The 54,619-nt window shown below is 23.8% G+C and carries 52 protein-coding genes; 22 read left to right on the forward strand and 30 right to left on the reverse strand.

The window, feature by feature from the left end; all coding sequences use genetic code 11:
• The first annotated feature begins 472 nt into the window (after nt 1-472).
• Nucleotides 473-1,228 carry a TatD family hydrolase gene (locus MBBAR_RS06335; protein WP_080460461.1) on the forward strand — a complete coding sequence of 252 codons (756 nt, stop codon included), beginning with the start codon at nt 473-475 and terminating at the stop codon, nt 1,226-1,228.
• Between the two features lie 193 nt (nt 1,229-1,421).
• Here the strand turns inward: MBBAR_RS06335 and sepF are convergent, their stop codons facing one another.
• A complete protein-coding gene (sepF, locus tag MBBAR_RS06340; RefSeq protein ID WP_080460462.1) occupies nt 1,422-1,808 on the reverse strand; it encodes a cell division protein SepF in 387 nt (128 codons plus the stop codon).
• Nucleotides 1,809-1,811: 3 nt separating this feature from the next.
• Nucleotides 1,812-2,879: a DUF1611 domain-containing protein gene (locus MBBAR_RS06345; protein ID WP_080460463.1), complete on the reverse strand. Its 1,068-nt coding sequence runs from the start codon at nt 2,877-2,879 to the stop codon at nt 1,812-1,814.
• 664 nt (nt 2,880-3,543) lie between these two features.
• Here MBBAR_RS06345 and MBBAR_RS06350 point away from each other — a divergent pair.
• Nucleotides 3,544-4,530 (forward strand): 3H domain-containing protein, encoded by a 987-nt coding sequence (locus MBBAR_RS06350; protein WP_080460464.1) that lies wholly within the window; start codon nt 3,544-3,546, stop codon nt 4,528-4,530.
• Nucleotides 4,531-4,634: 104 nt separating this feature from the next.
• Nucleotides 4,635-5,192 (forward strand): ZPR1 zinc finger domain-containing protein, encoded by a 558-nt coding sequence (locus tag MBBAR_RS06355; protein ID WP_080460505.1) that lies wholly within the window; start codon nt 4,635-4,637, stop codon nt 5,190-5,192.
• A 214-nt stretch (nt 5,193-5,406) separates the two neighbouring features.
• On the opposite strand, the gene MBBAR_RS06360 is transcribed toward MBBAR_RS06355, so the two are convergent.
• From MBBAR_RS06360 to rnz, 6 genes are all read right to left on the reverse strand, one after another.
• Nucleotides 5,407-5,886 (reverse strand): hypothetical protein, encoded by a 480-nt coding sequence (locus MBBAR_RS06360; RefSeq protein ID WP_080460465.1) that lies wholly within the window; start codon nt 5,884-5,886, stop codon nt 5,407-5,409.
• 995 nt (nt 5,887-6,881) lie between these two features.
• The gene (locus MBBAR_RS06365; protein ID WP_080460466.1) at nt 6,882-8,642 is read right to left on the reverse strand and encodes a hypothetical protein; all 1,761 of its coding nucleotides are present in this window, start codon (nt 8,640-8,642) and stop codon (nt 6,882-6,884) included.
• Between the two features lie 706 nt (nt 8,643-9,348).
• Nucleotides 9,349-10,143 carry a peptidoglycan-binding domain-containing protein gene (locus tag MBBAR_RS06370; protein WP_080460467.1) on the reverse strand — a complete coding sequence of 265 codons (795 nt, stop codon included), beginning with the start codon at nt 10,141-10,143 and terminating at the stop codon, nt 9,349-9,351.
• 798 nt (nt 10,144-10,941) lie between these two features.
• Nucleotides 10,942-11,859: a quinolinate synthase NadA gene (nadA, locus tag MBBAR_RS06375; protein ID WP_080460468.1), complete on the reverse strand. Its 918-nt coding sequence runs from the start codon at nt 11,857-11,859 to the stop codon at nt 10,942-10,944.
• A gap of 514 nt (nt 11,860-12,373) precedes the next feature.
• Entirely contained in the window at nt 12,374-13,126 is a 753-nt protein-coding gene (locus tag MBBAR_RS06380; RefSeq protein WP_158082550.1) for a mechanosensitive ion channel family protein, read from the reverse strand.
• An 11-nt stretch (nt 13,127-13,137) separates the two neighbouring features.
• Nucleotides 13,138-14,052, reverse strand: coding sequence for a ribonuclease Z (gene rnz / locus MBBAR_RS06385; RefSeq protein WP_080460470.1), 915 nt, complete (start codon nt 14,050-14,052; stop codon nt 13,138-13,140).
• A gap of 374 nt (nt 14,053-14,426) precedes the next feature.
• Between rnz and nadC the strand changes: the two genes are divergently transcribed.
• Nucleotides 14,427-15,278 carry a carboxylating nicotinate-nucleotide diphosphorylase gene (gene nadC / locus MBBAR_RS06390; RefSeq protein WP_080460471.1) on the forward strand — a complete coding sequence of 284 codons (852 nt, stop codon included), beginning with the start codon at nt 14,427-14,429 and terminating at the stop codon, nt 15,276-15,278.
• A 13-nt stretch (nt 15,279-15,291) separates the two neighbouring features.
• Entirely contained in the window at nt 15,292-15,642 is a 351-nt protein-coding gene (locus MBBAR_RS06395; protein ID WP_080460472.1) for a VOC family protein, read from the forward strand.
• Between the two features lie 216 nt (nt 15,643-15,858).
• On the opposite strand, the gene MBBAR_RS06400 is transcribed toward MBBAR_RS06395, so the two are convergent.
• The 3 genes from MBBAR_RS06400 to MBBAR_RS06410 all read right to left on the reverse strand — a co-directional run bounded on the left by MBBAR_RS06400 (nt 15,859) and on the right by MBBAR_RS06410 (nt 17,831).
• Nucleotides 15,859-16,155: a DUF5750 family protein gene (locus MBBAR_RS06400; protein WP_080460473.1), complete on the reverse strand. Its 297-nt coding sequence runs from the start codon at nt 16,153-16,155 to the stop codon at nt 15,859-15,861.
• 306 nt (nt 16,156-16,461) lie between these two features.
• Nucleotides 16,462-17,544, reverse strand: a complete 1,083-nt coding sequence (locus MBBAR_RS06405) for an alpha/beta fold hydrolase (RefSeq protein WP_249025038.1) — start codon at nt 17,542-17,544, stop codon at nt 16,462-16,464.
• A gap of 50 nt (nt 17,545-17,594) precedes the next feature.
• Nucleotides 17,595-17,831 (reverse strand): ferredoxin, encoded by a 237-nt coding sequence (locus MBBAR_RS06410; RefSeq protein WP_080460474.1) that lies wholly within the window; start codon nt 17,829-17,831, stop codon nt 17,595-17,597.
• A gap of 656 nt (nt 17,832-18,487) precedes the next feature.
• Between MBBAR_RS06410 and nucS the strand changes: the two genes are divergently transcribed.
• On the forward strand, nt 18,488-19,270 hold the full coding sequence (nucS, locus tag MBBAR_RS06415; RefSeq protein WP_080460475.1) for an endonuclease NucS: 783 nt from the start codon (nt 18,488-18,490) through the stop codon (nt 19,268-19,270).
• Between the two features lie 195 nt (nt 19,271-19,465).
• Here nucS and MBBAR_RS06420 read toward each other — a convergent pair whose 3' ends face one another.
• Nucleotides 19,466-19,720 (reverse strand): hypothetical protein, encoded by a 255-nt coding sequence (locus MBBAR_RS06420; RefSeq protein ID WP_080460476.1) that lies wholly within the window; start codon nt 19,718-19,720, stop codon nt 19,466-19,468.
• Nucleotides 19,721-20,011: 291 nt separating this feature from the next.
• Between MBBAR_RS06420 and MBBAR_RS10285 the strand changes: the two genes are divergently transcribed.
• Together MBBAR_RS10285 and MBBAR_RS06430 are read left to right on the forward strand one after the other, a co-directional pair.
• Nucleotides 20,012-20,296 carry a hypothetical protein gene (locus tag MBBAR_RS10285; protein ID WP_080460477.1) on the forward strand — a complete coding sequence of 95 codons (285 nt, stop codon included), beginning with the start codon at nt 20,012-20,014 and terminating at the stop codon, nt 20,294-20,296.
• A 134-nt stretch (nt 20,297-20,430) separates the two neighbouring features.
• Nucleotides 20,431-21,045 (forward strand): manganese efflux pump MntP, encoded by a 615-nt coding sequence (locus tag MBBAR_RS06430; RefSeq protein WP_080460478.1) that lies wholly within the window; start codon nt 20,431-20,433, stop codon nt 21,043-21,045.
• 300 nt (nt 21,046-21,345) lie between these two features.
• On the opposite strand, the gene fwdF is transcribed toward MBBAR_RS06430, so the two are convergent.
• Both fwdF and MBBAR_RS06440 read right to left on the reverse strand, forming a co-directional pair.
• Nucleotides 21,346-22,359 (reverse strand): tungsten-dependent formylmethanofuran dehydrogenase subunit FwdF, encoded by a 1,014-nt coding sequence (gene fwdF / locus MBBAR_RS06435; protein ID WP_080460479.1) that lies wholly within the window; start codon nt 22,357-22,359, stop codon nt 21,346-21,348.
• 12 nt (nt 22,360-22,371) lie between these two features.
• Nucleotides 22,372-22,563 carry an ATP-binding protein gene (locus MBBAR_RS06440; protein ID WP_042701808.1) on the reverse strand — a complete coding sequence of 64 codons (192 nt, stop codon included), beginning with the start codon at nt 22,561-22,563 and terminating at the stop codon, nt 22,372-22,374.
• Between the two features lie 675 nt (nt 22,564-23,238).
• Between MBBAR_RS06440 and MBBAR_RS06445 the strand changes: the two genes are divergently transcribed.
• Entirely contained in the window at nt 23,239-23,487 is a 249-nt protein-coding gene (locus MBBAR_RS06445; RefSeq protein WP_080460480.1) for a DUF5654 family protein, read from the forward strand.
• Nucleotides 23,488-23,704: 217 nt separating this feature from the next.
• Here MBBAR_RS06445 and MBBAR_RS06450 read toward each other — a convergent pair whose 3' ends face one another.
• Nucleotides 23,705-24,268: a GNAT family N-acetyltransferase gene (locus MBBAR_RS06450; protein ID WP_143746151.1), complete on the reverse strand. Its 564-nt coding sequence runs from the start codon at nt 24,266-24,268 to the stop codon at nt 23,705-23,707.
• Between the two features lie 572 nt (nt 24,269-24,840).
• Between MBBAR_RS06450 and MBBAR_RS06455 the strand changes: the two genes are divergently transcribed.
• Nucleotides 24,841-25,662, forward strand: coding sequence for a nicotianamine synthase family protein (locus MBBAR_RS06455; protein WP_080460481.1), 822 nt, complete (start codon nt 24,841-24,843; stop codon nt 25,660-25,662).
• A 193-nt stretch (nt 25,663-25,855) separates the two neighbouring features.
• Entirely contained in the window at nt 25,856-26,449 is a 594-nt protein-coding gene (locus tag MBBAR_RS06460) for a TMEM175 family protein (RefSeq protein WP_080460482.1), read from the forward strand.
• A gap of 327 nt (nt 26,450-26,776) precedes the next feature.
• Here the strand turns inward: MBBAR_RS06460 and MBBAR_RS06465 are convergent, their stop codons facing one another.
• Complete coding sequence (locus MBBAR_RS06465) at nt 26,777-27,697, reverse strand: peptidoglycan-binding domain-containing protein (RefSeq protein ID WP_080460483.1); 921 nt, start codon at nt 27,695-27,697, stop codon at nt 26,777-26,779.
• A 1,062-nt stretch (nt 27,698-28,759) separates the two neighbouring features.
• Between MBBAR_RS06465 and MBBAR_RS10455 the strand changes: the two genes are divergently transcribed.
• From MBBAR_RS10455 to MBBAR_RS06480, 3 genes are all read left to right on the forward strand, one after another.
• Nucleotides 28,760-31,141 (forward strand): glycosyltransferase, encoded by a 2,382-nt coding sequence (locus tag MBBAR_RS10455; protein ID WP_080460484.1) that lies wholly within the window; start codon nt 28,760-28,762, stop codon nt 31,139-31,141.
• A gap of 332 nt (nt 31,142-31,473) precedes the next feature.
• The gene (locus MBBAR_RS06475) at nt 31,474-31,815 is read left to right on the forward strand and encodes a zinc-ribbon domain-containing protein (protein WP_080460485.1); all 342 of its coding nucleotides are present in this window, start codon (nt 31,474-31,476) and stop codon (nt 31,813-31,815) included.
• Between the two features lie 319 nt (nt 31,816-32,134).
• On the forward strand, nt 32,135-32,650 hold the full coding sequence (locus MBBAR_RS06480; protein WP_080460486.1) for a DUF6790 family protein: 516 nt from the start codon (nt 32,135-32,137) through the stop codon (nt 32,648-32,650).
• Between the two features lie 312 nt (nt 32,651-32,962).
• Here the strand turns inward: MBBAR_RS06480 and MBBAR_RS06485 are convergent, their stop codons facing one another.
• Both MBBAR_RS06485 and MBBAR_RS06490 read right to left on the reverse strand, forming a co-directional pair.
• A complete protein-coding gene (locus tag MBBAR_RS06485; protein ID WP_080460487.1) occupies nt 32,963-33,712 on the reverse strand; it encodes an ATP-binding cassette domain-containing protein in 750 nt (249 codons plus the stop codon).
• 65 nt (nt 33,713-33,777) lie between these two features.
• Nucleotides 33,778-35,367 (reverse strand): ABC transporter permease/substrate-binding protein, encoded by a 1,590-nt coding sequence (locus tag MBBAR_RS06490; protein WP_249025039.1) that lies wholly within the window; start codon nt 35,365-35,367, stop codon nt 33,778-33,780.
• Between the two features lie 974 nt (nt 35,368-36,341).
• Here MBBAR_RS06490 and MBBAR_RS06500 point away from each other — a divergent pair.
• The gene (locus MBBAR_RS06500; protein WP_080460489.1) at nt 36,342-37,070 is read left to right on the forward strand and encodes a tyrosine-protein phosphatase; all 729 of its coding nucleotides are present in this window, start codon (nt 36,342-36,344) and stop codon (nt 37,068-37,070) included.
• A gap of 356 nt (nt 37,071-37,426) precedes the next feature.
• On the opposite strand, the gene rbr is transcribed toward MBBAR_RS06500, so the two are convergent.
• The 5 genes from rbr to MBBAR_RS06520 all read right to left on the reverse strand — a co-directional run bounded on the left by rbr (nt 37,427) and on the right by MBBAR_RS06520 (nt 39,748).
• Entirely contained in the window at nt 37,427-37,966 is a 540-nt protein-coding gene (gene rbr / locus MBBAR_RS06505; protein ID WP_080460509.1) for a rubrerythrin, read from the reverse strand.
• 103 nt (nt 37,967-38,069) lie between these two features.
• On the reverse strand, nt 38,070-38,402 hold the full coding sequence (locus MBBAR_RS06510; protein ID WP_080460490.1) for a hypothetical protein: 333 nt from the start codon (nt 38,400-38,402) through the stop codon (nt 38,070-38,072).
• 6 nt (nt 38,403-38,408) lie between these two features.
• The gene (locus MBBAR_RS10640) at nt 38,409-38,534 is read right to left on the reverse strand and encodes a hypothetical protein (protein WP_282956047.1); all 126 of its coding nucleotides are present in this window, start codon (nt 38,532-38,534) and stop codon (nt 38,409-38,411) included.
• A gap of 356 nt (nt 38,535-38,890) precedes the next feature.
• The gene (locus MBBAR_RS06515; protein WP_080460491.1) at nt 38,891-39,076 is read right to left on the reverse strand and encodes a hypothetical protein; all 186 of its coding nucleotides are present in this window, start codon (nt 39,074-39,076) and stop codon (nt 38,891-38,893) included.
• Between the two features lie 66 nt (nt 39,077-39,142).
• Complete coding sequence (locus MBBAR_RS06520; protein WP_225369996.1) at nt 39,143-39,748, reverse strand: hypothetical protein; 606 nt, start codon at nt 39,746-39,748, stop codon at nt 39,143-39,145.
• A gap of 118 nt (nt 39,749-39,866) precedes the next feature.
• On the opposite strand from MBBAR_RS06520, the gene MBBAR_RS06525 reads away from it, so the two are divergent.
• Nucleotides 39,867-40,718 (forward strand): carbon-nitrogen hydrolase family protein, encoded by an 852-nt coding sequence (locus MBBAR_RS06525; RefSeq protein ID WP_080460492.1) that lies wholly within the window; start codon nt 39,867-39,869, stop codon nt 40,716-40,718.
• 446 nt (nt 40,719-41,164) lie between these two features.
• On the opposite strand, the gene MBBAR_RS06530 is transcribed toward MBBAR_RS06525, so the two are convergent.
• Nucleotides 41,165-42,700, reverse strand: coding sequence for a CARDB domain-containing protein (locus MBBAR_RS06530; protein ID WP_080460493.1), 1,536 nt, complete (start codon nt 42,698-42,700; stop codon nt 41,165-41,167).
• A 362-nt stretch (nt 42,701-43,062) separates the two neighbouring features.
• Here MBBAR_RS06530 and MBBAR_RS06535 point away from each other — a divergent pair, with 362 nt between their 5' ends.
• Nucleotides 43,063-43,548 carry a pyridoxamine 5'-phosphate oxidase family protein gene (locus tag MBBAR_RS06535; protein WP_080460494.1) on the forward strand — a complete coding sequence of 162 codons (486 nt, stop codon included), beginning with the start codon at nt 43,063-43,065 and terminating at the stop codon, nt 43,546-43,548.
• A 76-nt stretch (nt 43,549-43,624) separates the two neighbouring features.
• Here the strand turns inward: MBBAR_RS06535 and MBBAR_RS06540 are convergent, their stop codons facing one another.
• From MBBAR_RS06540 to MBBAR_RS10290, 5 genes are all read right to left on the reverse strand, one after another.
• Nucleotides 43,625-44,281, reverse strand: coding sequence for a hypothetical protein (locus MBBAR_RS06540; RefSeq protein WP_080460495.1), 657 nt, complete (start codon nt 44,279-44,281; stop codon nt 43,625-43,627).
• A gap of 379 nt (nt 44,282-44,660) precedes the next feature.
• Nucleotides 44,661-45,269 (reverse strand): HEAT repeat domain-containing protein, encoded by a 609-nt coding sequence (locus MBBAR_RS06545; protein ID WP_080460496.1) that lies wholly within the window; start codon nt 45,267-45,269, stop codon nt 44,661-44,663.
• 291 nt (nt 45,270-45,560) lie between these two features.
• Entirely contained in the window at nt 45,561-45,749 is a 189-nt protein-coding gene (locus MBBAR_RS06550; protein WP_080460497.1) for a hypothetical protein, read from the reverse strand.
• Nucleotides 45,750-45,907: 158 nt separating this feature from the next.
• The gene (locus MBBAR_RS06555) at nt 45,908-46,573 is read right to left on the reverse strand and encodes a hypothetical protein (protein ID WP_080460498.1); all 666 of its coding nucleotides are present in this window, start codon (nt 46,571-46,573) and stop codon (nt 45,908-45,910) included.
• A gap of 11 nt (nt 46,574-46,584) precedes the next feature.
• Entirely contained in the window at nt 46,585-46,749 is a 165-nt protein-coding gene (locus MBBAR_RS10290; RefSeq protein WP_158082551.1) for a hypothetical protein, read from the reverse strand.
• Nucleotides 46,750-47,356: 607 nt separating this feature from the next.
• On the opposite strand from MBBAR_RS10290, the gene MBBAR_RS06560 reads away from it, so the two are divergent.
• From MBBAR_RS06560 to MBBAR_RS06580, 5 genes are all read left to right on the forward strand, one after another.
• Nucleotides 47,357-49,999, forward strand: coding sequence for an ATP-dependent helicase (locus MBBAR_RS06560; protein WP_080460499.1), 2,643 nt, complete (start codon nt 47,357-47,359; stop codon nt 49,997-49,999).
• 837 nt (nt 50,000-50,836) lie between these two features.
• On the forward strand, nt 50,837-51,307 hold the full coding sequence (locus MBBAR_RS06565; RefSeq protein WP_080460500.1) for a flavodoxin family protein: 471 nt from the start codon (nt 50,837-50,839) through the stop codon (nt 51,305-51,307).
• Between the two features lie 161 nt (nt 51,308-51,468).
• Nucleotides 51,469-51,900 carry an NfeD family protein gene (locus MBBAR_RS06570; RefSeq protein ID WP_080460501.1) on the forward strand — a complete coding sequence of 144 codons (432 nt, stop codon included), beginning with the start codon at nt 51,469-51,471 and terminating at the stop codon, nt 51,898-51,900.
• Nucleotides 51,901-52,042: 142 nt separating this feature from the next.
• A complete protein-coding gene (locus tag MBBAR_RS06575) occupies nt 52,043-53,053 on the forward strand; it encodes an SPFH domain-containing protein (protein ID WP_080460502.1) in 1,011 nt (336 codons plus the stop codon).
• A 45-nt stretch (nt 53,054-53,098) separates the two neighbouring features.
• Nucleotides 53,099-53,365, forward strand: coding sequence for a TfoX/Sxy family protein (locus MBBAR_RS06580; RefSeq protein WP_080460503.1), 267 nt, complete (start codon nt 53,099-53,101; stop codon nt 53,363-53,365).
• 621 nt (nt 53,366-53,986) lie between these two features.
• Here the strand turns inward: MBBAR_RS06580 and MBBAR_RS10295 are convergent.
• Nucleotides 53,987-54,619 (reverse strand): hypothetical protein (locus MBBAR_RS10295; protein WP_080460504.1); only part of this gene is annotated, 633 nt, incomplete at its 5' end.

The following is a 54,619-nucleotide window of genomic DNA, read 5'->3' on the forward strand; positions in this document are numbered from 1 at the left end:
AATAGAAAATAATTAAAAAATAATTAAAAAATTATTATAAAATAATTATAAAATAAATAGATAAAAGATGAAAAATATCTAAAAACTAATTGAAAATTAATTGAAAATTATCTAAAATTAATTAAATATTAATCAAAATTAATGAAGAATTAATCAAAGAATCAATGAAGAATTAACTAAAAATTAACTAAAATTAGTTAAAATTAGTTAAAATTAATTAAAAATTATACCAATTTAGCCAAAATAATATCTTAAAAAATATCTTAAAAATATATTTTTTAAAAGTATTGAAAATTGATACTATTTAATTTAAAAATAGTAATATAACAGCAATTAAAAGACCAAACAAAAATATAAATCATAGCTAAAACATATTATAACATATTAAATATCACTATAAATTATAAATCTATTATAAACTACAAGTCTAATTATGACTATAATTATAAATTAAAAAGAAGGAGAAATAAAATTGATAGATACCCACATCCATGCTGATGCAAGAAGTAGTGAAGATTTTGAAAAAATGTTTATTAGCGGAATAGATACTGCAATTACTTGTGCTTTTTATCCATACAATTTAATGAATGAAGTAGTTCTTTTAAATCATTTAGAGAGAATATTAAACTACGACACAGAAAGAGCTAAAAAATATGGTATTGACCTCAAAGTAGCATTAGGAATTCATCCTTCAAATATTATTAAATCACCAAAAATTGTTTTTGACAAGCTAAATGAATATATTGAAAAAAAATCTATAGTAGCTATTGGAGAAATTGGTCTTGAAGATTTAAGTAATGAAGAAAAAAATATCTTCAAAAAACAGCTAGAAATAGCAGATGAAACAAATACTAATGTTATTATACACACACCTAGAAAAAATAAATTAGAGGTTTTAAAAGAAATAAAAAAAATAGTATTGGAAACAATAGACCCCAATCTAGTTATTATAGATCATATCAACTTAAATGTTATTGATGAAGTTATTAAAGAAGATTTTACATTAGGTCTTACAGTTCAACCTAAAAAAATGGAAGTTGATGAAGCAGTTGCTATTTTAAAGGAATATGGATTTGACAACTTTCTTTTAAATAGTGATATTAGTAATATGCCCTCTGATCCAATATCTGTGCCTAAAACTATTAGAACTCTTAAAAAATTAGGGTTTGATAGTAAAGATATTGATAAAGTAGCTTTTAAGAACGCTGAAAAAATATTTAATTTATAAAATTTGAAGATTAATATTAAAAAAATTATGGTTATTTATAACAATTTAATTAATTTTAATTATTATTTTAATAAAAATAATAATAAAAATAATAATAGAAATAATAATAGAATAATAATAGAAACAATAATAATATTAAACTAATAAACATATTAATGAAAATAAAAGTACATTAATAAAAAAAATAAAATATTTATTCTTTTTTAATTATTTTAATTCTTGAAGGAGTTAAAATAATCATGTTCTTATCATGACCTTTACAGAGCGAAATCGCCTCTGCTTTATACTCTTTTCTAAGAATTTTAATTTTTTCTCCTGCCATTTTAAATGGGTCTGGACCTTCATTTTCAAGAAAAGCTAAATCAACAATAACTGGATTGTTTTCTTCCACAATCTGATCAAATACATAATCCATATCATCTACTGTTCTTGGTCTTATTAAAATGATTTCATAAAATGGCTGTTCTGGAGCAATGTAAAAATCATTTTCCAAAATATCCTCAGCATAATCACTAGTTACAGGCTCTTTTGTTTCTTCATCAAAACCAAGACTTCTTTTTAAAGTATCAATAAAACTCATTCATTATTCTCCTTTAAATTTATTTTCCTCTAAATATTTTAAAATAGAATCTAATAATTTTGAAGCACCTTCATTATAAACATCGGCAGCAGGTAAATTGAACTCAGACTCAAAATCCCCAACTTCAGCATCTTTATCTGCATTTCTCAAATTAATTGAAAGACCTACAACCTTTGTTGGCTCTATAGCTTCAATTGCAGTTATTTCCTCAGTAACACCTCTTGGTTCACGATAAGGATGATTAGGCCTATGGCAAACTATTGTAGCATCTGGTGATGCACCTATTAAAATAGCTGCTGATAAGCCTCTTGGATGAGGATTTCCTTTTTCAGTTAAGCTAGATTGACCTTCAACAAATATTATATCTGGTTTTTTCTTATCTTCTAAATATTTGATTGAACCAAGAATTGCAGAAGGAATATCCATTGCAGATAAACTTCCAGCTCTAAAATTCAAGTCAGATGGCTCTTCTAAACCCATTTCATCAGTGGATATTACAAGAGAAGTTAATCCTCTATTATTTGCTTCTTTACCCAATAATCTAGTAGTGGTTCTTTTACCACACTCTTGAGAAGTCCCACCAACAAAAACAACAGGTGCTTTTGGCTCATATGATATTTTTGGAAGTTTTTCACAGCATTTTTCAGGAGAAACACCAAATATGTCATTAATAACATCCAACCTTGGACTTATCTCTTTAATAATTACTCCTTTTTCTTTGGCAAAGTTTAATAATGAAATATTATCATTGAGAGGTAATGATCTAAAAGAGGAAACTACATTCATACCATTATCAATAGCTTGAACTGCATATTTAAGAGCTGATCCTTCTGCACCAATAGGAAGCATTATAGCTACACTCTTAGCTTCAACCTCATTGATTATTTTAAGCAAACTTTCTGAAACATCAGATCCACAAAATGTTTTTCCATGTTTATTATTATCATCATCAACAAATCCTACAGTTTCGATTCCCTCTAGATTAGAAAATTTTTCGCCACCTCCACCACAGCCAATAACGATAAATGGATTTAAACTTTGAAGTTCCTTAACTGAAACAATAGAATGCAAGAAATCACTCCTAAAATTCAATAAATTGTTATTTTGCAATATTAATAATTTAATAATCTTTATTTATAGTTTATTTTGGATAATTTTAAATATTGATTTTTTTTAAATATTGATTCAATATTAAAAACAAACCAAAATTAATGATAAATTGTTAGTATAATCTCATTTAGATAAAATATATTCACATTAATTATATTTAGATTAATTATTATTACTATTCAAATTTATTATAGCTTTACTTTAACTTTATTAGACTAATTATAATTACATTTATAGTGATAATACTTAATTATAAACATGAGTTAATTATAACTTATAAATATTAATATAAATATTATACTTCATTATTATTAAATGTATAGTTCATTCAAATAATAGTTTATAATATTTTATAATAATTCATATTTTGATTAAACTTAACATTCGTTAAACTTAATACTCAAAAATTAATTTAATTATTAAAAATAATTATTATAATAATTTAATTATTATAATTGATATAATTACTAAAAATATCCTACTTTAAAAACATTAGATATTTATCTCTTAAAAAATAAATAATAATAAATAGTTAAAAACTTTATAAACAGATAAAAAAATTTATAATTGGCTTAAAGTTATAAAATATTATATAGTAGCTAAAATAAAAAGGAGAGGGGTTTAATTGAGAAAACCTTATGTAATATTAGTAGGAAGTGCATCAGGGATTGGTAAATCAACAATAGCAGCAGAATTAGCTAAAAAACTAGAAATAAAACACTTGCTTGAGTCAGATTTTATTAGAGAAATTGTTAGAGGAATCATCGGTAAAGAATATGCTCCAGCTCTACATAAGTCATCATTTGATGCATTTACTGTTCTTAGAAATAAAAATAAATTCGATAATAAAAAAGATCTTATAAATGCAGGTTTTGTTGAACATTCATCATTTGTTATTCCAGCAATTGAAAAAGTTATAAGTAGAGCTATTTCTGATTATGATGACGTGATTATAGAAGGAGTCCACCTTGTTCCAGGACTAATAAATATAGAACAGTTTAAAAGTGAGGCATCAATACATTTCTTTGTTTTAATGTCTGATGAAGAGAATCATAAAGAACGTTTTGTTAAAAGAGCTATGCAAATACATAGAGGAGGGAAGCAATTAGAATATTTTGCTGAAAACAGAATTATTCATGACTTTTTAATTGATAAAGCAGAGGAAAATGGAATAAGAGTAGTAAATACTCAAAGCATTGAAGGAACTGTACAAAATATGCTTACAAACATTACTGAAACTTGTAAAACAGTTTTGTTGAAAAATACTGTAGATGAACTTGCTGATGTAGTAGATATAATTATAAATAAACATGGGGGAATCATTGAAGATGTTACATATCTACTCCCTGGATTTAAAGAACCTCTGAAAAGAAAAGTTGGTGCATCAGACCCAGATAAAACAAAAAAATTCATTGAATCTCTAGAAAAAAAAACGAAGATAAAAAGTGATTTTGAATATCTTTATAATCTTTCAAATAATATTAGAGGGAATAAAATATGTGCTTCTGATAAAAAAATCCTTGAAAATATTATAAAAGACTTGGATGCAAAAGGTTATGTATATAAAGGTGAAGATAACCAATCAAAGGAAAACAATCCACTTATTGAATAATATATTTATTGGATAATGTATTTATTGAATAATATACTTATTGGATAATATATTTACTATATTTGTTATAAAATAAAACTACATGAGGTTATAAATTGGAAAAAATGGTAATTGACTGCCCAGTATGTAAAGGGGAAAAAACTGCAGAATCAACAACTAAAAAGGAAAAAATACCTCATTTTGGAGATATACTTGAATCAACACTCATATGTAATGCTTGTGGGTACAAACACAATGATGTGATATGTTTAGAACAAAAAGATCCAGTGAAATATACACTAACTATAAAAAGTAGCAATTTATCATCAAGAGTGGTTAAATCACAATCAGCAACAGTTTCTATCCCTGAATTAGGCTTAAAAGTAGAACCTGGTCCAAAATCATTAGGTTATGTATCTAACGTAGAAGGAGTTATTTTTCGTTTTGAAGAAGGAGTGAAAAAAGCTTTAAAAATATTTGATGATGATGAATCTCAGAAAAATGGATTAAAAATATTAGAAAAACTTTCATTATTATCAAAAGGAGATATTGATGCTACTTTAATTATAGAAGATCCTTTTGGTCAAAGCAAGATAATGGATATTGATGTTAAAAAAGAAGAATTAACAGAAGAAGAATTAAAAAATTTAAAAACTGGTTTTACAATATTTGAAGAAAATTAGATAAAGTTTTTTAATATTTAAATATTGTATGAAAATTTGTAGATATAATATAATTAATAATAATTAAAAAATTAAAGTTAAAAATGAAACTTTACTAAATAAAAATTTTAATGAATAGAAATTTAATAAATAAAAAGTAAATAAAAACTTTAGTAAATGAAATTTTAATGAATAAAAATTTTATTAAATGAAAACCTTAGTAAATGGGTTTAGATTATAAATCTCTAAAATCTTCATCTTCTTCATCAACAACATCTTTTAATTTTAAAGTTTTTTGAACATCAGCAGATAATGCATTACAATCAGCTCTAATAGCTTCTAAATGTAATAAAATCCTTTCTTTTTCTTGATTAATCCTTTCAATATTTGTATAAGGATAAGTTGATTCTTTAAGCATTTCATATTCTATAGTAGTGTAAGGATATTCATTAAGCTGTTTGCACACATTTTTGAGAACATCTCCAAGAAACCTATTCATCTCAACTTTAACTCGTTCTCTAATCATTTTGTCACTATCGAGATTTTGTTTCATTAAACGAACAACTTCAGCTTTAGCAAAAGGCAAACTTTCTTCATCCTCTGATTCTTCAGAATTTTCATCATCAGAGTGATCTTCATTATTTTCTATTTGTTCATCTTCTGATTCTTCTATCTCTTCATCTTCAAATTCATCTTCTTGAATATAATATACCATAATATTACCTCAAATTAAATATAAAAATTAAAAATATACTAATTAATTTAAATTAATTATAATTTAAACTTTTATAATTTTTAAATTATGATTTAAAGAATAATTAATTATTATTTATAATATTAAATTTAAGATTCAATATTATAACATAACTTAAAATTAACATTACTAAGAGTATTATCTAATATACTCCATAATATATCTCTACCTTAGCAATATTTTTGTATGAAGGAGTATATAAATCTATGCAAATTATAAAGCTTTGATAAATTTTTTTAGCATTTATTTGTCAAACTATTAAAATAATTAATAAGAAAATTAATTATATTAATCTTTCAAAAATTTTATTTTTTAGATTTTTATATTTTTGACTTCATAAGATATAAATAAATAAATGGATAAAAACAATTAAAACAAAATAAGAAAAAGAAATAAAAATAAGAAAATAGCTCAAATAAAATAATTATGAATAAATAAAGAAAAAAATTAAACCCATAAATTCATATTAAAACAAAAATAAACCAAAATATCCCCTTAGAAAGATTTTTAAAAACAGTAATATAAGTTATAAAAAGAATTTTTAGAAATAAACCCCACAATCAACGGATAAACTAAAAAAATAAAAGATAATAAGAACTAAAAACTAAAAACCCCATGCTATGGCCTATATCACTATACAAAAACATTTAAAAATAAAAATTCAAATATAATTTCTACAGAATCTAAAAAATAAGAAGTTTCAATATAAAATAATTTAAATTAGCTATTTTATCCAATATATTGATATAAAACATATAGTTCCTTATTATTTTATCATTTTAATCAATATATAATCAGCAGAATGTATATATCAACATTTTTTAATATTTAAAGTTTATAATAAAAAATAAAATAAGAGAGAAAAATCTCCCTTATAACAAAATATTGTTTGATTTATTCAAAAGAAACTATTAGCTAAATCTTATTCCTCTCAATATGATGTGTTGATGAGTTATTCAAGCTTCTTCATATCCATTTGTAGGTAATAAATTAGCTAAAATTTCATTATCCCTATCAACATAACCTACTATTTCTTCTAGATCATCTTCTAAATTATTAACTTCGGTTAAATTTCCTTCAAAATTAGCTAATTCCTGTGAATCATTGATAGTTTCATTGTTTAATTCTTTTAATGCAGTTACATTATTACCAATTACATATAATCCCATTTCGTAGATTAAAACATCAACTGCATAAGTATCTATTACATCATCGGTGCCTTTAGTTATCAGTGATGCACTGCCTACTGCTTGATTATATGCAGCTACTATATCATTAACTGATACTGCAGAACCTGCATTAGTATTTGCCTCATTTACAAAATCTTTTAGTAGATTAATCTTTGATATTTCCTCGTTTAAAAGTTTTATAACATTGGATATAGCTATGTATAAAACATTTACATCAGAATCTATAGTACTTGCAATTTCAGAACCATCTCCATCCTCTGCTAAAGTTTTAAGTTCAGAAGCAGAAGCATTTAATTTTTCTAAGGTAGTTTCTATTTCAGCTAGTTTTTCTTGAGCAATATCTATTTCATCAAATAAGTTATTAACAGCATCATTTATAGAACCAATTAATTCTTGTCCAGCAAATATTGTTGCATTTGTTGCAGATTCATTACTGTTAAGTTCAGCATTTGCTACGAACTCATTGAAAGTATCATTGTAGGCTGATTGTAAATCAGTATTGTTAATAATATTATCAACATAATCATTAACTACTCCATCATCATAAGCTTCACCAGTGCTAAAGTAGTTATTCATAACAACATTTGTGAAATTAGTTAAAAATTCTCCTGCTAAATTGATGAAAGTTTCATTACCATTATAACTGTTAAAAATTTCACTTAAATTACCAGCAAATGAACTAATAAAAATATCTTTGAATGTATCATCTTCAATGTCTAAAAGATTCCAATATTCATTAGCAATGTCATTTGCATCCAAATCAGCTGTACTGTTTATATAACCATCATCTAATAAGTTATTATATAACTCATTCATCATTGCTGTGAAATTATTATTTATATTATCAAGAACAGCTTTAGCATTATTATATTCGAAACTAGCGAACTCTTCCCGATCTAATATTTCATAAAGATTAGCTATTGCCTCAACATATTTGCTTTCATAATAGTTTACAAGGCTAACTCCTGCACTTATTTCTGATGAAATTTGTGTGATTGTTGATTTAGTATTCTCATAGCTTTTACTTGCTTTAGCATATGCATTTTTAGCTTGTTTTACTTTTGCTTTGTAATTTAATACAGATTTCTTTGCTTTCAATACTTTATTTTTGTTAGCTTTTGTTTTCTTTGATTTATATTTTTTAAGAGCCTTGAGATAATTATTTTTCACAGTTTTATATTTAGTTAAGCTTGTTTTATAAGCAGTATATTTGGATTTTTTTGTACTAAGAGCTTTTTTCTGATTAGAAAGAGCAGTATCTAATTTTTTATCCAAAGTTTGAACAGTCTTATCTTTCTCATTTAAAGTTTTATTAGTTGATTGAACTGTATCATTTGCTTTTTCTAGATCCTCCTTATCATTAGTCAGATTTTTTTCTAGTTCATCATACACATTTACCCAATCACCGGATGTATTATAATCTGGTTCTACAGGAGTTGCATGTACATCTCCAGATATAGCTACAGCAAATATTATTGCAAATAACACAACAAGGATCAACGAATGATTCTTATTTATTGTTAACATAAACCTTATTCACCTCTTAATTATATACTTTTTTATAATTTTATCTTATTTACTAATATAAAATTAGGTATTGAGTGTTAGTTAAAAGTTTTTTCTTTTATATTATGTTATTAGATATTATTAGGTATTTTCATAATAAATACACACCATATAAACCAATCTAATTCAATAGCCTATTTTATATACTCTCTAAAAATACCTAATAAAAAATTCATATGATGAAAATGAACATTCGCTATGTTCATATAATATACTATGAAATAAACTAATATATAAAACTAACTACTAAAAAAGCCATATAAAAGATTAAAAGAAAAAATCATCAGCTAGCCCCCCCCCCCCGACTATATTTAAAAAATTTTAAATATATAAAAACTCTACTAAAACTACTTAAATAAAAAAATAATGTAAAATTATAAAAAATATAAGTCAAACAAAAATAAAAAAATTAGAAAAAAAGAAAATAAAAGCTAAAAAATAAAAGCTAAAAAAAATAAAAAACTAGAAAAAATAAAAAAAGCTAAAAAATAAAAAATTAAAATTATGAGGAAGGTCATGTTTATATTTAAAAAAATACAAAATCATGACCACTCCACATATTTTAAAAATTAATTCTATATTTTACTATCTTAATATTAAATATCTAAGTAATTAGTAGATTACAATATATCCAACCAATTATGGAAAAACAGTTAATATTAATAACTTATTTAACTACAGTTGCACCATTCTTATTACTAGTTGCATAATATACTTTTTTGTACCCATTTCCTTTATAATCATAATCTACCCATTTACCATTAGAATAATATTGAACAGATCTATGATTAGAGGATAAACTTGTAGGATATTGGATTATTCTAACATCATTTCCTTGAGATTTTAATTTTTGATATAGCATTTCACTATTATCCCAACAATCACCAACTCCTTTTCCATATCCTCCATAAAGGGAAGAACCTGAGGATCGTGAGTTTCCATAGGAATTAGCATTAGAAGAAGATTTACTTGAATATTCACCATTATTAGAAGAAATAGATTCTTGATTTGTTTTTTTAGAATTACCAATTACTCCTTGAGAATCATTTTCTAATAGAGTATTCAATTGATCTATAACAGAACTTGTTAAACTTCCAACATAGCCATCAGGATTTAAGCCTGCATCAATTTGTAAAAGTTTGACTGCTTGTTCAGTATAAGGACCAAATTCACCATCAATCTCTCCAGAATAATACCCATATTTATAAAGAGTTTTTTGGAGTGAAGCAACTTTAGTACCATTATCTCCAAGACTTAAGTTGTACAAAGTAATATCTGTATTATTTATACTAACTGAATTTTTCACATTGTTACTATCTTTTGATGAATTATCATTTACTGATTTTCCATCATTTATATTTGACATTTCCGAAGTAGCTGAAACAGTTACCATTGAAAATGCTACACATATTATAAACAATGTGTAATGTAATCTATTTAATTTAATATTTTCCGCCTCCATATCTAGAAATTTTCTTAAAAAACTAATTTCTAGACAAAAATAATATTTGATAACATGTTATATAAATATTTGGGTTTATTTTTAAAAAATAAACTTATTCAATACTTATTAAATCAAAAAAAGAGCATTTAATAGGTTTAAATATAATGATTATTTAATCAAAAAGAATTATAAGTATTTACTAGAAAAATTTGTAAATTATACCCTATTTGGCAAAACAAAGAAAAACAAGAGCTATTGAGGATAGTACTAAAAAGAGAATAGTATTTTTAGTAAGTTTATAAAATAATATATTTGAAAAAAAGAAAAAATATCTTTTAAATAATAAAATAAACAATAATATAGGATTAAATTATAAATTAAGAACCATTGAAACTTATTAATAAATATACTGATTTGTTAAATAAAAAATAGATAAATAACATATGTTTTTCATTTAAAAATAAAAAATACTATTTATAAGAATATTAAAGAAGTAGAAAAGTAAGAATTATCAAAAATAAAAATATAAAAAAGATTAATAAAAAACAAAATATTTAATAATTTATAAAGTGTTTAATAACTTATAACGGAATTTAATAGCTATAAAAATAGTTAATAATCTAGAAAAGTATTTAACAAAAATAGTTAATAAATAAAAAATAGTTAATAGGTGATATTTAATAAGTAAAAAATAGTTAATAAGTAAAAATAGTTAATAGGTGAAAATAGTTAATAAGTAAAAATGTATTTAAAGTAAAAAGTATCTAATAAATTAAGGAAGATGTTGAATATCCTCATTATTAAAGATATTTAGTTTCATTTAGAAACATCGATCATTTTTTGAACTGCTTTAAGAGATTCTTTAGCAATATCTTCTGGAACAGATATTGGATATTCTTCATTTGCTAATGAATTTTTAACCTTTTCAAGAGAATGTAGTTTCATAGTTTTACAAACCGCCTCATCTAAAAGAGGATAGAATTTTTTGTCGGGAATCTCCCTTTTTAACCTTGTAATTAAATCAACTTCTGTTCCAATTATAAATTCATTATAAGAAGACTCTTTAACATAATTAATCATACCACCAGTACTCAAAACAGCATCTGCAAAATCTTGAACTTCTATATTACACTCTGGATGAACAATTATCTGAGCATCAGGATGTTTTTCTTTTGCAAATGCTATGTCTCCTTTATGGAACATTTTATGAACATAACAATGGCCTCCTTCAGGAATCAATACAATTTCCTTATCAGTCTGCCTAGCTACAAATTTTCCTAGGTTATTATCTGGGCCAAATAATATTTTATCTTCTTTTAAACTTTCTACAACTTTTAAAGCATTTGCAGATGTACATAATATATCAGCTTCAGCTTTTGCTTCAGCTAAAGAATTCACATAAAGAACAACAGCAGCATCAGGATGTTTTTCCTTTGCTTCTTTTACTTCATCAGAACTTAACATATGGGCCATTGGACATTCTGCATCTTTATCTGGGATAAGAATTTTCTTATCAGGATTTAAAATAAAAGCTGTTTCAGCCATGAAATCTACACCGCAGAATACAACTAAATCTTTATCATCAATTTCAGAAGCTTTAATACATAATTCCAATGAATCTCCAAGAAAATCAGCTATCTCTTGAATTTCTTTTGGTTGATAATTGTGAGCAAGGATTATTGCATTTTTTTCATCTTTCAAATGGATGATTTCTTTTTGTAAATCTGTTAACATGAAAATTACCTATAAAATTTAGATATGTATTAAATATATTATATTAAATATATTAATAGTATTTTAATAAGCTAAATATATTAATAAAATATAAAAAGCTTTCTAATAGCTTATAAGTAGCTAATTAATTTAATATTACAATAATATTGATAATATAGTTATAAAAATAATTATAAAAATAATTATAAAAATAATTATAAAAATAATTATAAAAATAATTATAAAAATAATTATAAAAATAATTATAAAATATCAATTGTAATAATATTAATAATTAATTGTAATATTATAAATATAATAAGTATTATAAATATATAAGTTTAAATTATAAGAATATTGATAATATATAATAAGTTTTTATATAATAAATTTATTTTTATAATAGTTATGTTTTAAAATTATTAATTTTATATTCTTTATATTATTTTTATAATTATTTAAATTATTATTTTTTAAATTATTAAATTATTAAATTTTAAATTATTAATTATTAATTATTAATTATTAAATAAAATCAATCCATTTCTCCTATTAATTTTCTAACCTCATTAGCAAGATCCAAACGATAACAGTCTATTCGAGAATAATTTTCTCCCCAAGCACTAATCTTCACTTTTACTCCATTTTCATTCATTTCTACTACATCAACTTTTGCAGAAGAGTCAATTAAAACCCAATTTAGATTAGATATTCTTTGAACCAATACTCTTTCAAAATTATTTATATCAATGTTAAATGGTATTATAACTTCTAAATCAATCCTATATTTATCAAAAAAAGTATAATTAATATAAGGATTCTTAGCAAGAACAGTATTTGGTATTGTAACAATCAAATTATCAGGAGTTACAATAGTAGTAGTTCTAAAACCCATTTTTGTAACTTTACCTTTAATATTATCAACTTCAATAACTTCTCCGACTTTTACTGTTTTATCTGCAAGAATAAATATTCCAGAAACAAAACTAGAAATAACATCTCTAGCAGCAAAACCAAGAGTAATTCCAACAACCCCTACACTTACAATTAAAGCATTGATATCTACTCCAACAACCTCTAAAATCATTAAAAAAGCAATGATGTAAATTGAATATTTTACAAGATCCTTTAATAAATAATTAAAAGTTAATTCAATTTCAAATTTTTTAGTAACTCTATTTATCAAAAAAGATGAAATTTTAACCGCAAGTAATGTAGCAATCAAAATTATTACAATGTATATAAAAAGCCCTATAAAAGGATATTGTGGAAAAATATTTAGATTCATTTTATCTCTCATTAAATCTCTAAAGTCCTAAAATCATAAGCAACCTTAGTATTCTCAAATATATTTAAAGCTTCTTCTTTCAAATCATCAATATTAGTATATCTTGTACTAATATGAGTTAATATTAAAAGATCAACATTAGCTTCTTTAGCTATTCCTGCTGATTGAGAAGCAGTTGAATGAAAATTATTTAAAGCTTTATCAAAATCCAAATTCTTATAAGTAGCTTCATGGATCAAAACAGTAGCATTTTTAGCTAACCTTATCATTTCTTCACAAGGGATTGTATCACCAGAATATACTATCTTTGAACCAGATCTTGGAGGCCCTAATACTTCCTCTGATTTAATCATTTTTCCATCAATTTCAATAGAATGACCATTATGAAGTTTTCCAAAGTCAGGGCCTGGTTTTATTCCTAACTCAATTGCTTTTTCTCTTAAAAATCTAGGTTTTTTCTTTTCATAGATAGAATAAGAAAGATTAATAACATTATGATGAGTTTTTATACATTCTACAATATAGTCATCATTTTCAAAAATTATACTAATTTCCTCTCCAGAATTATTAATCTCATGAATAATAACTGGAAAATCAATTGTAAAATGACCCATATTAAATATAGATTCTTTTACCTTTTCAAGACCTACTGGCCCATAAATATGAAGAGGATTTTGTGAATCCCTACCTCTAAAGCCCATTGATTGAATAAGACCTGGAAGACCTAAAATATGATCCCCATGTAAGTGAGTAATAAATATTTTATCAATTTTCATTGGACTTATTTTAACATTAGCTAGTTGCCGTTGAGTTCCCTCACCACAATCAAAAAGCATTATTTCACCAAAAGCCTTCAAAGCTATTGAAGGATGATTCCTATATTTTGATGGGACTGCAGATGAGGTTCCTAAAAATGTAATCTCCATTAAATCACTTAAATAAATATAATTCTAGAAAAATATGATTATTATAATAATAACTATAATATGATTATTAAAATATGATTAAGAACATTATTAATAGATAATTAAGAATATTATTACTAAATATATAATTTACTAAATATATAATAATAAAATATAATTATTAAAATTAAGTATTATTAAAATTAAGTAAGCTTATTTATTTTATTAAAGTTTGTTTAATAAATTATATATAATTTAGGGTTTAAATATATAACTAATATTCATAGATGTTAAAAAGTCTAAAAATTAATTAACTATACTATAAATAAAAAATAGTAATAATAAAATAATTAAAAAAAGAATTGAAAGAAAGTTATATCTATCTGGTGAGATTAATGAAAAATACTATTGAAAAATGGATAGAAGAGGATATTGGGTTTGGAGATATTACTACAGAATCATTGATTCCTAATGAAACACTAGGTAATGCAAAATTAATAGCTAAGGAAGAAGGAGTTGTTGCTGGAACACAAATAGCTAAAAAAATATTTGAAAGTAGAGGTTTAATGGTTGCAATTCTTAAAGATGATGGTACAAAAATCTCTAAAGGAGAAACAATAATAGAAATAATGGGAAAAGCTAAAGATATATTAGTTCTTGAAAGAGTATCATTAAATATACTCATGAGAATGAGTGGTATAGCTACTAATACAAATAAGATTGTAGAAAAGGTTAAAAATGTTGCTCCTAATGTGAAAATTGCAGGCACTCGAAAAACTGCTCCAGGTCTAGCTAAATTTGATAACTTAGCAATTAAAGTCGGAGGAGGAGATAGTCATAGATTCTGTCTTGATGATATGGTTTTAATAAAAGATAATCATATTGCAGTGGTAGGCTCTGTGTCTGAAGCCATTGAAAAAGTAAAAAAAAGTGTTAGCTTTACAAAAAAAATAGAAATAGAAGTTGAGAATAGTAAAGATGCAGCTATCGCTTCTAAAAATGGAGCAGACATTGTAATGTTAGATAATATGAATTTAGAATCTGTTAAAGAAACTTTAGAGATTTTAAATGATTTTAAACTTAGAGAAAACGTTTTGATAGAAGTTTCAGGTGGGATAAATTCTGAAAATATAGTTGATTTTGCAAAATCAGGTGTAGATATAATCTCAATAGGAGCTTTAACTCATTCAGCTAAGAGTTTAGATATTGGCTTAGATATTAGTTTAGAAATTTCATCAGATTACTAAAAAAGGTGATATAATGAGAATTAAATACAGTACAATGATAGTTAAAGATATGGATGAATCAATTAAATTTTATACAGAAAAAATGGGCTTTGAAATAGATAGCCAATATAATCTCCCTCAAGCAACAATAACATTATTAAAAGGAGAAGGAGACGTGCTTTTAGAACTCATTAAAAATGAAGAAAATGAGGTTGGACTTTTTTCTATAGGAATAGAAGTAGAAGATATAAATAAAGAAGTTAATGAACTTAAATCTAAAGGCATTGAATTTGTAATGGAGCCTAGAAAAATCTCAGTTGGATCAATGGCTTTATTTAAAGATCCAAATGGAGCCAATATAGTTTTAATTCAACACGATCAATAGCTAATTCCATTATAAATTTATTTTATATTTAAATATAAAACAAAGTTAAAATAAAACAAAATTAAATTAAATTAAAACAAAATTAAATAGAATAAAACAAAATTAATAGAATAATAATAAATTAAATAGAATAATACTAAATTAAATAGAATAGTACTATATTAATATAACAATACTATATAAATAAGACAAAAATGTTTTTTCACATCCTCTTTTTTACATGTCTTCTAAGAAGCTAGAAATAAAAAATTTCATTTCTATCTCTTCTCTAGCAATAAAATCATCTATTTTTAATTTTGCTTCTTCACTATGGAATGGTGACATCTCTTCATCATAGAATATTTTTATAAATAATACACCATCATCAATCTTAATATCACCCTCTAAATTTTCTTTTAAAAAATCTAATGAGTTTGAATCAAGCCCTGAAACTTTATAAGTTACAAAAGCCATTTCCTTATCATCAGAATCAGTTTTTTCAGCTAAACCATAATTTTCTACTTTTAATTCCATTAAACCACCATAATTTTTTAAACAATTTAAAAACATATAATTCTTTTACATAAAATACTAAGAATATATTAAAAATACTAAAAATTAAATAATATAATTAAAATTAAATAGTATATAATTAATTAAATAATATTATAATTAAATCTAAAATAATTATAGCTAAAGAATATGCTTAAAATTAAAGAACATTTAAAATAATAATAATAAATCTATATAAACTTAATTTATTAGATATAAGCTCATTCTATATAAACTTAATATAATATATAAACTTTATATAAACTTAATTTATAAACTTATTATATATTATTTAAACTGTTTTAAGAAATATTCTAACTCATTTTCTATCTTTATTATTTCATGTGTTCCAATATGACCCATCATTGAGTCATAAATAATAATCTCAGAATTTTTAATTTTTTCAGACATTGGAATTGCATCTAAATCAGGAGGGAAATACTGATCTTGGTTTATAGCTACAATCAATGTTTTAGCCTTTATATTTGAAATTATATCCTCAATATTATAAGAAGTTGATGCATTATTCCTATAAACCACATCATTAGCATCCCATTCTTCAATAGCTTCATCCCTCATTTCTTTCATATAATCATCAATTTCATTATTATCTAAAGTATAATAATATTCTTTAGAAAGTCCAAAAGGATACATTGACTCATTAGCTAGTGCCAAAGATTTTTTAAGAGGCTTTGAATAATTACCATTATTATATTCACAATCACTCTCAATTATACGATTCATAAACTTAAAAAGGGCATAATTATGACCTGCAACTTTATAAGTACTTACTAAAGATATTAAAAAATCCATATATTCGGGATATTTAGCTGCCCATGTTAGAGCTTCAAATCCACCCATAGAATTCCCAATAATTCCCTTTACATGAATAATATTAAATTTAGACTTCAGAAAATCTATTTGAAATTTAACCATGTCTTCAATAGAATAGTCTGGAAATTTACTTCCAAGGTTCATTACTGAAGGACTTGCTGAATTTGGAGAGCCTAAAGTGGTTATAGATATAATAAAAAATTTTTTAGTATCCAATGGTTTTTTTGGACCTATAATTTCATTAATTCTTCTTATAGATCCACAATCCCCTCCCCATCCATGAAGAAAAATAATGGCATTGTTTATATGTCTTTGATCATCAAGGATAGGAGTTCCTATCGTGAAATATTCAACTGGAAGACTTTTCAACTTTTTTCCAGATGAAAAATTAAAAGATTCCAGTTCAAAATATTCTGGAGAAAAATCATCCATATTTATTTTATAATTACTTTCATCATCAGAAAGATTATTATTATTATTATTATTATTATTAATATTATTATTAATAATATTATTATTAGAACTAATAAAAACCACCTTTAAACTAAAAATTTTATTAACACTTAAATCATCAATGATGCTTTAAATTAGTTTATAGCCACATCGTTCTCATATACAATTATACATTCAGCAGGACACATTTCAGCAGCATCTATTCCACAAGAAATATCTTCATATTCTTTTATTGAAATATTATCATTATTAATATCTCCAGAAATGAGTTTAGAGATGCCATCATCCATTTCAAACATCGATTCACACTCATTAACACAATTTTCACAGCTTATACATAAATCTCTTTCTATTTCAATTCTATAAACCATTAAATCACCATTCAAAAATTTTAGTTGCAAAATATCAAATATAAAAACATTGACAAAAATATAATCAATTTAATATAATCATACTAATTATAATAACGTTAATAAGAATATTGATATTAACAATAACTCCAAATACAATAATAATATTAATAATACTAATAATACTAATAATACTAAAAAATACTAATAATACTAGTAATATCAGTAATACTAGTAATATGAGTAATACTATAACATTATAATAGTAGAATAGTAAAATACTAATAATAACACTATTAATTATAATAATTGTAAGAATACTAATTATATAACTATAATATCAAATAATTATAACAGTAATGATAATATTAGTACTAGTAATATGAGTAATATTAGTAATACTAATAATGATAGTAATGATAATAATGACAGTAATGTTATAATTTTGATATAATATTATAAGGCTAATACTAATAATACTAGCAATAATTATAATATTACTATAAAACTATGATTATATAATTATATTATATAATTTAATCTATAAAATATTATAATGTCTAAATAAATATTTAAATAAATATTATATTACTTAAATAATAATATAATATGAATATTGTAGCTCAAAGTATATCTAAATATCTATATTTAAACTTTTATAAATCAACTGTGATATCATGAAATACAAGTTATTAGAAAACCCCGATATTGAAGAAACATATGATCTTATCGATAGCGGAATACGGAAAAAAGCAGTGATAAACATATTTGCATATTGTAAAGTATTATATGAAGGAAGAGCACTAAGTCAACTAGATTGGGGAGAGCGTTTTATAATGTTAAAACCAGATGGATCTTTTCTTGTTCATCAAGAAAGGAAGATAGATCCAGTTAATTGGCAACCTCCAAAATCAAGACATAGGGCATTGATAAAAGAAAATAACTTAATTTTAGAAAGTCACAGAAGAACTCCAAAAGAAAAACTAGAAGTGGAAATAGAAAAAGTTCATTTTGCAAGTTTTGCACTAGCCGAAGACTATCAAGAATTAGAATTAGCAGGTTATGAAAAAGATATGGGAGATATGATAATAAAACATCCAAATATGATTGAACAAGGGTTTACTCCAACAGCAAGAGAGTATAACACAGAACATGGTTTTATAGACATATTAGGAAAAGATATTGAAGGAAATATTGTAGTAGTTGAGCTGAAATGTCGAAAAGCAGGAATAAATGCTGTGAAACAAATAAGAAGATATCTTAAAGACTTTGAAGAAAATGATAATGATTATTTAAAAGAAGTTAAATCAAAGAAAAAGAAAATTAGAGGATTACTTGTAGCACCAGATATTAATGAAGATGCTAAAGAACTTCTTGAAGAGGAAGGAATTGAATTTAAAGCTGTTGATCCCCCTAAAGAGTTAAGAAGTGATAAAAAAGTGACTCTTGATATATTTTGATTAAAAAATTTATTCTTCTTTAAAAATTATATCTTATTTAAAACTTATTTTTCTTTAAAAACAACTAAAAAAAAGCTAAAAAAGCTAAAAAAACTATAAAAAACTAAAAAAAAAAGCTAAAAAACTATAAAAAAGCTGAATAAATAAAACTAAAACAAAAGAATTTAAAAATTAATATTTAGGATAAGGTATAATTTAAGTTACATTTCTTTTAATCCCATAAACACCAACACATTCTTCTTTTGAGGAATTAGCTTTATCTAGATTACAATTAAGTAAAGCTGTATTATCAAAATAAATATTAAACTTATTATTAGAAATTAAAAACTCATAATCACTATCATTAGCTAGAAAAATCCTCATTTTATCCTCTTCTTGAAAGGTAACTCTTTCAACAACGATTTCTTTTCCTTTAAAATATATTTTACCCTTTAGCAACCCTTGAAGCATATAATCACAACCTAAAGATTGTTAATAATTTATACAACTTTTAAATAAAGCTAAAATAATTATGTGAATGAACATTCAATAGATATTTTAAACAAAAATACATTTATTTTAAACAAAATTCACCATATAATAACTTTAAATAAATATTTTCAAGTAGGAAATACACTTCCTATTGATATATTGTTACTCATAGTAAATAATCTTTACTATTTTTATCCATGAAAAACACATAAATAACAAAAAAAATTATTAATAATAAAAATATTAATACTAATAATAACAATAGTAATAATGGCATTAGCAATAATAACAGAAATAAGATTAAAAATACTAAATAGTAATATTAATATTAGTAATAGTAATAGTAATAAAATTAATAGTAATAATATTTATAGTAATAATATTAATGGCAATAGTAATAATATTGATACTAATAAGAATAATAATATTAATAAAAATATTAATAATATCAGAAATAGTATTAATACTATTATTAAGAATAGTATTAAGAATAGTATTGATAATGATAGAAATAATAGTAATATTAATATTAGATATTATATTAATAAAAAGTAAAAATATAATAAATTATCATCTTATAAAAATTTTATAAAAGTATTTATAAAAATAATAGCAGAATAATAGATATTATAAAAATTATCTTATTGAATATAACTAAACAATAGAAATAACTTACTAAAGGAATAAAAATGGATATAGTAACAATAATTCTAATTGCAATTGCATTAGCTATGGATGCATTTAGCATAGCTATAACCAAAGGATTTACTCTGAAAAACATAACTAAAATGCAATGTTTATGGTTTGGAATATTTTTTGGTGGTTTTCAAGCAGTTATGCCTATTTTAGGTTGGGCTTCTGGAATTCAATTAAAAGACTTGATTTCAGCAGTTGCTCCTTGGATAGCTTTCATATTACTTTTAACTATAGGAATTAAAATGGTTTATGAAAGTTTACAGACGACAGACGAAGAAAATGCATATGAAGAAAATGCAATTGAAAAGAGTGAAGATGAAAATGGATTAATTAATAAAGGAAAATTTTCTTTTAAAGAGTTAACACTTCTTTCAATAGCTACAAGTATAGATGCATTTGCAATTGGAGTTACTTTTGCTATTTTAAAAACACCCATACTTTTTCCAATAATACTTATAGGAACAGTCTCATTTGTACTAACTGAAGCAGGAATATTAATTGGGCAACGAATAGGACATTATTTTGGAAATAAATTTGAAATCATTGGAGGAATAGTTTTAATTTTATTAGGATTTAAAATATTATTAGAAGGTTTAGGTATTTTATAATAAGTATTTATTCTAATATATATTCAAAAAATGAGTGTTTAAAATATGGATGTCTAAAAATAAGTGTTTAAAAATAAGTAGAATAGAAAACTAAATTTAAAATTAAAAACTATTAAAAAATAAAGAAATAATATAAATTCATTTTATATATAAAAATAAGAGAAAAAATAACATTAGAAGTGTAAAAAAATAAAAATTAAAAAATATTAAAAAATTAAAAGGTGTTAGAAAATATTAAAAGTTATTAAAATTTATTGAAAAATATTGAAACTTAAAAATAAACAATATTAATCAATTAAACTAATCAATTAAACTTCCAAGAATATTTTGCCATGATTTAGATTTAATATTGGATAATTCCATACTAGTTCTATCTACAGATAATATTTTTTGAGGACAAGCTTTTTCACATGCACCACAAAGAACACAAACATCATCATTAACAGTCATGTGATTATCAGTTAATGTTATTGCATTGCATGGGCAGACATCTAAACAAGCATGACATGCTTCACCAGTACAAAGTTTATCTTCTTCCTCATTTTCTTGAAGTAATACTTCACCTTTAAAAGGCTTTAATGTATGAGCTGCATTTGAAGGACATATATTTTCACACCAGCTACAATTTACACAAGAAATCTCATCTAATACCACATTTCCTGTAATTTCAACTGGAGGTATATTTTCACTATCCATACAAGTAGTACATACTGCTTTAATTGCATCTTCTGGACAGACTTTCTGACATATTTTACAATACATACATTTTTCAGGATCTATCTCAATATCAGATGCATTAAATCTCCCAATATTTGAACTTGAATCAGTTTTTATTGTTATAGCATCAGCAGGACACATTTCTTCACAAATGTGACAAGCTATACAATTATCCACCTCTGTTTTTATCTCACCAGATACAAGATTTTTTACTTTTGGTAGATCTCTTCTTACAAGAATTGCATCTCTTGGACAATATAATTCACATTTTCCACAAAGAATACAATCTTCTTGATCAATATTTGTCCCATGACCCCATTTTGGATATTCTTTCATATTTTTTGCAGCAAGATTATTAATTTTAAATTCCATAGCATTAAAAGGGCATGCAAAAGAACATAATCCACAAACAACACATTTATTTTCATCCATCCGGATATAATCCATATCCACTATTCCTCTAGCTATAGGCAAAATTGGACCAAGATTTAAAGCATTAGTTGGACATATATCAGAACATATTCCACATCCAACACAAATATCATTATGGTGAATAACTTCCCTATTATCTTGTCCTTCACGGTGAGCTGAAGCCATTATATCACCAATTTATGCTTTGCTAATAGCTTGATTAGGACAATTTGCAATACAAAGATCACAATCATCACAATTTTCATCAATAACTTTTAAATTACCATTATCATCAATTAAAGCTTGTTGCTCACATAATTTTATACATAATCCATCACCAGGACAATTATCTATATTTCCACATTTTTCAGAATCAATTTTAACAGTCATCATATCACCTCGATTATTAATTATAATATTTGCGATATGAATATATAAACATAACGATTTTAATTAAGCATGCAAATTTAACAGGTTTAGTTTTATGAAAAATTTTATAAAAAATAAAAAATAGTAAAAATCTTTAAGAAGGAAGATAGAAAGTTAAATGATCTTTGATATTGGTATAAATTATTTTTTCTTCCTTCTAATGTCATTAACTATTAAAAATAAATTATATATTCAATTGTAATTTTCATGCAAATCATAGGTTTAGTAAAAATATATATTTATAAATCATAGCAAATGACAAGTTATAATATTATAACACTTGTTATATAAAATTTTTGTAACAATTATTTGCTTACAATAAGATCTAAATATAAATCCTATTATATTGCAAATATCTATTAAAATTGGAAATATTTATAATATAATAAATTTTATATTTAGATTTTATATTGATTTTTATAATTCTATATAATTTTTATAATAAAAGATAAAAGTCTAAAAACAATAAGAGCCTAATGTGAAAAAATGTAAAAAAGCAACCATATTAAATTAAAATAGCAACCATATTAAATAATATAAATAATATTTATATCTAAAATGACTTAACAACTAAATTAAGAGTTAAATAGAAATATTAATTAATATTGAATTAATAATATATAAGTGGTGATAAATATGGGAGATAGTATGAAAGTTCAAACATTAAAAACATTAGCCACATTGATGACAACTGCTTTTGCATTTATTGCAGGTTTAGCTTGGAATGGCGCTATACAAGCTGTAATAAATGAATTTTTAAAAGCAGGGTCTGCGACAATGGGATTAATTATATATGCAGTTATAGTGACAATAATAGCTGTAATTGTTACAATAATAATTGGAAGATCCCTAGGAAAGTTAGGAATAGAATTAGATGAAGAATAATCTTTAAAAAGTATTATTCTTTATTTATTATTAATTTTAATTATTACATTAAAATTTAATCTAAAATTAAATTAAAATTTAATCTAAAAATATTATTTTTTTAATTATATTGTTTATTTTAGTACTTATTTTAGTTTTAAAAATCAATCATTTTAAAATTTAATAAAACTTAATCAACCATTATTTTTCACAATGAAGATAAAAATGAAACTATAATCTAAATATAAGCTATAGAATCTTTAATATTAGAATAAATATTCCCTAAAACACTACTAATATTCTTTTCCATATGTACAGTTTGAAGATGATTATCTGTATCAAGAGTAATATTATAATCTAAAGATTTCCAGAATTCTAATGCTCCATCAAGATTTTTATGAGTATGGAGATATATTTTTTTATACTTACTATTTTTTGAGAATTTTTCTGCTTCACCAACAAGTGCAGAAGCGATTCCTACTCTACGATAATCTTCATCAATAAAAGCTCTCCATATACTTGCAGTAGAATTCCTACAATAAAGATTACTAAATTGTTCAAATTCCCTATCATACTCTCTAATAGCCAATGTACCAATAATATTCTCATTTTTATCCTGTGCAATGAAAAAACTATTTCGTTTATTATTTAAATAGACTTCCTCCAAATTTTTTATATCTCCATGATATTTTGGTATGTAGCCATAACCATATTCCTTTTTAATCATTTTAAAAAGAAATTTTTTAGTTTTTAGTGGGAAAATTCCATCATCATCCAAAGTTCTAATTTTATAATATTTCAAAATTACACCAACACAATAAAAAAGAATATTAAAATATGAACAGTTCTTAAGTAGTATAAAAATTATTACTTTTAAAAAATACTACATGGAAATAATATTACTTGCAAATATTAATTATAAAAAGTATTAATGGAAAAATTACTTGTAAAAAGTATTACTTTTTATGAGTTTATATCCAATTAAATAATACTCAAACCATTTATTTCAAGAAGTATTACTTTTTAAGCTTAAAAATACGAAATTGTAATACTTAAGAGAGTTATTTTAAAATTAAGAATATATTATCAACTTAATTATATATATTTTGTTATTAAATATATAATATAAAATAATAATTGAAATATAAAATGAAAATATAATATATGAAATAAATCTAATAATAAATGAAAATTAAAATATAAGATAATAATTGAAATATACAAAAAACTATATGATTAAAAATAACTAAAAAAAGATAGTTAATTAAAAAATATAGCTAAAGAATTGCATTTTCAATAAAACAAATGAATATGAAACATTAATTCCATTATCAAAGAGAATATCTAGTCAAGAGATAAAAAAAGGATGATAAAATGAGCTGTTATAAATATTGGGGCAAAATAGAAGAAATAGCTACTGCATTGGAAGACTATGGAGATATTGATAAATATGGAGATTCTAAGCTCGACAATATTAAACTGGAAAAGATTTTAAAGCTATTAGACGAGGTTGAAATAATTGCTCATGATAATATAATTGATTTCGACTCAGCAAAGCATATTCTAGATGATCCAAAAATGAATAAAGCTTTACAGCTAATAAGAAAATTTTATGTTTATGCTGGATCACGATTAGAAACTGAAAATGCAAAAAAGATTTTAGAATCAGAAAATCCTGAAAAAACTCTTGAATCATTCACATTCTTTGATAGATACGAAGGTTTGATTAAAAACGAAAGTCAACTTGTTAAATTTGATGAAAATAAAAAAATAATCTTTATTGGAAGTGGTCCTTTACCTTTAACACTTATCATGTTTAATAAGATTTTTAAATCAAAATGTATTGGAATTGAAATGGATGAGAAGGTAGCTAATTTATCTCGAGAAGTATTAAAGAAAATAAATATGGAAGAAAATATTGAAATAATTGTTGGTGATGAAAAAACAATACAAAATATCGATTATGACATTATTATGGTTGCAGCTCTTGCTGAACCAAAAGAAAGAGTTTTTGCAAATGTTTGGGAAATGATTAATGAAAAAACACCTGTTCTATATAGAACATATACTGGTATGAGGGCAATATTATATTCCCCTGTAACTGAGAAAGAAACTAGAGGGTTCCATAAAGAAGTAATGATACTTCCAACAGGAAATATAAATAACACATCAGTTCTAATAAGAAAAATAATTTGATAATAAATACTAAAAATAAAAACTTCAACATCCTCAAATAATTATTTAAGTATTTAAATTAATATATGAAAATTGATTACTAACAACTAAAATTACTATTCACTATCAACTAAAATAATATCAATTAAATAATACTCAAACCATATAAAAAAAATAATTTTCATAATATTATAATAATTAATGGAATGATTTAATGACTATTGCTGATTCAAGATTAAGTAAAAATAGACTTTCAGCATTAATGGATGGAATATTTGCCATTGCAATGACAATATTAATTCTTGGAGTAACACCACCATCCACTGTAGAGAATATAACACAACCACAGGTTATAAATTACTTAATAAGCATAATTCCAGAATATGTAAGTTTTATAATAAGCTTTTTAATTATAAGTATATTATGGTTAAATTCCCATGCTCAATTTAAATATATAAATAATATAAATAGTAGCTATTTATGGCTTAGTATATATGAATTAATAGCTATTGTTAGTATTCCTTTAACAACAGCAATTTTTACAAGCTATGGAAACTTTACAATAGGAACAGTCCCATTTAACATTAATCTATTAGTTATTGGGATTATAAATGTTACTAAATGGAATCATCTAGTTAAAAATAATCTATTAATTCCTGATATCTCTAAAGAAGAAATTAATACCATATCAAAAAGTAAAAAAAGCTTTATAATCATTCCTATAATAAGTATGATTGTTTCTGTTTTTATACCTCTTTATTGTGGACTTGTATATTTCTTAATTTTTATACAAACACGTTTGAGATAATAAATTTAAAAAATATAAAAGAATAGATTATAATGTAAAATTAAATTATAATGTAAATGATATGATATCAAATTATTAAACTATATCATAAATTAACTATCATTATAAATTTCATTATAAACTACCTTTATTTAAACGATTTTTATTATAAACTATTAAATTATCTCTTTATAGTTAATTCCTTTATAATTAATACTATTTTTAATAATAAAATATAATAAAAAAGGTTCAAATTATATGAACCAATTATTAAATTATATTAAATATTAAATATATTAAATTATATTTGTTATTAAAGTATATTGTATAATCAATTATTAATTAGAATTATGCTCTAATTAATGTAGCTCTAGATCCATATGCTTTATCTTTACCAGAACTTCCACAATAATCTGCATCACAGTATTTACAAGTTAATTCTTTCTCATAAACACCTTTTGGATTTATTACTAATCCTCCATATTTTCCACATAAAGGACAGTAGTTTTCCCAAGTATTTGTAGTCCATTTATAAGGAAGTCCAGTTCCACCAGCACTTGGTAATGATGTGATAGTTATTGTATTTTTAGTTGTTGTGTTTTTTGAAGATTTATAACTGTCTGTTGAAGGTTCATAGCTATTTGAAGATTTTTTAGACTCATCATATGAGTTATCTAAATTTTTAGACTTATTATCAGAACTATTTGATTTTTTAGATTTTTCAGTATTAATATTAGAATTTTCAGATTTATTTACTGAATTACTAGCAGAAGATTTCTTTAAAGAAGAATCTTTAGAAACTGATTTATCACTAGATTTAAGATTTTTAGAATCACTAATCATTTTTTTAGAACTATCTACTACATTAGAATCATAATTTTTATTATAATTTTTTAAATAACCTAATTTCTTTAAATAAGAAGATGTTACTTCATTAACAATTCCATTAGTCTTTAAACCATTTTCAGCTTGAAATATTTCTACTGCTTTTTTAGTATAAGGACCAAAATCACCATCAATTTTTCCAATGTAAAATCCACCAGAATAAAGGGCTTTTTGAAGTGAAACAACATTTTCACCACTATCACCAAACTTTAACGTATGATCAATAGTTTTCGAATTATTTGAAACTTTATCATCAGAGATAGAAGTTCCATTTTTAGTATTTGGCATTTCTTGAGTAGCTGAAACAGATACTATAGAAAATGCTACACAGATAATAAATACTGCGTAATATATTTTATTTAAATTAATATTTTCCGCCTCCACTATCTAGAAATTTTTCTTATAAAGGTCAATTTCTAGAGAAAGTAATATTGAACAAACTCATATATAAATATTTGGGCATAAAATCTAAAAATAAGAATCTTGAAATCTTTTTAAATGAAAAAAAGGAAATTAAAAAGGTTTCAAATTAATGATCATTGGAATTAAGAGAACTAGCAATATCATAATAAGAAGTATGAATATTCTAACTCATCTAATAAAATAAAAAAATTTAATATAATATTTAGAAGAATTAAAATGGTTTATATAAATATTTAAAGAATCATAATAAATTTAAAATTCAAAAACACTATAAAATATACATAAAACTTAAAAATAAGATAAAATAAAATAAAGAAAAACCTAAAAAATAAAAGATAATCAATATTTAATATATTTAAAAATTTTAATCAATATTATTTATATTTTAAAAGTTAATTTATTATTTATATTTAAAAGTTAATTTAATAATTTTTAAAATTTATTAAACAGTTCTTATTATTATGCAAAAAAGTATTAATTCATTATTAATCGTACAAAGATATATATTATTATTATAAAGTACTAAAAACCCAAAACATTATATACCTTAACATATAATTTAATAATACAAAAAAAATATATAGTTTTATTTTTATTTGATTATAAAAATTATATATATGAAAATAAATTTTATAGATTATTTAAGGAAAATTACAATAATACTACAATAATACTAATTTAATAATATTTTTACACCAATATATAAATTAATATACAAATTTTTATCATTTGTTTATTTAACAATTGTTTTATTTATCATTATTTTAATGATTTAATAGATTGCCTATATGATTTTATTTTTTTTTATTTAATATAGCTATAACTATTTAAAATATTAGTTAATATTTATTTAACTTATTAAAATAGCATACAATATTAATATTTATTTAAATTGAATAATTGTATGAATAATTACATAATAAAGGATTATTATTGTTAATTAACTTAAATAAAAGGAATTATATAAAGATATTATAAATAATTAAATATTTTTATAATTTCGACATTAAAAGGGGGGAGAATATGTCTAAAAATATTCTTATTGTCGAAGATAATAAATATACTGGAATTGATTTGAAAAATAAACTTGAATCTTTAAATTACAAAGTAATAGATATTGTTCCTACAGAAGAAGAAGGAATTAATATTGCTATAGAAAAAAGACCAGATTTAGTTTTAATAGATCTTGTTTTAAAAGAAAGTAATAGGGGAATTGAAGCATCTAAAAAAATACTAGCATTAGATTTACCAATCTTATTCATAACAAGTATAGAAGACCTAAATTCTAATACTAATGATGAAAAACTCAAAGAAAACATCGACCTAGGATCAGGTTTTATTTTAAAACCAATAGAGATTGAAAAACTTAACAGATCTGTTAAAATAGCTATAAACAATAATAAAATTGAAACAGAAAAATTAAATCTCGCTATGGGAGTAGTGGGAAATAATGATTCTAGATACTATGATAAGACAGATGAAAACTCACAATTACATTTAAAAGCAAAAAAAAGTTATTATCAAATGAAAAAGAGTGAAAATTCTAAAAATTCTTCTAAAATCTCTGAAAAAAATGAGAAAATAACTTCAACAAATAAAAAAGATATTTTAATTGTAGAAGATGAATCTGTTTCTTTAGATATCAAACAAAAACTTGAAAATATAGGGTATAATGTAATTGATACCGCGGATACTGGGAAAGAAGCTATAAAAAAAGCTAAAAAATTTCATCCAGACCTTATTCTTATGAGTATTGAGTTAAAAGGAGATATAAATGGTATAGAAACCTCTAAAAAACTTGAAAAATTAGATATACCTATAATATATTTAGTTAATGATGATGAAAAAGAAAATATAAAAAATGCTATAATAACATATCCTTATGGATTTATTTCAAAACCTTATAATGATTCTGAATTAAAACATACAGTAAATATAGCACTTAAAAAACACGCACATAACGTGAATAAAATTAAAAAAATAGAAAATGATGTTAAAGAAAAAAATAAAGAGCTTCTAATTGAAAAACTATGTGTTATTGGTATGCTTGGAATTTCTTCTATACTCATACTTTATTCATTTTTATATCTTAATTTTACAGTGCTACAATGGGTTTTATTTGTACCATCTGCTATTACAATATTTTTAGCAGTTATGAGTTTATTCAAGCAAGATAAAGTTACAAATTATGAAGTTCCACCTTTTGTTACTATGATGGTTCCAGCTCATAATGAAGAACATACAATTGCAGATTGTGTTAGATCACTTGCAAATGTTGATTATTTCTACAAAGGAAAAAGAAATTTTGAGCTTATTGTTATTAATGATGGATCTGAAGATAGAACTGGAGAAGTTCTTAATGAATTAAAAAAAGAATTCGATCATTTAAAAGTAATTACAAGAGTACCTCCAAGATCAGGGAAAGGAAAAGGTTTTGTACTGAATGATGGCTTAGAAATATCTAAAGGAGAAGCTATAGCTGTTTTTGATGCTGATGCTCGTGTAGATCCAGATTTCCTCACTAAAATCATACCTTATTTAAATGATGAAAAAGTTCAAGGTGTTCAATCTCGTATAAAGATGTATAACAAAGATGAAAATTTTCTTACAGCTATGCAGCATATTGAACTTGCTGTGTTTGGAAACATTGTTAGAGCAAAAGATGTTTTAGGTAAAGCTGGTTTTTTAGGTGGAAATGGGCAGATAGTTAAAAAAGAAGCAATCTATAATATCGGAGGATGGGATGGATTTGCTATAACAGAAGATCTAAACTTAAGTATTAGATTAATGATAGATAGATTTGCAATCAGATATTGTGGAGAAGCTTGTGTTTATCAAGAAGCAGTACCAAATTGGAAGCAATTATTTAGACAAAGAACTCGATGGGCAATTGGAAACTTTGAAACACTATTTATATACACTCCAAAAATAATAAAATCTAAAATTCCAGTTTTTAGAACATTTGGAATCATAGAACATGTGGCATTTTACGGTTTAAACCTATTTATATTCTTTGGTTTTATCGTTCTTGGGTTAAATATCATTTCATATTTCTATTTAAATGACTTTATAATAAAGATGAATGCGCCTTTAATTATAGGAATGGTTTCTGCATTTGGATTTTTCCCAGGCGTAATTGTGACTTTAAATCGAGATAATATTTCAATACCTCAAATATTTAAAGGTATTGTTGGATATTGGCTTTATTCGTTCCATCTTATTCCATTATTCTTTATTACCTGTTATCAAATGCTAACTAGAAAAGAAAGAACATGGGCAAAAACATTACATCTTGGTAAAGACGAAGATTTAAAACCAGAAAATATGGGAGAGATTAAAGGAAAAATGAAAAAGTTTAAAATTGGTAAAAATATAGAAGCTAAAGTTAATTATGATTCTAAATAAGCAAATTTAGAATCTCTCTATATCTTAAAATATCTCCATACTTTAAAGTTTTTATTTTTAAAATTTTCATATTTTAGAATATTTAGTACTCTAGAATCTATATATTAATCTTTATATCCTAAAATCTTCATATCTTAGAATCTTTATATTCAAATTTTTATATTCTAAAATCTTTATATTCTAGACTTTTTATATCCTAGATTTTTTATTTATAATCTTACTACATTATTTATAAAATTTATAAATCCTAATTTTTTGATTATCCCTTATTTTTAATTATTATTTTATAAAAAATATTTTATAGTAATATAAACAATATATTTTTGATAAAAATGGTAAAAATATGTTCATATTGTGGTTGTGAAAATCAAGAAAGTTTTAACTTTTGTTCTAACTGTGGAAGACCATTAATTCCTAAGGAAGAAAAAAACTTAATTATAGATTATAAAAAATTAATCATTATTAGTTATGTTGTTACAATAATATTCAGTTGGGGAGGACTTATTTTCAACTTATTATTTAATAGCTATGGGTTTTTTGGTATTATAGGACTATTTTTACCATTTTATTTAATCCAATCTAAAAATAAGTCTGTTAAAAAACATGGTTATATACAAATAGCTCTTTCTCTAATTGGAATATTATTATCACTACTATTAATATTTTATATTTAAATAAATACTTAATTCAAATAAAATTTATATTTAAATAATTATTTTAAATTTAAATATATATTACAAATTTAATAAATATTTCAAAGTTAAATAGATATTTTATATTTTAAAAAATATTAAATCTGAATAAAATTATATAAAATTTAATAAATATTTAATAAAAAACTTAATAAAAGTTTTAATAAAAAATTTAAAAATATATATGCCAAAAATATATAGATACTTTATTTCTTATCTAAGAAATAAAAATAAAGAATATCAATAAGTATTTAAACAAATCAAAACAAATATTCCATTAGGTAACTAAGGGGGGATTTCTATGGAAATGATTTACATTTTTTGGATTATAACAATATTTGGGGCTTTAATACATTTATTTTTAAGTAAAAAAGAAAGAACTAAAAATAGAATTTTTGAAATATTCTTACTATGGTTTTTAGTAATAATGGTTGGTTTTGGATCATTATTTGCTTTTTTTGGTCATGTTTTCACGGCAGACATGGTTGCTAATATGATAGGGTGGCCTACTGGGAGTCCATTTCAGTTTGAAGTTGGAATTGCAAACTTGTCATACGGAATTTTGGGTATTTTATGTTGGAAATTAAGAGATAATTTTTGGACAGCAACAATAATAGCTATATCTGTATTCTATTTAGGAGATGGCTATTTTCACATCATGAATATAATTCAAGTAGGTAATATGGCTCCTGGAAATGCAGGCTTTGCATTGTACAATGATATATTAATCCCAATAATACTAATAACACTTTTAATCGCATATAAATATACTTCAAAACATGTGAAAATAAACAATGCCTCCATAAAAAATAACTAAAGATAAAAAATAGAAAAAAGAATAATAAAAAATGAATGGAAAATATTTTTCTCAAAAATGGATAATATCCTATTAATCTTATCCATTCATTTATTTTAATCTCTGAATCTCTTCAGCAAGATTTTTTTTGTTTTAAAGCAATTAGCTGGTTTTTTATTAAAAATACTTTTCATTCAATAAAAATTTAAATATTCTATAAAGCTCAAAAAGAGGTTGGAATTCATTTATTATATGAAATATCATAAAACTGAAAGCACCATTTCAATGTTAATTATTATAATTTTTAGCTAAATTTTCTAACTATATTATTTTTTAGTATATTGGTTCAGTTAGTTGTTTTACAAAATCAGAAGAAGGACAAGCCATGATATTTTTTGGAATGTCTAATTGTTCGATTGTTCCATTATTCATTATTAATGTTCTATCTCCTAATGCAAGTGCTTCATTTATATCATGTGTTACAAAAACAATGGTGATTTTAGTTTTTTCATGTATTTTTTTTATCTCTTTTTGAAGTTGTTTTCTTGTTATTGCATCAACAGCTCCAAAAGACTCATCCATCAACAATATTTTTGGAGAAGCTGCTAAAGCTCTTGCTATACCTACTCTTTGTTGTTGTCCTCCAGATAATTCTTCAGGATAACGATCAATTAGATTTTGATCTAAATTAGTTATTTTCATCCATTTTTCAACATCATTTTCTATTTTATCCTTATCTTTTTTATTTATTAATTTTAGAACATATGAAATATTATCTTTTACACTTAAATGAGGAAATAATGATGTTCCTTGAATGGAATAACCGATTTTTCTTCTTAAATTAACCATATCTTCTTTAGAGATATCTTTTCCATCTAAAAAAATCTTTCCAGAGCTAGGTTTGACAAGACCATTGATCATTTTTAAAATAGTGGTCTTTCCACACCCAGAACTTCCAATGATTGTTAAAAATTCTTTTTCAACTATTTTAAGATTAAAATCATCGATTATTTTATTATCATCAAATGTTTTAGATATATTTTGAAATTCAATGATTACATTTTTATTATCAAGATCATCCATATTTTTCACCCCCCAATAAATTTCAATAGTATAATCTTATAAATATCATTCATTTTTCCAAACTATTAATCTACTAATTTTTTTTCTTTTAAAAATTCATGGGCAACATCTTTAGGATCTTTCTTCTCAACTTCTACTTGATAATTCATTTTAGCCATATCTTCATTACTAATAAGTCCTTCAAGCTTTAATAAAACCTCCTTTAATTCAGGATGTTCTTTTAAAACTTCATTTCTTACTACATTTCCACATTCATATGATGGGAAGAACCCTAAATCATCTTTTAATATAGTTATATTTGAAGATATTAATCGACCATCAGTTGTGTATATTACTACTACATCTATTTTTTTGTCATTGATAGCATTATACTTTAATCCAACATCCATATCCTTAGTATCTTTAAAATTGAAATTGTATTTTTCAGAGATCGCATTATATCCATCATTTCTTTCAAAAAAATCTGGTTCAGCTCCAAAAGTTAAATCATTTGATACTTTTGCAAGATCCGAATAAGTTTTTAGATTATATTTATCTGCTATTTCTTTATTAACAGCTATACCATATGTATTTTCAAATCCATACATCCCCACCCATGACATATTATATTTTTCATTATATTTTGATTTTAACTCTGAATTTTGCTCAGTAGTGAAAGTTCCACCTTCTTTTAAAACTTCCATCCATCCTGTTCCAGTATATTCTGGATATAAGTCAAAATCTCCTTTTTCCATTCCTGGATGAATTGTACTAACTCCTCCTGCAATACCAGTACTTAGTTTAACATTAAGATCAGTTTTTTCTTCAATCAATTCCTTTAACATATAACCCAGTATATATTGTTCTGTATAAGGTTTACTAGCAATGTTTATTGTTTCAGAACTACTAGAGCCATATAATATTCCCCCTCCTACTAAACCTATGACTAATATAATAGCTACTATTGCTACTGGCTTTTTATTATTTTCATTATTTTTACTTATTTTCTTTAATTTATTTACAAATTTAGAATCATTTTTACCATATTTCGTTATTTTTTCAATTTGGCCTAAAATAAAATCTACTACTATAGCTAATATAGCTATTAAAATACTTCCTGCTATTGTCATAGCCATGTTATTGGTTGTTATCCCCCTGTAAATAGCTACACCTAACCCTCCAGCACCTATAAATGCAGCTATACCAGCTAATGCTATGGTCATGACAGCCATTGTTCTGATACCAGCCATTATATGAGGCATTGCTAGTGGAATTTTTATTTTATATAACATTTGGAATTTTGTACTTCCCATTCCTCTTGCTGCTTCTAAAATCCCCTTATCAATGTTAGTAATGCCAGAATGAGTATTTTTAACCATAGGAAGTAAAGCATAAATTGTAAGGGCTATTATTGCACTAACATCACCAATACCTGATATTGGAATTAATAATCCAAATAATGCTATTGAAGGTATAGTATAAACAAAATTAACTACACTTAATATCCATTTATTTTTTTCATATTCACTAACAATAATTCCAATAATCATTCCTAAAACAATCGCGATTAAAATAGAAATTAAAGAAAGTTGGATATGTTGAATTAATAAATCCATGAAAAATTCGTGATCTGAAATCAATAAAGAAAAACTCTCTTCTAATAAAATATTTAACAAACCCCCCTTTCATACGTTTCATAATATTTAATAAATGTCTATATATATTATTTATACAACATTATGTAAATATTTTATGATATTTTATTGATATTTTATTATCTATTTATTATTTTAGCCATTTAAAATATAACTATGAAAAATTAGAAAAAATAATTACAGAAACACTAACTAAAAATAATATTCATTATGCCATTATCAATGATGAAGAATTTTAAAACAATAGAGAAAGAAAATATTTAAAATATTAGTCTAATTTTTGAGATATATAAGAAACTACTTGATTTTTACTATTCAATAAAATATCAATAGATTTTTTTTATTTTCTAGATAATTAATCATATTTCTTAAATTTTTTATTTTATTTTTTTGATTAATTAATCTATTAATCATTAGAAAGCCACTTTTCATATTATATTTGAATATAGAAAAATAATTATAATAATTAAATTCATAAACTATACTCATGGGGTTTCAAGAGATTAAAGGAATTAAATTAATATTAAAAGTTTTTTTAATAATCCCAATATTTATTCTATTTATTTTTCAAACGTTATTTAAAAGGATTAAAAATACTAAATTACAGTTAAAAATTTATGATTATATGATTAAGCTTTGGTCTGAAATATATTTCATCTATGAATACCGGATATGTATTACAAAATAACGAAGAATATGAAAAAACTATAATAAATTTTGAAAAAAGTCTAGAACTTGTAAAAAAGAAGACTCTGATAAAGTTTCCCCATTAAAAAGTATCGTATTATTATTAGAAGAGTTAAATGATTTTGATGAATCTTTAAAGATTATTAATAAAGTATTAAGAATAAATCCTGATGAAAAAGAAACAATATACAATAAAAGAATAACATTATCAAGACTATCTAAATATGAAGATGCTTTAATTAAAATATTAATCAATAAATTATAGAATAACTTGGAAAATTATAATAATTAAAAAAAAGGTGAAAATTATGAAATATATACATATTCCCTTAGAAGGAGCATATAATGTTAGAGAATTGGGAGGTTATCCTATAAATAATGGAGTTACCTCTTTTAATAGCTTTTTAAGAGGAGATAGCCTTGAAGAAATTACTGTTAAAGACTTAAAAATATTAGAAGAGTATGGTATAAGAAACATACTTGATTTAAGAGGAGAAATTGAAATAGGTGATGAATTAAAAATAATCAGAGATAATTCAAACTTAAAATATAAACAAATTTCATTATTTGGTGATATTGAAAAAGCTGCATCTGAAGATATAACTAAAATGATTGTAGAAAATCCAGAAGAATTTTTAATAGAAATATATATAGCTGCACTGAATGAAGCTAAATCTGCAATGAAAGAAGTGTTTGATAATATAGCAAAATGTAAAGGAGGGATACTTTTCCATTGTACTGATGGAAAAGACAGAACCGGAATAATATCCGCACTTTTATTAGATTTAGCTGGTGTTAAAAAATCAGACATCATAGCTAATTACCAAATAACCCACACTTATATAAAAGAAAATCCAAAAGTAAAGGAACAAGCCAAACAATATTCTGAAGAACTCACTTACTCAAAGCCAAAATATATGGCAAACTTATTAAACTATCTTGAAAAAAATTATAATAATACAGAATCATATCTAGAAAAAATTGGTGTAAGTAAAGAAAATATAAGAAAAATAAAACAAAAATTAATTACCATATAATAAAAACCAAATTACTTATTAAATTATTCAAATAATATTAAAAAGTTAATTATTCAATTCTTTTAATCTTTGGATTTCTTCTGCGTGGTGTTTCATGATTAAACCATTAGGTGTTTTAACCACATTAAAATGATGTTTATTAGCTAATTTTTAAATTAGTTGTTTTGTTCTTTTTTGTTTAGTTTATTAGTTTTTTTACAGCTCTCACAAAGAACAGCAAACAAATATTATTAAGCTTCTTTCTCAAAAAATATCCATAATCAATGATATAATCATAAAATGGAGACTTTCAACACTTAATATAATAGCATTACTTAATATAATAGCATTATTATTCTATTATTATAAATAAATTTTTAATAGTTTTTTGCTTTTATTTCAAAATATGCTTTTGGATATTTACATACTGGACAAATTTCTGGGGCAGATTTTCCTTCAACAATATATTCACAATTCCTACATTCCCAAACTACTGTGTTTTCTTTTTTAAATACTTCATCATTTTTTAAATTAGCTAATAATTTCTTATACTTTGCTTCATGCTCTTTTTCAATTTGACCTACCATTTCAAAAACATAAGCAATTATATCAAAACCTTCTTCTTTTGCTTCTTTTGCAAATTTATCATACATAGTCCATCCATAATGTTCAACATCAGCAGCATCTTCTAAATTAGTTACTGTATCCGGAATTTTTTCATCATGTAAAAATTTAAACCATATTTTTGCATGCTCCTTTTCTTTTTCCGCTGTTTCAAGAAATAAAGCAGCAATTTGCTCATAACCTTCCTCTTTTGCTTTAGCGGCATAAAAAGTATATTTATTCCTAGACCGTGACTCTCCTGAAAAAGAACCCATTAAATTCTTCTCTGTTTTTGTTCCTTTCAAATCCAACATTTTCAACATACCTCCTAAAATTATATAAAACATATTATATTTATATAAAATAACAATAGTTATTATTATAATATCATAATTACCTCATCATTAATAAATTTAATTAATAATATCCCACGCTCCTATCATAATATGCTTTTTTAATTTTTTTCTTGCCTAAATTTACCCACTTCTTTTTCTTTTTATCATAAGCTTGAAATGAAAAAGTTTTACCATTAAGAGAACCAGTACCTTTTTTAGTTGAAAGAATGACAAAAGAATTTTTGCCATATTCAGTCATGTGTTTATATTTCCATTTTTTAGAAATAACTTTATTACCTAACTTTAATCGTCCATAAGAATACTTTTTTAATTCACTTGGAGAACCACTAAAAAACATTCTGACACTAGTTTTCCAAGCAGCAGGACACTTACCCCATTTATAAGGAGAACACATCCCACCCTAACTATATGTATGCTTATGATAAACAATATGATAAGCATCAACTTTAGCAGCACTAACACCTGACACAAAACTAAAAGCTATGCAAATTACAATTATCACCATTAAAACTTTCTTTTTATTCATCAAATTACTTCATGTATTATTTATCATCAAATAACTTATTAAAGTATTATGCAATACTAAACTGTCTCGATTATGATACATTTTACATTCAAATTTATATTAATAATTACAGTTATCTTTTACATTTATCTTAAAAAATTATAATAGAAAAATAAAATATTCTTAAAATTAGAAAGGATATATTAAAACAATAATTAGAAAAAATAGAATACCGATAGATGTTAATTTTAGCTACATTAACATAAAATTTCTTAGCTAATACCTTAATTAGTTACTCTCATTCATTTTTTTTCTTATTTTAAATATTAATTTAATAGTATTTTAATTTATTATACCTACCATTCGGTTGCTATTTGTTATCCTTTATTATCAATAAAAGGCTTTTGTTCTTCCATTACTTCTTTTATAAGTTGTGTCGGAGTTTTACCAAATAGTTTATATATTTCATTAAAAACAAAATTATACTCTTTTTCTCTTTTTAATGAGAAATTTCTTCTTTTTATTATTTGTATTAATTTTGTATCTGTTTCTGTGAATTTCACTTTAATTACCTTTCTATTCTTTTTTAAGAAAGAACGAAAGACATCAGAAACTCAAAAAAACTGAAATTAATTATTCATTTCTTTTAATCTTTGGATTTCTTCTGCGTGGTGTTTCATGGTTAATCCATTGGCTGGTTTAGCTACAGTAACATGATGATCTTTTTCTAATTTATAGATTAAAAATTTATCATTTTCAAGCTCAATAGAACCATTTGGATCTTCAAGTTCTAATCCATCTATCTCATCAACAATATTTTTATATTCAACTTCTTCATCAGCTATTATTTGAGCAATATCTATTCCTTGGAGTTCTGGATTTAATTGAATAGAAAGAGCAACAATACCATTAACTTCATTTTTACCAAGTTCAAACTTTGAATTTCTAATTTCATTAATATTAGATAAAACATGTTCTTTTGTAATTTCAGTAGCTGGAATCTCATTAGAAGTTCCAATTAAGTTTATTTTATAGGTATTTTTCCATTTTCCTATTTTGTATATTGCATAATTTACATCATTAAAAGAAATATTAATCTTCCCAAAATTTGGATCATTTTCATTAATTTCATTGCTTGGTTTGGTGTTATTCTTATTATTACTTTTATTATTACCTATATCATTATATTTATTATTATTTTTAATATCATTCATATTACTTTTATTTCCTTCCATTTGAAAACCTCTAAATTATTTTAAATATTAATATATGAATATGAGATATGAATATTAAATATAAATATTAGATATTAATATATAATTTTAGTCATATAACTATTACTTAGGTGTGATTATGAAACTGAAAGTAGCTTTATGCCAGATGAATGTAGTTGATAATAAAGAAAAAAATATCAAAAAAGCTATTAATATGATAAAGAAAGCTAAAAGTGAAGGTTCGGATATAGCTATTTTACCAGAAATGTTTAATTGCCCTTATGAAAATGAAAAATTTAAAGAATATGCTGAATTTAGTGATAATAGCTATACTTTAAAATCAATAGCTGAAACTAGTAAAAATGAGAATATTCATGTTTTAGCTGGTTCCATTCCTGAAAAAAAAATCAATGCAGAAACAGGAAAAGAAAAAATTTATAATACTAGTTTTTTATTTGATGATAATGGTGAAATATTAGGTTGTCATAGAAAGATGCATTTATTTGATATAGATGTTAAAGATAAGATTTACTTTAAAGAATCAGATACCTTGAATTCTGGAAATAGTGTTACAGTAATTGACACAAAATCAAAAATAGGTAAGATAGGAATAGGTATCTGTTATGATATTCGTTTTTTAGAACTTTCAAGAATCATGTCACTTGAAGGTGCAAAAATTTTAATATATCCTGGGGCTTTTAATTTAACCACTGGACCTGCTCATTGGGAGTTATTATTTAGATCTCGTGCTCTTGATAATCAAGTTTTTACTATTGGTGTTTCACCATCACTTAATGAATTTAATAGTTATCATGCTTATGGACATTCTATAGTTTGTAATCCATGGGGAAAGATTGTTAAAAAAGCTAGTTATGAAGAAGAACTTTTAATAACTGAAATAAATCTTAAAGAAGTGGATAAAGTAAGAGAAGAACTTCCTATTTTAAAAAATAGACGAAATGATATTTATGAGTTAAAAAACTTAGATTAAAAATAGATTAAAAAATTAGTTTAAAGCTAATTAAAATATATAATACTGATATTTTGTTTAGATTTAAGTATTAAAAAAAATTGAATATTAAAGAAGAAAAGAGAGTAGCTCTTAAACCTATAGCAAAGGTTTAGAAAATAAGTAGTTAAGATGACATATGAAAGAACTAATAACCTTTGTACTATAGTTTTAAGAACTTTTGTTGAGTGATATGATGTAATTTTTTGGAGGATTACACCACCAATTATAGTATTGTTTCTCATAGTATATAAATATTTAGGTATACCTAAATTTTATATTGTGTAAATTATAAAATTATGAAAAAATTAAAAATTAAAAATATTATAATTTTTAAAATAATTTTTAAAATATTATAATTTAAAATAGTATATAACTAAGAATAGTATAGATTAAAAAAATTAAAAGTTAAAAACAATAAAAAAAAATTATCTATAAATAGCTATATTATTATTTTCGATTAATTCATTAACTTGATTCTTATAATCTACTTTAAATTTCTTCAATAGCTTTAAATATTTTTTATTGAAAGCTAACTTTAAAACAGTTGAAGAACCTTTTTTTAAAGATTTCACCTTTATTTTACTAATTAATTTACCTTTACTATAAACTCCAAGATAATTTTTATTTGAGGTAGTAATTCCAATGTTTTTAACTTTAATATAATACTTATTATTCTTTCTTATAATTTTAACTATCTTCAAATCAGGTTTATGAGTTTTTGCATTAGTAGCTGAAACTTTTTTAGCTTTATATCCATAACTACTTACAGTAGAGTTAAATAATTTAATAGTTAAAGTGGAAACATCAGACATTAATTTAGTTGTTTTTGCATGGATGTTTTTTGTACTAAATTCTCCTAATAATTTCCCATTATTATAGACACTAATATTAAAAATAGGTAAATTTTCGATTCCTTTTTTAGATCCATCTGTGTTTAAAGAAAAATAAGTGTTATAATTTAAATTATCTCCTATTTTGAGAGTATTGTTAGCCACTGTTGGACTTATTAATAATTTATAATGATTATTAACATTAAATCCTCTATATAAGCTACTTATGTTATCATTAGTTCCCCAAAAATTAAAATCAGCACTAGTGTTTCCTGCATTATTAAAGATTGTGTTTCCATAATAATCATAATTATTATAAAAAACACAGTAGTTAACAGTGAGATTACTTTCTTTATTAACTATAGCTCCACCATCTCTACCAATTAAACCATTAAATAATAACAAGTTGTTTCCAATGAATAGAGAATTTGTTATAAGCATGTATTTCCCACCATTTGTGTCAATTGCTCCTCCACCACTATAAGCTTTATTATTTATAAAAGCAGAGTTGTTTATAATAACTTTTTCACCGAATCTATTGTTAATAGCTCCACCATACATACTTCCAGTGTTATCTGTAAAAGAACAATTTAAAACAGTAAGATTCCCATTAATATTGAATATAGCTGCACCACGACCACCTTCAGAACAAGCTATATCACCATTACAATTTGCAAAATTATTATTAAAAAAACAGTTGATGAAAGTAGCATCCCCTGCGTTATAAATTGCAGCACCATTAGTATCTCGATAAGCATTAATAAAAACAATATTTTCAAATCTAACAATTGATCCATTATTAATATTAATCAAATTATATAAATTTTGACCATCTATAATTGATTTATTATTGCTATTAGTACCTTTTATAGTTAAATTCTTATTAATTGTAATATTATAATTACCTTCACCTTTATATACTCCACTAGAAAGAAGTATCGTTCCTTGAGAGCCAACACTATCAATAGCATTTGAAAGTGTTGCCTTAGAAGAGTTTTCAGACATTCCACTGTTTACATCATTCCCATTTGGACTTACATGTATTAAATTAGATGGGGCAGCTGAAGCAACATTTAAACATACAAATATTCCCAAAACAAAAATCACTACTAAAATATAATTTCTATTCATTTTATCCCCTTTAAATATAAATATTTAAATTAAATATAAACAGCTAGATTAAATATAACCAACTAAATTAGATATACTAATTAATTAACTATAATTAGTTAAGTTAAATATAATAGCTAACTAGTTAAATTAACAAAATTATTTATATAATTATTCGATATGAATTATTCATCATATAGCATATATTTAAATTATATTTTGTTTAATATAAAGTTTATTAAAAATAATATTAAAACTATTAATAACCTAAATCTAATTAAAAACAAAATTATTAAGAAATAAAATACATTCTAAATCATAATAGATATAAATTAGATATAAAATATGAATAGAAGGCTAAAATATAAATAAAGAGCTAAAATATGAACAGAAAAGATAAGGAAGTAAAAAATATAGATAATATGATTAATATTATTAAAAAATGCGATATAATAAGAATCGGTTTATTTGATAATGAATACCCTTATATAATCCCTCTTAACTTTGGATATTATTATGATAAAAACAAATCAGAATTAGAATTATACTTTCATGGAGCAAACACTGGTAAAAAATTAGATATTATTAAAAACAATGATAAAGCAGGATTTGAAATGGATTGTTCTACAGAATTAATTAAAGGTAGTAATCCATGTAATTATAGCATGAATTTTGAAAGTGTATGTGGAAATGGAAAAATCAGTATATTGCCAGAGGAAGAGAAATTAAAAGGATTGAAATATATAATGAAACAATACTCAAGCAATAATTTTAGTAATTATGATTTCAAATCAAAGGCAGTTGAAAAAACAACAGTTTTTAAATTATCTGTTAATGAAATTACTGGAAAATCTTCAATTAGAAAATAAATTAAATAGCGTTAAGCTAAATAACGAATTTATTAACTGTTTTTTATAACTTTAATTATTAATTATTCATATTCAATCAAATACCACTTAGCTTTATTTTGCTTAAATAAACGGTACTATATTTTCTTGTAAATTCATTAACAGGTTTTGATAAAATAGCACCATGACAATTTTCTTTTAATTTATAAATAAGGAATTTTTCATTGTTTATTTCAATAAAATCAGAGGGATTTTCTAATTTTAATTTGTTCAACTCATTTTTAATATTATAATATTCTTTTTCTTCAGTATCTATTAATTCACCAACATCTTCATTTTGTAGTTCATTGAACCTAATAGCTAATCCAACCATTCCATTAATTCTAAATCCTTTGAAATTAAAATTATATTTCCGAATTTCATCGATAATATTTAATGATTGGTTTTTAGTTATTTGAGTAGCAGGAATTTCATTATCTATTCCTAATAGATTTAATTTATAATTATTTCTCCATTCTCCTAATCTATAGACTGCATAGCTATCATCATTGAAAAATACTAATTTATCATCATCTTCAGCATAAAATTTAGTGCATTTACATGATTTTCCACAATTGCCATTACAAGAACAAGTCGAGTTACATTTACAACTTGAAATATTCCCATATTTATTTTTATTATTTAAATTAATCCCTTTATGATTATTTAAAATAGGATTAAAAATTCTATCAGAGTTTATACGTTTATTAATCATTTTTTAATCACCAAAAAGCCCTAAAATTCAATTAAAATAAATTGAACTAAATATGATAAAAATATCTAGACAAAAATTTAGGCATGCCTAAATAAATTTAGGTATACCTAAATATTTATTATAGTAGTATATAAATATTATGCAAAAATAATCGAAACAATGCAAATAATTAGAATAATTAGTGATTAGAATAATTAGAATAAAAAAATAAAAAATAGCTGAAACTAGAAAATGTAGAAAAATAATTAAAATACTGCAATAATTAAAACAATTAGGATAATAAAATAAAAGATTAATAAAAATAATAAAGTAAAAGACTAATAAAAATAATAAAATAAAGGATTAATAAAAAATAATCAAAATAAGAAATTAAAAAGAATTATTTCTTTTTAATAGATTTTTCAATCTTTTTAATTGCTTTATTAGCTGCTTTTTTAAAGTCTTTGTCTTTTTCTTTTCTTCTAGCTTTTTTAATTGGAGTTATAGCTTCTTCAACTTCCATATCACCAAGAGCCCTTATAGCTGCAAGACGAACACCCCAATCCTCTTCTTCTAACATGATTTTTTCAATATCATCGATTTTACTAGTTACTTTTAACTCACCAAGAGACCTTACAGCAACTTTACGAACACCAAAATCTTCATCATTAATACTTTTAGAAAAGTAATCAATAGCTTTATCACTACCAGAAGCTTTTAAAGCAAAAGAAGCAAATCTTTTATACTCTCCTTCTTCATTATCTGCTACTTCAAGAAGCCTATCAACAGCTAAATCTCCTAATTCTCCATTTAAATTTCCAAGATTTTCAGCAGCTTTATGTCTTACAGGAGTATTTTCATCATTCAAAGCCATGATTAAAGGCTCTATTACTTTTTCATCTTCAACTCCCTCTAAACTATTAACTGCAAGTTTTCTCAACTCAACATCATCATCAGATAATTTGGATATAGCTTCATCCACAGATAACTTTTCTTGATCTTTAGTCATAATCTCACCACTAAACAATTGATAATTAAATAATAAATATATTTATAAAATTATATTTATAAAATATCTAAAAAATATTTGTAAAATATCTAAAGCGTATTATAAAGATATCTATAAAGATATATATAAAATATAAGTATATAATTAAAAACTAAAAATATATAATCACAGTACAAATAATAATATAAAACTAAAAATATTTATTAATTTATACTATATTAATATATATTTATTAATCTAAGTGTCTAAATCAAAATTAAACTCATTTAAACTATTTTATTATTACAAAGATTATACTTTTTTATATAAAGAAGCAGTAGATTTATAATTAGTATATGCTTTTTTAAATTTTTTATAATTATTTTTAGCACAGCCATGAAATTTGTTAGCAGAATTATAAGCTTTAATAGAAGAATTTAGCTTTTTCTTATTATTTTTACTTGAATTTTTATTATAATTTGATTTAACTTTAACATCCACTCAGTTATTAATAAAATTACAAATTGAAATAATAAAATCTCAAACCTTGAACAAGAATTGCACAAACAACTCCAATCGAATCATAGCATAATAAAGATATTCATAAAATTATAATAAAAACAAAAATATAAAGAAAAATGAGAGTACAGTATAAAATACTATATCAAAAAGGTTATTATAATAACTCTCAAAGCTATTAAAATAATAGACAATAGGACAGTTATTATTAACATTAATTTTAATCCTTTAATAGTTTTCATATCAACAGAAACAAATTTATCTATAATATCTGGGAATAATATGACAGTTTGAGAGATTAAACCTGAAAATAAAATTATTAACCCTGCATATAATGGTATTTCTGGAAAGTTCAGCATTGAAAACCCCCAAACAGTAGCGGAACCCCCTATTATCAAAGAAAGTAACCAATACCATATAGGGCAGTAGCCAGTACACTTTTCAAGCATATTACAAGGAGAATGTCCTAATCCTGCATAACTAATTGTATTCTCATTAAAAGTGTTTTTACGGATCATCATGAATATTAAAGGATATAAAAACATGAATATAAAACCTACAAATACTGGGAAGTTATTAGTGTCGATCACTACTGGAAAGTATAAACAAAAGAGAAAAATAATAAGTATTAAGGATAACAGTATATTTAAACCAAAATATGTATAACAATCCAAACTTTTACAGTTTCCCCTTTTAATTTTAACATTTAAAGTTTTTTCTATAAAAGATAAAATTTTATCTTCAAAATGATAAAAAACTACTCCAATAATCATTGCTAAAAAAACATATAACACAATCGAACTCATATATTCACTCCTTAGCTAGGAACTTTTAGTTTATCTAAAATGTTATTAAACCATGTTTCAGCCATATAATTAATGGCATAGTCGTTAGCTGCATTTCTAGATCCGGAAACATTTAATTCATCCATTAAAACATACGCACTAGAATCACTTAACCATATAGTGTTTAATGCAGTCATGAATGTTCCATAAGCTGATTTTTCATAAACTATTGGATAATTATTTTTTTATTTAACCAATAATTCAAATCCAGGACTAATTTCTGGTGGATAGTAACTCATTATATTTATTTTTTCATCCCTTATAATTGTTTCATTTGCATGATGAAAATAGTTTTTATTGGCTCTGAAAGAGGCAAATTAATAATATTTGTGAAATTTTCATTGAATTCTATTTTTTCTCCAGTATAAGTGTATTTTAAAAGCTCAGTGAAGTTTTTGTTGAAATCTTTATAAGTATATTCAAAAAGATTATAATTTCGATGATAAATACTAAAAAATAGTAATATTATAACAATTAAGTTAATGAAAATATAACTTGAAAATATAACTAAAAAAGTAAAAATGCACAAGAAAGTTAAAAAACAGTTATAATCTAAGAAACATTTAAAAATAATATTAAATAATTAAAAACAAAAGAAAAAACAAAACAATAGATTATTAATTTTAATTAAACTAATAAAAAATTTACTAAATTATAAAAAATTATAATAGAAAAATTCTAATTATAATAAAAACAAAATAAGTATTGAAAATTTATATTTAAAATAAAATAATCTAGGATAAAATGATAAAAAAACAGACTGAAAATTATTCTAAAAAGGAAATCTATAAGATTCTTCATCCATGGGTAAAAGAATGGTTTGATAATGAATTCGAAGATTTTACACCATCACAGAAACAAGCTATTGTGGATATTCATAAAAGAAACAATGTACTTGTTTCATCACCAACAGGATCTGGAAAAACATTAACAGCATTTCTATCAGTTATCAGCGAACTAACAAGCCTTGCAGAAAAAAAAGAACTTGAAGATAAAGTTTACTGCATATATATCTCACCTCTCAAAGCATTAGATAATGATATTGAGAAAAACTTAGAAGAACCTCTAAAAAAAATAGAAGAAATAGCTATAAAAAATGGAGCAACTTACAAAAAAACTCCTAAAAAAACCGAAAAAGGTCTTGGAATAAGAAAAGCTGTTAGAACTGGAGATACAAGTCAATATGAAAGATCAAAGATGTTAAAAAAACCTCCACACATCTTGATTACAACACCTGAAACATTAGCTATTCTGCTTGTAGCACCAAAGTTTAGAGAAAAGCTGAGTAATGTTAAATATGTTATTATCGATGAAATTCACTCATTAGCTGAAAACAAAAGAGGAGTTCATCTTAGTTTATCACTTGAGAGATTACAGCATTTAATAGGAGGTTATACAAGAATTGGACTTTCTGCTACAGTTTCACCACTTGAAAAGATAGCTAACTTCTTAGTTGGATATGAATATGGAATAGAAAGAGATTGTCTTATTGTTGATGTTAATTACTTAAAAGAGTTAGATATGGAAGTGTTAAGTCCAGTAGATGATATTGTAGTTGCAGATGCAGAAGAAACAAGACTTGCAATGTATAATCTTGTTGATGATTTAATAATGGAACATAAAACAACTCTTATTTTTACAAACACTCGGCGAGGAACAGAAAGTCTTGTTTATAATCTTAAAAAGATGTTTTCTGAAAATTATAACTCCAATAATATAATGGCACATCATTCTTCTCTTTCAAAAGAAATTCGTCTACAGGCAGAGGATAAACTAAAAGAAGGTAAGCTTAAAGCTGTTGTTTCATCAACATCCCTTGAACTTGGAATTGATATTGGTTATATCGACTTAGTTATACTTATAAACTCTCCAAAATCTGTATCCCGAGCACTTCAAAGAATTGGAAGGAGTGGGCATAGATTACATGAAAAGTCTAAGGGCAGAATTATTGTTACTGATAGAGATGATCTTGTTGAATGCTCTGTTCTTCTTAAAAATGCTAAAGAAGGAAGAATTGATAAAATCAAAATCCCTCATAATGCTCTTGATGTATTAGCTCAACATATTTATGGTATGAGTATTGAAAATCCGTGGGATATTGATTATGCATATGATGTAATTAAAAAAAGCTATTGTTATAAGGATTTAAGTCGTGATGATTATGAAGATGTTTTAAGCTATCTTGCAGGTGAATATGGGGAGTTGGAAGAGAGATATGTTTATGCTAAAATCTGGATTGACTATAAAAAAAAGCAATTTGGTAAAAGAGGAAGATTAGCTAGAATGTTATACTCTACCAATGTTGGAACAATACCTGATAGTAGTGGTGTTGCTGTAAAGTGTGATGGTGAAGTTATAGGGAGAATTGAACAAGATTTCATGGAAAAACTTAAAAAAGGAGATACATTTGTTCTTGGAGGAGGAATATATAGATTTAATTATGGTAGGGGAATGACCATCAATGTTTCACCAGCCAGTGGACCTCCAACAATACCTTCTTGGTTTTCAGAGCAACTTCCATTAGCATTTGACCTTGCCCTTGATATTCAAAGGTTTAGAGCTATAATGGATGGAAAATTTGAATATAAACGATCAAAAGATGAAATTTTATCTTTTTTAGATGAATATCTTTATGTTGATGATTTTGCAGCTAATTCTATATATGAATATTTTAAAGAACAGTATCTTTATGCTCAAATTCCAAGTAACAAAAAATTATTGATTGAATATTATAGTGGTTTTGGTGGAAGAAAGTTCCTTATATTCCATTCACTTTTTGGTAGACAAGTAAATGATGCACTCTCTCGTGCAATAGCATACATTATAGCTAAAAAAAGTAATATTGATATTACAATATCTATATCAGACAATGGATTTTATCTAAGTTCAGACAAAAAAATGGGAGGATTTGAAGCATTTAAAAAACTAAGCTCAGAAAACCTAAGAAATATTCTTATACAAGCTATTAGTAAAACTGAAACTTTAGCTAGTCGTTTTAGACACTGTGCAGGAAGGTCTTTAATGACTCTTAGAAGATATAAAGGACATGATAAATCTGTTGGAAGACAACAAGTAAGAGGTAAGATTCTTCTTAAATTCGTAGAAGACATGGACGATAACTTTTCAATTCTTAAAGAAGCTAGAAGAGAAGTTATTGAAGATTTTATGGATGTTAAAAATGCAACAAGAGTTCTTCAATGGATAGAAAGCGGACAATTAGAAATAAAAACAATTAACACAGTAATCCCCTCCCCATTTGCATTTAATCTTGTTTCACAAGGATATTTAGATGTTTTAACACAGACAGACAAGGCAGAATTTTCAAAAAGAATGCACAAAGCTATTTTAGAAAAGATCAAAGACAAATTAAAAGAAGAATATTACTAATGAAAATTAAGAGTACTACTAATAAAGAGAATATTAATATTAATAAAAAAAATATTACTAATGAAAATTAAGAGTACTACTAATAAAGAGAATATTAATATTAATAAAAAAAATATTACTAATGAAAAAGAAGAATATTCTAATAAAAAATTAATAATTAATATAAAAAATATTAATAAATAACAATATTATATCATCTAATCAATATAGCAACGGAAAGTTTAAATAATAAAAAAGTCTTAAAAAATATGTGTAGGAGAAGTATTTCCTAGTTATATGATTATTATTAAAAATTACTAAAAAAATTGATCACTTCTCAATTAGTAAATATTAATAGTTATTATAATAATTCGGGGAAAAACTAGGAATCATAACTTCTCTTACAATAATTATCTGAAAAATAAAGATCTTATCTTTTAAATAAAGATTTTATATTTCATTAAATTTTTATCTTTTACTAATTTTTATACTATTACTATATAATATTATAAAATTAATATTACTTATTTTATAAATAACTTCATATCAACAAACAATTTATAATTTTATAGCTATTTTTAATATAATTTTTCAACAAAATACATTTTATGCTTATATTACATTCTAAAACTTAAATTTCTTCTTACACATACAAATAAAAAGTAATAAACTAAAATAATTAACAATAAATATGAAAATTCGATTAATATGAAAAATATGCTTTATAATAATTATGAAGAATATTATTTATAATAAAAGATTATGAAATATGATTTATAATAATTATGGAATATTATTTGTAATATAAAATATAATTTATAAGAAAAAATAAATATTTTAAGAATGATATAATATATCATGAATATTTTAATAACCTATTACTCAAGAACCAATATAACAGAAAAAGTTGCTAATAAATTAAAAAAAGAGTTAGACTGTGATTTAGAAGAAATTATTGATAAAAAAAATCGTTCAGGCCCTATTTCTTATTTAATATCTGGTTTTCAGGCTGCGAGGAGTGTTCCAGCAGATATAAAAGAAATAGAAAAAAAGCCTGAAAACTATGATTTAGTAATAATTGGAACTCCTGTTTGGGCAGGCACAATGTCAACTCCGATTTTAGCCTATTTAAAAGAAAATAAAGAAAAATTTAATAACATTGCTTTTTTCTGTACATGTGGTGGAAACGAAGGAAACACTTTTGAGAATATGGAAAAACTAGTATCTAGAAAACCTTTAAAAACACTTTCTCTAAATAAAAAGGATTTAGAAGCTTCATATGAAACAAAGATACATGAGTTTGCTGAAAATATTAAAAATAATATTTAAATAAAGATAATATTTAAAAAATAATATCTAAAAATATTTAATAAAGATAATATCTAAATATCTAAAAATATTTAAAAATATCTAAATACACACCAATTTAAATATTAACCTAAATATTAATCAGTCACCAGAATAATACTTAATTTAAGTAAGGAGAAAAAATGATAACATTTTCATTAGAATTTTGGATAGTATTGGCAGCGATATGTTTATTACTAGAACTAATTACTACTGGGTTTTACTTAATGTCAGTAGGAGTTGGAGGGATCGCAGCAGCAATTGCAAATTATCTTGGATTTGATCCAATTATGCAGCTAGTCTTCTTTGCAATATTTACAATCATATTTTTAATTATATCAAGACCTCTTGCTAGAAAATTAACAAAAGGATCACCATCTAAAAAAGCCACTACAGACCGTTTTATTGGACAAAAAGGATTAGTAACTGAAGCTATTGATCCTGAAAATACAGGAATGATAAAAATTTCTGGAGAACTTTGGAGAGCTATATCTGACGAGAATATTGATGTTGGAGAAGAAGTAGTTGTTGAAAAAATTAAAGGAGTTCGACTAATAGTGCGAAAAAAAGAATAAAATATTGCTGTTGATATTTTAATATATTTATACAAGTAGTATTTATATAGTTTATATATTGTATAATTTATATATTTATATAAATTATTCATATATAATTTATAGTCGGATTAGCAAATTAAGTTAGAAAAAGGTGAATAAAATGGATTATCTAATAATAGTTATTATATTAATACTCATAGTATTTGTCCTAGCATTTAAATCAGTTAAAATATTAAGACCCTATGAAAAAGCTGTAGTTGAACGATTTGGTAAATACCAAAGAACTGTGGAAAGTGGACTAGTATTTTTAATACCCTTTATTGAATCTATAAGAAAAGTAGATCTTCGTGAACAAGTAGTAGATGTCCCTCCACAAGAAGTTATTACAAAAGATAACACAGTAGTTATAGTAGATTGTGTTATATTTTATGAAGTAACCGATCCTTTTAATGCGGTTTATAATGTTGTAAACTTCTATCAAGCTATAACAAAATTAGCTCAAACAAACCTTAGAAATATTATAGGGGATCTTGAACTTGATCAAACACTTACTTCAAGAGAAATGATAAACACACATCTCCGTGAAGTTCTTGATGAAGCAACAGATAAATGGGGAACAAGAGTTGTTAGAGTAGAAATTCAAAGAATTGAGCCTCCAAAAGACATTGTAGATGCAATGAGTAAACAAATGAAAGCTGAAAGGATGAAGCGTGCTGCAATTCTTGAAGCAGAAGGTTATAAACAATCTGAAATTAAAAGGGCTGAAGGAGACAAGCAAGCAGCTATTCTTGAAGCAGAAGGACAAGCAGAAGCCATTAAAAAAGTAGCTGATGCACAAAAATATGAAGAAATAGCTATTGCAGAAGGACAAGCAGAAGCTACAGTAGATGTTTATGATGCAATCCACAAAGGAAATCCTACAAATGATTTAATAGCAATTAAATATTTAGAAGCTCTTGAAAAAGTAGCTGATGGAAACTCTACAAAAATATTCCTCCCTGCAGAAATGTCTGGAATACTTGGTTCTATTGGTGGAATTGCAGAATTATTTAATGATAAAGATATTAATAAAAAAGAAAAAATTTCTAAAAAAGATAAAGACCCTAAGATTGATAGAATTATGAAAAAAGTTGAAGAACAATCCAAAAAAGCTAAAAAATCTATGGACTAAGAATATCTATAGATTAAAGACTAATTAAAACATTGGTGAATTAAAATGGGAGAACTATCAAAGTTACCAAATATTGGAAAAGTTTTAGAAAGCCAATTAAATGAAATAGGCATAGAAACAATTGAAGAATTGGAAAATATAGGTTCTAAAGAAGCATGGTTATTAATAAGAAAAATAGATAGTTCTGCATGTTATAATAGACTTTGTGGTTTAGAAGGAGCCTTACAAAGGATTAGATGGCATGAACTTTCAAAAGAAGACAAAAAAAACCTAAAAAATTTTTATTCCTCAATAAAGAATAGTAATATATAGCTTACTATTTCTTTCATTTTTAATTATTTTTAAAATATTTTTAAAATAATTTCTAGTAATTTCTATAATCTTATAATTTTTATAATTTTTAGGCTTTGTAGAAATCCTAATTTTTTATATTTGAAGTTTCATTTTTTTTTTGAAAAATTTATTCTTTAATTTTCAAATAAACTATCCTTTTTTTTCTTTAAATTTTTATATTTTGGTTTATATTTAGTTATTTTGAAATTTAAGGATTGAAAAGATATAAATATTAATAATGAGAATATATATTATTATAAAACGCAAAAGTACATACTCTCAGTTTAATGATTTAATTTCAAGACAATTAAATCTTTTCGGATTTTAACTTTGAAAAGCCTGAAAAATTATATTAAAAAATTTAAAAATCAATGCATCACTGACTTAAATGAAAATAAACATATAAATTTCATTATTTATACTTATAATTAATGCTAAAATCTGTTTAAAAAAAGATCAGCACAAATAAGCTAAAAAAAAAAGGATTTCTACAAAGTCAAAAATAATATAAAAAATAATAATAAAAATTAAAATATAAATAATAAAATATAAATATGGAGGAAAAAAAATAAATAAGCCCTCCTAAAAAAAAATGTTTAATTATTGTTTTCTTCTTAAGCTGATTCCAAATATACTTATCAATACTAGTATAATAGCTATTATTGGTATTCCTGTTTTTTTCATAGTAGCTATTGCTACTGGATTATCAGTTGTTTTATTGTCATTGCCATTAGTATTATTAGTGTTGTTGGTGTTATTGTTGTTTTTGGTTTCAAATTCAGCAAATGTTAGATTACTAAAGTAATTTTCATTATCTGATAAAGCTGTAATCTTATGTTTACCAGTTTTAAGTTTAGAATTGGGTATATGGAATATTCCAACTCCATCAGAGTCTGTTATCACAGATCCTATGTATTTACCATCTAATTCAACGTCAACTTTATAATCTGGTATGGTATCACCATCTTCATCAACTACTTTAACAATCAAATCAACAGAACCATCCTTATTTTCATTAACAGTAACATTAACAAAGCTTTCACCTTTTTTAACATCAAAACTAGTGCTGTTAGTGAAACCTAAATATTTAGCATCACCATTGAAATTAAGTACAACTGTAATTTTTCCAATGCTTTTGGGTTTATAAGTTAAATACCAGTAACCATTGTAATTGGTTTTCACTAAATGTTTTTTACCATCAATAGTGATTTCTAATTCACTATCAGCTATTGT

Source organism: Methanobrevibacter arboriphilus JCM 13429 = DSM 1125, from assembly GCF_002072215.1.
Classification (GTDB): domain Archaea; phylum Methanobacteriota; class Methanobacteria; order Methanobacteriales; family Methanobacteriaceae; genus Methanobinarius; species Methanobinarius arboriphilicus.

Excerpts from the sequence above, each read along its gene's own strand:
- MBBAR_RS06520 (WP_225369996.1), bottom strand. The coding sequence starts at position 39,748 with ATGGAAGGAAATAAAAGTAATATGAATGATATTAAAAATAATAATAAA.
- MBBAR_RS06525 (WP_080460492.1), top strand. The coding sequence starts at position 39,867 with ATGAAACTGAAAGTAGCTTTATGCCAGATGAATGTAGTTGATAATAAA.
- MBBAR_RS06530 (WP_080460493.1), bottom strand. The coding sequence starts at position 42,700 with ATGAATAGAAATTATATTTTAGTAGTGATTTTTGTTTTGGGAATATTT.
- MBBAR_RS06570 (WP_080460501.1), top strand. The coding sequence starts at position 51,469 with ATGATAACATTTTCATTAGAATTTTGGATAGTATTGGCAGCGATATGT.
- MBBAR_RS06565 (WP_080460500.1), top strand. The coding sequence starts at position 50,837 with ATGAATATTTTAATAACCTATTACTCAAGAACCAATATAACAGAAAAA.
- MBBAR_RS06380 (WP_158082550.1), bottom strand. The coding sequence starts at position 13,126 with ATGAATCTAAATATTTTTCCACAATATCCTTTTATAGGGCTTTTTATA.
- fwdF (WP_080460479.1), bottom strand. The coding sequence starts at position 22,359 with ATGGCTTCAGCTCACCGTGAAGGACAAGATAATAGGGAAGTTATTCAC.
- MBBAR_RS06485 (WP_080460487.1), bottom strand. The coding sequence starts at position 33,712 with ATGGATGATCTTGATAATAAAAATGTAATCATTGAATTTCAAAATATA.
- MBBAR_RS06430 (WP_080460478.1), top strand. The coding sequence starts at position 20,431 with ATGGATATAGTAACAATAATTCTAATTGCAATTGCATTAGCTATGGAT.
- MBBAR_RS06455 (WP_080460481.1), top strand. The coding sequence starts at position 24,841 with ATGAGCTGTTATAAATATTGGGGCAAAATAGAAGAAATAGCTACTGCA.
- MBBAR_RS06475 (WP_080460485.1), top strand. The coding sequence starts at position 31,474 with ATGGTAAAAATATGTTCATATTGTGGTTGTGAAAATCAAGAAAGTTTT.
- MBBAR_RS10640 (WP_282956047.1), bottom strand. The coding sequence starts at position 38,534 with ATGAATAAAAAGAAAGTTTTAATGGTGATAATTGTAATTTGCATAGCT.
- MBBAR_RS06355 (WP_080460505.1), top strand. The coding sequence starts at position 4,635 with ATGGTAATTGACTGCCCAGTATGTAAAGGGGAAAAAACTGCAGAATCA.
- nadA (WP_080460468.1), bottom strand. The coding sequence starts at position 11,859 with ATGTTAACAGATTTACAAAAAGAAATCATCCATTTGAAAGATGAAAAA.
- MBBAR_RS06370 (WP_080460467.1), bottom strand. The coding sequence starts at position 10,143 with ATGGAGGCGGAAAATATTAAATTAAATAGATTACATTACACATTGTTT.
- sepF (WP_080460462.1), bottom strand. The coding sequence starts at position 1,808 with ATGAGTTTTATTGATACTTTAAAAAGAAGTCTTGGTTTTGATGAAGAA.
- MBBAR_RS06555 (WP_080460498.1), bottom strand. The coding sequence starts at position 46,573 with ATGAGTTCGATTGTGTTATATGTTTTTTTAGCAATGATTATTGGAGTA.
- MBBAR_RS06360 (WP_080460465.1), bottom strand. The coding sequence starts at position 5,886 with ATGGTATATTATATTCAAGAAGATGAATTTGAAGATGAAGAGATAGAA.
- rnz (WP_080460470.1), bottom strand. The coding sequence starts at position 14,052 with ATGGAGATTACATTTTTAGGAACCTCATCTGCAGTCCCATCAAAATAT.
- MBBAR_RS06540 (WP_080460495.1), bottom strand. The coding sequence starts at position 44,281 with ATGATTAATAAACGTATAAACTCTGATAGAATTTTTAATCCTATTTTA.
- MBBAR_RS06395 (WP_080460472.1), top strand. The coding sequence starts at position 15,292 with ATGAGAATTAAATACAGTACAATGATAGTTAAAGATATGGATGAATCA.
- MBBAR_RS06535 (WP_080460494.1), top strand. The coding sequence starts at position 43,063 with ATGAACAGAAAAGATAAGGAAGTAAAAAATATAGATAATATGATTAAT.
- nucS (WP_080460475.1), top strand. The coding sequence starts at position 18,488 with ATGAAATACAAGTTATTAGAAAACCCCGATATTGAAGAAACATATGAT.
- MBBAR_RS06580 (WP_080460503.1), top strand. The coding sequence starts at position 53,099 with ATGGGAGAACTATCAAAGTTACCAAATATTGGAAAAGTTTTAGAAAGC.
- MBBAR_RS06500 (WP_080460489.1), top strand. The coding sequence starts at position 36,342 with ATGAAATATATACATATTCCCTTAGAAGGAGCATATAATGTTAGAGAA.
- MBBAR_RS06545 (WP_080460496.1), bottom strand. The coding sequence starts at position 45,269 with ATGACTAAAGATCAAGAAAAGTTATCTGTGGATGAAGCTATATCCAAA.
- MBBAR_RS06480 (WP_080460486.1), top strand. The coding sequence starts at position 32,135 with ATGGAAATGATTTACATTTTTTGGATTATAACAATATTTGGGGCTTTA.
- MBBAR_RS06365 (WP_080460466.1), bottom strand. The coding sequence starts at position 8,642 with ATGTTAACAATAAATAAGAATCATTCGTTGATCCTTGTTGTGTTATTT.
- nadC (WP_080460471.1), top strand. The coding sequence starts at position 14,427 with ATGAAAAATACTATTGAAAAATGGATAGAAGAGGATATTGGGTTTGGA.
- MBBAR_RS06575 (WP_080460502.1), top strand. The coding sequence starts at position 52,043 with ATGGATTATCTAATAATAGTTATTATATTAATACTCATAGTATTTGTC.
- MBBAR_RS10285 (WP_080460477.1), top strand. The coding sequence starts at position 20,012 with ATGGCATTAGCAATAATAACAGAAATAAGATTAAAAATACTAAATAGT.
- MBBAR_RS10455 (WP_080460484.1), top strand. The coding sequence starts at position 28,760 with ATGTCTAAAAATATTCTTATTGTCGAAGATAATAAATATACTGGAATT.
- MBBAR_RS10290 (WP_158082551.1), bottom strand. The coding sequence starts at position 46,749 with ATGACTGCATTAAACACTATATGGTTAAGTGATTCTAGTGCGTATGTT.
- MBBAR_RS06445 (WP_080460480.1), top strand. The coding sequence starts at position 23,239 with ATGGGAGATAGTATGAAAGTTCAAACATTAAAAACATTAGCCACATTG.
- MBBAR_RS06560 (WP_080460499.1), top strand. The coding sequence starts at position 47,357 with ATGATAAAAAAACAGACTGAAAATTATTCTAAAAAGGAAATCTATAAG.
- MBBAR_RS06410 (WP_080460474.1), bottom strand. The coding sequence starts at position 17,831 with ATGGTTTATAGAATTGAAATAGAAAGAGATTTATGTATAAGCTGTGAA.
- MBBAR_RS06460 (WP_080460482.1), top strand. The coding sequence starts at position 25,856 with ATGACTATTGCTGATTCAAGATTAAGTAAAAATAGACTTTCAGCATTA.
- MBBAR_RS06420 (WP_080460476.1), bottom strand. The coding sequence starts at position 19,720 with ATGCTTCAAGGGTTGCTAAAGGGTAAAATATATTTTAAAGGAAAAGAA.
- MBBAR_RS06400 (WP_080460473.1), bottom strand. The coding sequence starts at position 16,155 with ATGGAATTAAAAGTAGAAAATTATGGTTTAGCTGAAAAAACTGATTCT.
- MBBAR_RS06510 (WP_080460490.1), bottom strand. The coding sequence starts at position 38,402 with ATGTGTTCTCCTTATAAATGGGGTAAGTGTCCTGCTGCTTGGAAAACT.
- MBBAR_RS06440 (WP_042701808.1), bottom strand. The coding sequence starts at position 22,563 with ATGACTGTTAAAATTGATTCTGAAAAATGTGGAAATATAGATAATTGT.
- rbr (WP_080460509.1), bottom strand. The coding sequence starts at position 37,966 with ATGTTGGATTTGAAAGGAACAAAAACAGAGAAGAATTTAATGGGTTCT.